Source organism: Marinobacter orientalis, from assembly GCF_004792665.1.
GTDB lineage: Bacteria > Pseudomonadota > Gammaproteobacteria > Pseudomonadales > Oleiphilaceae > Marinobacter > Marinobacter orientalis.
On sequence record NZ_SRZX01000001.1, the window covers coordinates 56,334 to 111,997 of the forward strand.

A 55,664-nucleotide genomic window follows, 5' to 3' on the forward strand; every position below is an offset into this window, starting at 1 on the left:
GGGTGATCTTTGTGGGCCTGCTCAAGCCGGGCCTTGACCTCATCCCGGGATGAAACCGGAGCTACACGGGCAATAAAACGGCTCTTTTTGACCTCTGTTTCCCGTTCCAGGAAGCCCGCCGGAACTGGATAATTCCTGGACATAGCCTGCTCAACTCCCACCGGTGAAGAGTGGAAGGCGTAACACCACCACCAGTCCACCCTGTTCAGCATTAAAGGCTTCTATGCTGCCATCATGAGTCGCCACAATATCTCTGGCAATGGCAAGGCCAAGCCCCCACCCCTTGCCCCCACGGGACTTGTCAGCGCGGTAGAAAGGCTCAAACAGATGCGGTAAAAGCTCATTGGGTACGCCCGGCCCCTCGTCGCGAACCTCCAGGACCAGTTGCTGCTGCTCCGAACACAGGGCCACATGGACTTTCCTGCCCGGAGGGGTGTGATCCAGTGCATTCTGCAGAATATTGTCGAACGCCCGCTGCAGCAGTCCCCGGTCTCCCAGTACCGAGGCGTGTCGGCAGTCGGGGCTGATGGTCAGCAGACAGTCAACACCCCGGTGTTCGGCATAATCGGCGGCGTCCCTGAGTACGTCATTGATTACCCTGACCGGTCGGACGCCTTCGCGTGCAATATCTCCACCCTGTTCCGATACCCGGTAAAGGGTCAGTATCTGGGATGTCATGGCCTCCAGTCGCTCGTTCTGGCGCAGAATCGAGGCCATCAGATCGTCATCAGCGCCACCTTCACTGGCCAGCTCAATGGCAATCCGCTGTCGCGTCAGCGGCGTCCGCAGATCATGGGAGATATCCCTCAGCAAATGGGTCTGGCGGTCCAGCAGGTTGCACAGCTGCGCGGTCATGTCATTGAACGCCGTCGCCAGGGCGCCCACTTCATCCCGACGACGTGCAATGCCGTCGCTGACACGCAAAGAGTTATCGCCAGCTGCGATAGTCCGTGCCGTTGACTCCATATGTTTCAGCGGACGTGACACCAGACGTGCAACCCAAACGCAGGCCAGGGTGATAATCACAAACGCAAGGGCGAGCTCCAGCCACTGGAAAAACCGGGGGTTCAGCCAGGCATCGCCATTCAGCCGTGGCCAGGCAACCAACCGATAGCCTTCAGCCACTTCGATGACCGCCGGCCGCTGCCGATACCAGCCGCCGGACTCCATGCGCTCGCGGATGGACTCGGGCAGATTGCCTTCTTCATGATCCGTTTCTATGAGAAAAAGGTGCAGATCGAGTTTGCTGCCCTGTTCTTTCAGGAAGCTCCAGGCATCGCCCCGCCCCTCATTTTCCCGCACTGACAGGGCCTCGGCGGCAAGCTCCTGCAGCCCCGCCTGGCGCTCGATCGCCTGCCTTTCGCGATCTTTGAGGGTGTGGGTTACCAGATTACCAACGATCATGGTGAGCGCCATAGCCAGCCAGATCGAAATGAAAATCCGCCAGAACAGTGAGAAACGCAGCCCCCTACTCATTCGGCACCCGATAGCTGTAGCCAAGCCCCCTGACCGTTTCAATTCGCGGCGGGTCATCATTTCCCAGTTTCTTTCGCAGGTTGCTGATATGCATATCCAGGGTCCGGTCATAGGCCTCCAGCCGGCGGCCCAGCGCCCACTGCATCAGATCCGTTTTTCTTACCACACTGCCAGCGTGGGCCAGCAATACCTGCAACACCTCGTACTCGGTGGCGGTGAGATCCAGAGCTTCATCGCTCTGGTAGATCCGCCGGTGCACCGGCTCCACTCTCAGATCGCCATAGCTTCTGGACTCGTCCAGCCCGACTTGCTGATCCCAGGCTACCCGCCTGAGCAGGGCCTGGAGACGGGCAACAAGTTCGCGGGGATTGCACGGCTTGGGAATGTAGTCGTCAGCGCCAACCTCAAAGCCGACGATGCGGTCGGTTTCATCGCCGCGGGCTGTCAGCAGAACAACGGGAAGGTGGGTTTTTGCCCGCAGCTGGCGCAACACTTCCAGACCACTGATATCCGGCAGCATGATATCCAGCACGACGATATCGCAATGCTGTCCCATGGCCAGCGACAACCCGTCCCGGCCATTCGCTGCCTCACGCACCGTAAAGCCCTGATTGGCCAGATAGCGGGACAACAGTTCCCGCAGTTCTTCATCATCTTCAACCAACAGCACCCGGTTCTGCATGGCAAATCCCCCGTTATTAAGAGCCAGTCTATCACGCCATTCCAGGGCCCTGTTTTGCTTCATTTTGCTTTGCATAACCTTTACATGGTGATCATCCGGAGGATTCTGGCGTATGGTAGGAATAAATCCCGGAGAGCCCAAGACCATGCCAGAATCCGGCACCCCTGAACTGACAATCCGCATCGCCCGCTCCGTTGGGGATATAGACCCAATCGACTGGCACAGGCTCAGCGACACCGACAGTCCGTTCCTGCGCCACGACTTCCTGCTCGCACTGGAAGAATCCGGCTGCACAACCGCCGCCACCGGCTGGACTCCGTCCCACCTGATGTTCTACCTGAACGACCAGCTTGCCGGTGTCGCACCCGCCTACCTGAAGACCCACTCCATGGGCGAATACGTGTTTGACTGGGCGTGGGCCGATGCCTATCAGCGGTACGGCATGAACTACTATCCCAAACTGCTGGTTGCCATCCCGTTTACGCCCTGCCGCGGACCGCGATTGCTGTTCTCGAAAGAACTTCGTGCCTGGATGACGCCAGTGCGAATGCACCAGGGGCTCGATTCGGTCACTGAAGAGCTGGGCGCACACTCCTGGCACCTGCTGTTTCCCGATGCCAACGATCAGGAACTGCTGGCCATGGAAGAGGAGCTTCACCGTATTGGCTGCCAGTTCCACTGGTATAACCATGGCTACAAGACGTTCGACGATTTTCTGGCCAGACTGACCTCGCGGAAACGTAAATCCATCCGCAAGGAACGCAGACAGGTCGCGGATCAGGGCATTTCGTTCCGGCGTTACTCCGGCCGGGACATTCCCGATCACGTTCTCTCAGCATTCTATGTGTTCTATCAGGCCACCTACCTGAAACGGGGGCAGCGGCCCTACCTGAACAGTGATTTCTTTCATCAACTGAGGGAAACGCAGCCCGAGCAACTCCATATCATTATGGCGGCCAGGGATGAACAGATGATTGCGGGGGCCCTGTTTCTGCAGGGCGAGGACACGCTTTATGGGCGCTACTGGGGCTGTCTCGAGGAATTCGACCATCTGCATTTTGAAACCTGTTACTATCAGGGCATTGAGCTGGCCATTGAGCAGGCACTGACACGATTCGACGCCGGAGCCCAGGGAGAGCACAAACTGGTTCGGGGTTTCGAACCGGTCATTACCCACTCCTGGCACGGTATACCGCACCCCGGATTTCGTGAGGCTATTGCGAGATTTATCGAGGAGGAGGCGGAGCATGTCATGGCCTACGCGGAGGATGCTCTGGACGCACTACCTTTCAGGCAAGTCGAGCCGGATCAGTAGCATACCTCAAGTACTTACTGACATTTTACGGAGCGGGCAGCCATGGAAGTGGACTATCTATTCGACCTTTTGAGCACCAACCGCTTTATTCTCCTGATCGCTGCCGGGGCGCTGGTTGTAGCGGTCATTGCCGTATTCTTCAGCATTGCAGCCAGGCAAAGGCTGTCAGAGCAACACGACGCGGTAAAGCAGCGCGTTGACAGCCTCTGGCAGGATATGGATGAAATGCGGGTATCCCAGTTCAACAGCCCCACAGCTTCCGGCACTCAGGATGCCATCGCGAGTGAACGTTTTACCTCGGAGAAAGCCGCTTACGAGGCGATATGGCCGCTGGTCTGGACACTGCACGACAAACTGGGCATGTTTCTCCGGGCTGTTGAGGCCGAAGACCAGGCTGGTGAATTACGTCTTGAGGCACGGAATGCGGCACTGGAAGCCCGTAAAACGGTAAATCGCGTGCGCCCATTCTGCGATAGCGAAATCGATGAGCTGATCACTCAACTGATTGATAACCATATAAAGGCTCATCTGGCGGCCTGTCATTTCATGGACCTGGCCAAGGATTCCCTGTCATCCGACACCGGTCACGAAAGGGCCGTTCAGAAAGAAAAGTTTCGTATGCTTTACGACGGGCAGTCGAGGGAAATGCTGGACCAGCTGGTCAAGGCCATCCGGCAGAGGATGCTCCGATAGCCTTAGTCAGGGGTATTTTTCGCGCGCCTGTTGACCTTGTCCAGAGTATCCCGCTGCAATGCTTTCAGAAAGTCACTGATCAATGTCGGCACCTCACCGATAGGCTCAAGGGAACGAAACCGCTCCGGCAGGGTATCAATTGCATTGCCGGCGGCACGAACCTGATCGTCCAGTGACAAAATGGCACCCTCGACAATCCGTCCGTGCTTCATCACCGGCCTCAGCAGGGGGGTGCCGTCATGCACTTCGTCCCTGCCTGCCACAATGTCCTGGACGATGCGACCGTCGGTGCCCAGCCGCCGGTAAATCTGCTTGGGACCCGGGAAGGACTGCTTGCCCGGCGAGTTTTTCATCCGTGGAAGATCAGCGTATTCAGTCAGTTTATAGGCGAGTTCCAGCGCCGGCTCATCATTCGATACGCCAATAGCCGTGCCCACCCCGAAACCGTCAATGGGCGCTCCGGAGGACAGCAGTTCTGCAATCCTGTACTCATCAAGACCGCCACTTGCCATTATTTTTATGTCGGTCAGGCCGGCTTCATCCAGCATTTTCCGGCAGTCCTCAGCCTCTGCCAGAAGATCTCCGGAGTCCAGGCGGATACCGCCAATGCTCACCTCCGGATTATTCTTTAACCAACTGATGATTCGCCTCACCGAAGCGCGGGTATCGTAGGTATCAACCAGCAGGGTTGTTCCCGGGTAAAGCTTCGCATAGATCCTGAATGCATCAAGTTCGTCCGCACACGCCTGCACGAAGCTATGGGCCATGGTGCCATAGACAGGCATGCTGAAATCCAGGCCTGCGAGGACATCGCTGGTGCCTGCAAGACCTGCAAGCCGATATGCCCGCACGCCCCGGTGAGCTGCATCAAGCCCGTGGGTCCTGCGCATTCCGAAGTCGACAACGGGGCGGCTCTCTGCAGCAAATGCCAGGCGAACAGCCTTCGATGCCAGCACCGACTCCAGGTGCACATAGTTCATCACCAGACTCTCCAGCAACTGAACCTCGGCGATCGGCCCCTCAATCTCCAACAGGGGCTCCTGGGGAAACAGCGGCGTACCCTCTGCAACTGCGTGAACCGAGCCACTGAACCGGAAGTCCCGCAGCCAATCCAGAAATGCTGGCTGAAACCGGTCAAGGGATTCAAGGCGCCCAATGTGCTCATCGGTAAAAGTCAGGTTTTCTATGATGGAAACCACGTTTTGCTGACCACAGGCAAGAACGAAATTGCGTTTATCCGGAAGCTGTCGAAAAAAGAGGCTGAAAACAGCTTTACCATCCATACCTTCAGACCAATACGCCTGGGCCATTGCCAGCTCGTAAAGATCCACCAGCAGAGAAAGGTCCTCTTCTTTTACGACCTGAGGCTGGCTCAGCACAGGTCAGCGCCCTCTTCTTTCAGTTGCTCAAGAACAGCCGGAGCCTCATCCGCCTCTACAGCACGGGTTCCGCTGGTGATGAGTTCAACCTCGAAACCGAGCTTCAACGCGTCCTTCACCGTTGCCTGAACGCAAACATCGAGAGCCAGCCCCGCCACAAACAGGCGGTGGATACCATGACGGCGAAGGTAGCTGTCCAGTTGCGTGCCATCGAACGCCGAATAGGAATCAGTGTCGAATGCGGTTCCCTTGCTGACCCGGATGGCGGAATCGGGAAGCTCCATGTCAGGATGGAATTCGGCGCCCGGGGTATCCTGAACGCAGTGAACCGGCCATGGACCACCGCGGTCCTGGAAACTGATATGGTCAACAGTATGCCAGTCCCGGCTGGCTATAATCGGCCAGCCTGCCTCTTGTGCCTTCCCGATCCACTGATTGATGGCGGGAAAAATCGCGTCACTTCCCGGAACGGCCAGACTGCCGCCCTCGCAGAAGTCATTTTGAACGTCAACCAGTAATAGAGCGTTTTGCCCGCTATCCATAAGTCTGTCTCCGCTGGTTTTAACAGATGTGGATACCCATTCCGATTCCGGAATGTCAGCTTCCTTCAATCCTGAAGCCGATTTTCAGTACGACCTGATAGTGCCCGACTTTGCCGTCAACAACATGGCCGCGGGTTTCCTGAACCTCAAACCACTCAATATTCCGCAGATTCTTGCTGCATTCGGCAATCGCGTTTTCAATCGCATCTTCGATACTTTTCTTCGAAGAACCAACCACTTCCACCTTCTTGTACACATGATGGTCGGACATAGCACCTCCTCTTCCAAAGCTGTAGATAATCAGGCACAGCATCTGAATGCCTGTATTTTCAGCCTATACCAGTAAACTGTAGGCAGCAAACAGCCGGAGTTTTAATCCGGGGGAACTTTACCGGGTAACTGAACTCTGAAACTGCCTGTGTCGTAAGCTGGCAGTCAGCCACTATTCACGGGTACCTATGAGAAGAATCAGGCATTGTTTTATTGGCGTCGCCCTGACATTCGCAATGTTGTTGGCCGGCCCCCTCCTGCTGGCCGCCTGCGCAGGCTTTCAGGACTCCGGAAGCTGGCGGACCGCAGACCGGACCAGCGCCGGCCTGGCCCCTACCCCTGAACAGGAGCAGGGGGCTGTGGTACAGGTCTACGGTGCACGCGCCTACAATTGGCGAGGCTATTTTTCATTGCACACATGGATCAGCACCAAGGAGGCTGGCGCCAACAACTACTATGTGCATCAGGTTACCGGCTGGCGACACTATGTCATCCAGTCACGACCTGACGACCCGGACCGCAACTGGTACGGCGCCAAACCTGAATTGATTGCGGATTTTCGCGGACAACAGGCCCAACGGATTATTGGGCAACTCGGAGCTGTTATTAACGACTACCCCTATCCGACAACCTATGAGGCATGGCCAGGCCCCAACAGCAATACGTTTGTGGCCTGGGTCATCCGCCAGATTCCGGAGATGGACGTAGCCTTGCCGAGTAATGCAATCGGCAAGGATTACCTGGGCAACGGGTTGATTTCGGAAGTGCCAGGTGGAGCCGGGTACCAGCTATCGCTGGGTGGTTACTTCGGTGTGCTCGCAGGCGTTCGGGAGGGGCTTGAACTGAATATCCTGGGGCTATCGCTGGGTATCAATCCGCTGGCCCTCGGCATCAAACTACCGGGCATTGGCGAACTGGCGCTGCGCAATACGAATCCCATGCCTGAACCCGTTGCACCCAAGACGGGCGGGGCAGGGACGGTGTCCCAAAAAACGCTTTAAATACGTCCATGTACGCTTGGGCTCCGCCATCCATGGCTCCGCACATTTTTGGGACACCGTCCCTGCCCCGTCCTGATTCTGTGGCCAGCATTAAAGCGTAGTGATACCCGTATAACGAACCAGGCCGGCTGCGGCAATACCTGCTGCAATGGCGGGGAGAGGTTTCTTGATCGCCAACATAATAACTGCCGTAACGACCAGTGCTGCTAACGAGCCGGCATCCCCGCTAAACGCCATGGGAACGATGATCGCTATCAACACTGAGCTGGCCATGGTGTTGATGAAGCTTTCGATTCTCGGATTGATGGTCACGAAAGACATGAGGAATACCCCGCCGAAGCGGGTAACCAAAGTCACAAGCGTCATGATGGCGATCAGTGCGAGGATGCCGGCGGTGGTGGTTTCAATGGTCATGCAGAGGTTTCCTCCTCAGCACTCACTTGATCTTCATGATCGGGTTTCTTTTCCAGCCAGAAAAAGCCGATAGCTCCACCAGCCAACGCACCGACGACCACGTGGGTATTCGGAGGCAGCCATTTCCAGGCGGCCAGTGAAGAAATCGCGGCAACTGCCCATGCCACCAGTGTTCGTGGCGACTTGTTGCCACCCAGTGCCATGGCCAGCAGGAAACAGCCGAGTACCATATCCAGACCCAGGGATTGGGGGTCCTGCAGTAACCCGCCGAAGTACACGCCGAGCCAGGTCCCGATGATCCATGCTATCCAGATAGCAAGACCGCCGCCGAGGATGACTTCCAGGTTGCGTTTGCCGTTCTGGTAGTCCTGGGCAGACACCGCCCAGTTGGCGTCAGTCAGAAACAGCACCAGACCGTATCGGCGGCCAGGGGACATGTCCCTGAGCATGGGATAAAGCGAGGCGCCCATCAGCAGATGACGGGAATTGATGGCAAACACTACGGCAATCAACGGAATCAGGGGAACTTCACTGCCCCACATATCGACGGCGGCAAACTGAGAGGCGCCGGCGAACACAGTGGTGCTCATCAGGAGGGCCTGCAGGGGCTCGAGTCCTTTCTGGACAGCCGCCAAACCGAAAGCAGCACCGAATGCCACCACGAATAACGAGATGGGTAGCAGCCGGAAAAATTCGGCACGGACTTTTCCAGGCTGAAGCTGGTAGGAATATGGAGTGGCATTCATCTAAGCAAGCTAATGAAACTCGCGGCAGATGCGTATAGGTAGATGCCGAAGCGTCAGAGCTTGCCGAGGGTGGCCGCCAGGGTTTCACTGATGCCGGCATTGAGCTTCAGGTCCACCAGCGCGTCGGCCCGGGTACGACCCAGGTTCAGAGTGGCCACGGGTTTGCCCCATTCCCTGGCATAGCGACAGAAGCGAAATCCGGAATAAACCATCAGCGACGATCCGATCACCAGCAGGCCGTCGCTCGACCTGAGCGTATCCAGCGCGGAGTAGACCCTGTCTTTTGGCACATAGTCCCCGAAGAAGACCACGTCAGGCTTGAGGATACCGTCGCAACGGGGGCAGCTGGCAACGCGAAACCCAGAGAAATCCACCTCAAGGTCGGCGTCACCATCGGGTGCGGCGACGGCAGAGTAGTGTTCAAACCCGGGATTCATGTCTGCGCTGCGTTCGTGCACCTCATCACGCTTGCACCGGTACCCGCAGCTCATACAGATAACTTCATCGGCCCTGCCGTGCAGATCCGTCACGGCACTGCTTCCGGCCTGCTGATGCAGACGATCTACGTTCTGGGTGACCAGAAGGCGGCTATGATTGCGCGACTCCAGCTCGGCGACATGATGATGGGCGGTATTGGGCCTGGCGTTGCGGATGACCGGCCACCCTATCAGGCTTCGGCCCCAGTAACGCCGACGCACGGCGACACTGGTCATGAAATCCTGATGTTGCACCGGCGGTTTGCGCTTCCAGGCCCCGTCGCCGTCGCGATAATCAGGAATGCCGGAATCGGTACTGACTCCGGCGCCAGTCAGTATCATCAGGCGCGGGTACCGCTGAATAAACTCCGCCAGCCTGGCACCGGCCTCATCCGGGCCATGCAGCACCAGCGGCTGATCATCGATTGGCATGGTCACGCCTTTGGCAGGCTTTCGAATTGCAGACATCAGACTCACCCTGTTGGCAAACCTCTATACTTTAGGGGGCAAACGAAGCTCTGCCAATAGCGGCGGCTGGAAAACAGTTCAAAAACCCGAAAGCCTGCGGCGCATCTCTTCTGCGCCCAGGCGATTCATCAGTTCAATATTCTGCCCGGGTATTGATTCCGTTCCCGGATAGCCGGCAATGGCCTGCTCGAGGCTTTCCTCCCGCAGCAGGTGCAACATCGGGTAAGGCGAGCGATTGGTGTAGTTCTCGGCATCGTCCGGCCTGGTACCGCCAAACTGGTAATCGGGGTGGAAGCTGGCAATCTGGTAAATCCCGTCCAGCTCCAGGTACTCCAGCAGGCCGTCAGCAGCGGCAAGAAATTCGTTGTACTCCGCAAAATCCCCAAGCACGCCCGGATGCACAAGCAGGGTTGTTTCAACCTCCGGGTGCTCGTTGAGATGCACCAGCTCTTCCTGCAGCGCCAGCAAAAGTGCCTCTTCCGAGCCGGCGTCAGTAGCCACAAAGCGTATCCGCTCCTTTACCAGCTCCCTGCGCGCAAACGGGCACAGATTAAGCCCAATCACGGTCTCCGACAGCCACCGACGGGTGGCGTGCAGAATTGAATTGTGCTCCAAGAGTACACTCCCTATTGTGATAGAAGGAACAGACACGCCCCGGGCGAGTCGTGATAGGTTAAGCAAGCTTACAATAATTCCAGTATCGATACCGGAGATCAAAAATGGACGTGGCAAGAACGCCTGACGAACGATTCGAGCGGCTGCTGGACTACCCTTTCAAGCCCCACTATGTAGAAGTCGATGGCCGGCGCATGCATTATGTCGACGAAGGGCCTGCGGACGCCATGCCCGTACTGATGATGCACGGTGAGCCGTCGTGGTCCTATCTTTACCGGCACATGATCCCGATCTGCGCCGCTGCAGGGCACAGAGTCATTGCCCCCGACCTGATCGGCTTTGGCAAGTCCGACAAGCCCACGGACATCAATGCCTACAGTTACCAGAGCCATATGGAGTGGATGCAGTCCTTTCTGGACCAGACCGGTTTACAGGATATCACCCTGGTCTGCCAGGACTGGGGCTCACTGCTGGGCCTGCGCCTTGCTGCGGAAAATCCGGACCGGTTCCGGGCCATCGTTGTCGGCAATGGCATGCTGCCAACCGGTGATCAGCCGGTGCCAAAGGCTTTTCAGCTATGGAAGAACTTCGCCCTTTACAGCCCCTGGTTCCCGATTTCCCGCATCATCAACACGGGCAGCTTCCGCACACTGGGTCCGGATGAGCGTCGTGCCTACGACGCCCCTTTTCCGGCCAAGAAATACAAGGCCGGGGCCCGCGCCTTCCCGAAACTGGTGCCGGTGAAGCCGGACGATCCGGCCAGCGAGCCCAATCGGGCGGCATGGAAGGTCTTGGAGCAGTGGCAGAAACCGTTCCTGACCACCTTCAGCAACGGCGACCCCATCACCCGCGGCGGTGACCGTTTCATGCAGGAACGCATCCCCGGCGCCAAAGGCCAGCCCCACACCACCCTGACCGGCGGTCACTTCCTGCAGGAAGACTCACCGATGCAGTTTGCCGGCGCGGTCAACGACCTTCTGGCCCGTTTGGACCGGGGCGATCAGAAATAACCCTGGCTGCGCAGGTAGTCGTCGTAACTGCCACTGAAGTCGGTGATGCCATCGGCGTTCAGCTCAATGATGCGTGTAGCCAGCGATGACACAAACTCCCGGTCGTGGCTGACGAACACCAGCGTGCCCGGGTAGTTTTCCAGGGCCAGGTTCAGGGCCTCGATGGACTCCATGTCCAGGTGGTTGGTAGGTTCGTCCATCAGCAGCACATTGGGTTTTTCCAGGATCAGCTTACCGAACAGCATCCGGCCCTGCTCGCCGCCTGAAATAACCTTCACCGACTTGCCGATATCATCACCGGAAAACAGCATGCGGCCGAGGGTGCCCCGTACCAGTTGCTCACCGCCGGTCGTCCATTGTGCCATCCAGTCGGTCAGATTCATGTCTTCGGCAAAATCCGCGGTATGGTCCTGGGCGTAGTAGCCCACCTGGGCGCTGTCTGTCCACTTCACATCACCGCTATCTGGCGTCATGTTGCCAGCCAGACACTGCATCAGCGTGGTTTTACCAATGCCGTTGGGGCCGATGATCGCCACTCGTTCCCCGGCCTCAATCTTGAGGTTGAGCTTGCTGAACAGGTTTTCGCCGTCAAAGCCCTTGCTCATTTCTTTGAGGGTAACCGCCTGCCGGTGCAGCTTCTTGGTCTGCTCAAAACGGATAAACGGGCTCACGCGGCTGGAGGGTTTCACTTCCTCAAGCTGGATCTTGTCGATCTGGCGGGCGCGGGAAGTCGCCTGCTTGGCCTTGGAGGCGTTGGCGGAAAAGCGGCTGACAAATTGCTGCAATTCGGCAATCTGGGCCTTTTTCTTGGCGTTATCCGACAACATACGCTCGCGAGCCTGGGTGGCGGCAGTCATATACTCATCGTAGTTGCCCGGGAACAGCCGCAGCTCGCCGTAATCCAGATCCGCCATGTGGGTGCACACACTGTTCAGAAAATGGCGGTCGTGGGAAATGATGATCATGGTGCTGTTCCGTGCCACCAGGATGCTTTCCAGCCAGCGGATAGTGTTGATATCCAGGTGGTTGGTGGGCTCGTCCAGCAGCAGGATATCGGGATCGGAAAACAGCGCCTGTGCCAGCAGAACCCGCAGCTTCCAGCCTGGCGCGATCGAGCTCATCGGGCCGTTGTGCTGGTCCAGGGGAATGTCCAGCCCCAGCAGCAGCTCACCGGCACGGGCGTCGGCGGTGTAACCGTCCATCTCGGCGAACTGGACTTCAAGATCCGCCACGGCCATGCCGTCTTCTTCAGTCATTTCCGCCAGTGAATAGATACGGTCCCGCTCGGCTTTTACCCGCCATAGCTCCTCATGGCCCATGATTACGGTATCGATAACCGAGCAGTCCTCGTAAGCAAACTGATCCTGGCGCAGTTTGCCCAGTCGCTGATTCTGGTCCACCATGACCTGTCCTGCCGAGGGTTCCAGATCGCCCCCGAGGATTTTCATGAAAGTGGACTTGCCGCAGCCGTTGGCGCCAATCAGGCCATAGCGATTGCCGTTGCCGAACTTGACAGATACGTTTTCAAACAGGGGCTTGGCCCCGAACTGCATGGTAATGTTCGCGGTGGAAATCAAGAAGAAACCTATCAACAGTGAATACCGGGTGAAGCCCGGTCGGGAAAAGCCGCCATTGTACAGGTTTGCCGCCGAAACCGTGAGACAGCAGAAACACGGATAAAAAGCGCTTGCCACAGACGGCCGCGGCGGGCAGCATTTCAGCCTCGGCAGTATCAACATATTTTCCAGCATCCGAATGAAAGGAAACAGACGTCATGACACAGGCAACTGCGCGCCACATCCTGGTAGACAGCAAAGAAAAATGCGAAGAACTGAAGAAAGCCATTGAAGACGGTCAGGACTTTGCGGAAGTGGCAAAGCAGCACTCCTCCTGCCCCTCCGGACGCAATGGCGGTGACCTGGGTTCCTTCGGCCCCGGCCAGATGGTTCCGGAATTCGACAAGGTGGTATTCAACGGCGAAGTGAACAAGGTTCTCGGGCCGGTGAAGACCCAGTTCGGCTACCACCTGCTGGAAGTCACCAGCCGGAGCTGATGATTCCGTATCTGCCAGCTGACCGCCGGGCCCGCAAAGCCAGGATATGCCAGTATCTGGCCTTTGCGGGTATCGTCCTGATAGCGCCCTTTTTCTTCATTGGCGGTCCTCAATGGACTGACGGGCCGCTCTACAAGTCTGCCTGGAACCTCGGGCACATCCTTTTCTTTGTCCTGCTGACGATTGCGGTTCAACCCTGGCGGATCTGGGCCGGCTGGAGGCTGTGGCTGTTTGCCACACTGGCTGTATTCCTGTTCGGCCTGGGGATAGAACTGCTCCAGTACGGTCTCAGCCGTCAGATGGACTGGCATGACGTCCTCCGCAACCTGCTGGGTCTATGGGCCGTACTTGCCGTCTGGCCGCGGGCAATCAGAGGTCGGTTTTCACCTCCGACGGTCTGGGTTCTGCGAATCATCGTTGCTGGACTGCTGATTGCCGAAGTGGGCGATATTGCAAGAATTGGCATCCGGCAATACCAGGTCAGCCAGCTGTTGCCTGCGCTCTATGACTTCAGCCGGGAGGATCCGGCGCCGTTCTGGAACGGGCCGATCACAGCGACTCCGGGAAACAGGCAAAACGACCGGCAGGGACAACTGGAGATATCCCTCTCCACCAACCGCTACTCCGGTGCCTCTCTCGACAATTTCCCGCATGACTGGCGCGGATACAGGCATCTGATAGTCACGATGTATAACCCGCAGCGTCACTCCATGACACTGAACCTGCGTATCAACGACGTTAAACATGACCTCGGCGATAATGCCTACAATGACCGCTTCAACATACGCCTTGAGCTACCTCCCGGCGAACACAGCTTCCGGCTGGATCTGGACCGGATCAGAGACGCCCCTGCCGGGCGACGCATGGACATGGGAGCGGTCCGGCGGCTGGGTTTATTCGTTTCCGGGTTAACGGAACCGAAAACTGTCTACCTGCGGGATATCAGGCTGGAATGACAGCGTATGGCCTGTTCGACGCGGGGCCCGGCCAGGCACGACTCAGTCCAGCCGCCAGGGATTGGATGTCAAAGGCTCTGCGCCTTTTTCGCCCACCAGCACCGTATCACTGCAGCCAATACCCCAGTGTCCCGGAATTCGCAGGCAAATCGGCAGGTGAAACACCATGCCCTGCTGGAACACGGCAGTTTCTCCGCGAGCAATGAAACCGGAACCTTCCACCCAGGAGGGGGGGAACTGAGCGCCGACGGTGTAGCCAAACACCCCGGAGAAAAATACTGCATCAGCCAGTGGCGCCAGAGCCTGCTCGGCAGCCCTGGCCGCAGAGTCGAAGGTTCTTCCCGGCACCATGGCGGCCTGCAGGGCCTCTACCACACGGCGGCACCCATCGAAGACAGAGCGCATCCTGGAGGACGGCTGACCAGCGACAACGGTGCGCATCATCGGCGCTGTATAGCGCTGCCAGACAGCACCGAATTCCAGAAATACAGTATCACCCTCCTCCACTTTACAACGCTTGTGGTTGGTATGAATGACACTGCTTCGCTGCCCCACCGTCACGATGGGCTGCATACTCATGAACTCACTGCCACCGGCCAACAGGGCCTCCGCGCCCACGGCGGCGATGTCGTTGTCTGTCATGCCGGGCTCTATGGCCGATGCAGCAGCTTCTATACTCTGCCCGGTAATGCGGGCACTTTGCCGCAAGCAGTCAATTTCCGCAGCTGATTTGACGATGCGAATGCCTTTGAGCATGCCGGACGTATCCACAAACCGGACATCCGGCAATCGCTGTCTCAAGCCTTCCACAACACCCTGGCGCAACGAGCCGTGCCAGAAGTCGATGCCCACTGTTGATCCATGACCGCCCAGGGCCTGGGCCAGCGGATCCAGCACATCGCCGATCCCCTCCCAGCGGTAGCCGATGACGTTGTCAACCCGGGTGGTGATCATGGCGGGGCCGGTTTCAATGGAGGGCACCTGTAGCGTCAGGGAGTCGGCAGTGACCACCAGCGCTACATGGACGGAAACTTCAAAGGTGCTGTAACCGGTCAGGTAGAAAAGATCAGACGGGTCTGTCAGCAGCAACGCTCCGACACCCTCCGCTGCCATTATGGCTCTGAGGGGGCCAAGCCGTTGATCGTATTCAGACTGGGGGAACGGGCATTCCCGCCCCCTGAGTTCTCTGGCCAGGGTTTTCTGGTAGGCATTAAAGTCCATGGGGTTAATCTCCGGGAGGAGGAAAGGTTACTACTGGAGACTGGACCCAAACCGGCTGCTTTTCAAACCCTGAAGATTTTTATCCCGGATTGAAAAAACGCACCAGCTGGCTGCCAACCGATTCCACGGGGTCGGTAATCGAACGCTGAATACTGTTGGTGACCACCCGGGTAAATGCAGAACCGGCGTCACTCTCAAGAAATTCAATATAGTCTTTCAGTTCCGATGTGCTCAGATCCTGATAGGTATAAAGGTAGCCGCCATAGACCTGCTGGGAAACCATGCCTCGCAGCATACCCCGCTGGCTTTCGATCTTCTGTTGCAACTGCTCAAAGCTGGGCCCCTTGCTGCCGTTGAAGGCTGCCATGGCAGAAGCCAGGCCCAACTGGACGGCAACGGTCGTATCCACCGCACTCTCGGTGGCCCGCGCTGCCCTGTCAAACCGGTCAAACAGCTTCGCACGTTCGCTGCCGGCGTATTTATCCTGTAAATCCGCCGCTGCGGCCTCCACCTTTTCCCAGGTTGCCGGTCTGGACGCTGCGATCTCCTCTTGGGTAATCTTCCTCGCCAGGGGCGTTTCATACCAGGCAAGCACTGAATCCAGTTGCTGGTCACTCAGGCCCTGATCCAGGCCATCAACCACCTGTGCACGAATCTCGGCGACACTGAACGAACTGCTGACGATACTGCTGATGGCGTTGGCGACAAAGGGCTCTACCCGGCCACTCTGCATCAGACCCTCGCGGACGCCCTGACTCATCATCGCCGGATACTGGGCGACAATTGCATCAACCGGGGACGCCCGGAGCACGGAATCGGCCAGCGGGCTGGCGGTGGCGGAAGTACAGACCAGCAAAAGAAAAAGTAAAGCCGGTTTAACTTGGGATAGTGCGCGCATGAACCTAGTATCCTGTGAGATCGGACGTTTGTTATGCCATGGAGCCCTTCGCCCCTGCAAGCAAACCGGGCCGACGTTTGATGACCATTTTGTAGTGTGGAGCAAAAGAGCACTGGCCTACCCATGAAGAAACGTCGTAACCGACTGAAAATATGGAAGTCGCGGCTTCGCTGGTATGGGCTGCCCTCGCTGGGCCTGGCCATCGCGATTGTGGCAACTCTGCGGTTCAGCCTGCTCGAGCCGGACCCTCCGGCCAACCCGGAAAACGTCTGTGAGATTTTCCGGGAGCATCCTGTCTGGTACGACTACGCCAGCCGCTCAAAAGAACGCTGGGGCACCCCGATTGCCACACAACTGGCCTTCGTTTACTACGAGTCGTCGTTCCGCAGCCATGCCCGGCCGCCCCGGACGCAGCTGTTCGGCTTCATCCCCTGGACCCGGCCAACGTCTGCCTACGGCTACGCCCAGGCTCTGGATCCGGCCTGGGGCGAATATCTGGATGCCAACGGCGACGGATTATCGGTGGTGCGCACCAATATGAAACACGCTCTGGACTTTGTGGGCTGGTACAACCACCTGACCAACCGTCACGTAGGCATTCCCCTCACCAGCCCGGAGAAACTCTATCTTGCCTATCATGAGGGGAGAACCGGGTACCAACGCCAAAGCTACCTGGCCAAGCCGGCGGTGATGTCGCTGGCCGAGCGGGTGCAAACCCGGGCATTCCGTTACCATCGCCAATTACAGACCTGCGAGGAGGAGTTCCAGTGCTGGCGTTTCTATCAGTTCTGGCCTTTTTGCGGCGAGTGGTAGAGCCGGCTCAGGTGTCTCCCTCCACTCGTGGTGACAGCCTTGCCAGCCTGGCGGTCAGAAATTCCTTCACAATACGCACCCGTGCCATCTGCTGGGTTTCATGGTTGACCATCAGCCAGAGGTCCACACCCTCGCCCTCAAGCGGTGCAGACAACCGTTTCAGCTCCCGGGTACTGTCTCCCAGATAGCAGGGCAGCGCAGCGAGGCCAGCGCCGGCCCGTGCCAGGGCGTGCATGGCCTGGAGACTGTTACAGCGAATAATGGAAGAGACATTTTTCAGATGCTTACGGTACCAGCGGCCCGTTGCCAGGTGGCTGAAGCTTTCATCGGGCAGGATCCAGAGCAGCTGTTCCGGCGCGCTCGCCAGGTCCATGTCGGGATGATACTTGCAGTAATCCACGGAGGCATAGACAGCAGACTCGATCGTACCAATACGCTCACCCTCCAGGGTGGCCTGGGGTTTGTTCACCGGCCGCAGCGTCAGATCGGCCTCGCGATGGCTGAGATTAAGCACATCATTGTCGGTGAGCACCTCCAGCTCAATATCCGGATATTCGCGAACCAGGTCCGCAATCATCGGACTGATCAGGCCATTGACCATGGTGTCAGTAGCAGCAAGCCGGACCTTACCCACCGGTGCCGAATCCTGTCCCACCAGCTGGCGTTCAAGGTTTTCCATATCGCCGGTCAGTCTTTCCGCTGCCCGGAAGGCGGTTTCCCCCACGGGCGTCAGCTGGAGTCCGTCCCGGCTGCGTTCAAAAAACTGAACGCCCAGCTGTTCCTCCATCTGGTCCAGACGGCGAAGCACCGTGGTCTGGTGCACGCCCAGTATCTCACCGGCTTTGGCGAGGGTTCCGCCTATTGCCAGCGCGTGTATATATCGAAGATAATCCCAATCCATAGCTACTGCATATTTGCAACATGAGTACGGAGTTTAACGTATTTAAGCTGCAAAAAAGAAGGCGTATAGTCATTTACATAGTCAGCTAACCAATATTTTTCAACCCACCAGATAAGGAGGAAGGCGCTATGACTCGAGCACATATCGCAACCGCACACCCTATGCCATCCAGTATCCTCCACAACAGTACTGAGGTCAGGCGCCAATATACCCGTGCAGCTGCAATGCAGGCCGCACAGGTAATCAGCCGGAAAATGAATTCCTGGAGAAAGAAGGCGACATCCGCAACGCCGGAGATGCCCCAGATGATGCAGGGCGGACACTAGGCCCGCCTCTGTAAGGGAAGACAGATTTCATCAGCACCGGTGGTCCTGGGTACTCAGGACCACCGGTGTTTTCATTTACAGGCTCAGAATTCCCAGATCACTTTCCGCTTCTTGCCGAACCACTCGTCCATTTTGCGATTGTAGTAGTCTTCGATCACGTTGCGCTTGATCTTCATGGTGGGCGTCAGCATGCCGTTTTCCATGGTCCAAGGCTCCTTCACCACCACTACAAAGGCCAGTTTTTCGTGGCCCTCGCATTCCCTGTTTACGGCATCCAGTTCCGCAGCCAGTTCCTGCTCCAGCTCTTCGCGGCTGCCACCGGCTTCCAGTTCTTCCCGTGCCTCTTCGGACAACAGCACCATCAGACATGGCTGGGGCTGATTGGCGCCAGCCACACAAACCACTTCGGCTTTCGGATGGTTGAAACGGTTCTCGATGGGTACCGGTACCACGTACTTGCCCTTGGAGGTTTTGAACAGGTCCTTCACACGGCCGGTAATACGCAGGAAACCTTCACTATCAATCTCACCCATATCGCCGGTTTTCAGGAAGCCATCCCCGGTGACATCTTCACGGGTTTTCTCCTCGTTCTTGTAATAGCCCAGCATTTGCCCGGGGCTTTTCACCTCAACTTCCTCGCCCTCTGCCAGGCGATGCTCCACGCCCGGATTGGTGACACCGACGGTACCAGGCTTCGCCGAGCCGGGGCGGTTGGCATGGGAGTAACCGAAGTTCTCGGACATGCCATACACTTCCAGCAATTCCAGGCCCAGATTGCGATACCAGGCGATGATTTCACCGGAAAGAGGCGCCGCGCCTGTCAGGGCGGCACGGCAATGATCGAGCCCCAGCTGCTTGAGCACTTTCTTTTTTACCAACCGGTTCAGCAGCGGGATATTGAAAAGCACTTTCTGCTTCTTGGGTGGCAGCTTGTTATTGATACCCAGGTAGAATTTCATCCACAGCCGCGGCACCGAGAAGAACAGAGTCGGGCGGGCGCGCTGCAGGTCCTCCTGGAAGGTATCCAGGGAATTGGCGAAATAAAGGTGGAAACCGTAGTACAGCGACTGGGTTTCAACCGCTGCGCGCTCAGCCACATGGGCAAGCGGCAGATAGGAAAGCATACGCTCGTCCTGATTGACCGGGAAGATCTGCTGCAGGCCATCCGCTACGGAGATCATGGTGCGGAAACTGTGCATCACACCTTTTGGCCGTCCCGTACTGCCGGAGGTGTAGACAATGGTCGCCAGGTCGTCTGGATCGGGCAGCTTCGGCTCTGCCGGTTCCTCGCTGGCAATGATTTCCAGCCATTTCGGGGTATCGTCACGGGGCGACATCGGCAACGAGATAATCGGCAGGTCTTCGGGAATGTGACCCTTGATGTCATTCCAGCCGTCAGCCGTGCCATCCATCTTGCCCAGGAAAAGCAGCTTCGCTTCGCTGTGCTCGAGAACGTAGGCCGCCGTATCGCCGTTCAGGGTGGGGTACAGCGGAACTGAAACATGGCCTGCTGCCCAGGTGGCCAGGTCACAAAGGATCCAGTGCGCGCTGTTTTTGCCCAGAATTCCGATATTGCTGCGCTCGGAAATATTCAGGGAGCCAAGGTGCGCTGCCATCCGGGAAACCTGATCCGCTGCCTGCTTCCAGGTGATGTCCTCGGTGGTCCCGTCCGGAAACGGCTGGGTCAGATAGATCTTATCGGGGGTTTGCTCTGCCCAGTAATAAAGGCAATGGAGGGAGGTTTGCTTTGCACTGTCTACAGCCATCGACGGCTCCTTATTGTTATAGTCTGGACTCACTTCATTTTTATCAGACTAAAGCATAGTACCTGTATTTTCGCTTTCCTCAAGCTCTCTGGGCCGGGGACATCACGCAGGCGTCAAACATGGCAAATGCGACAGACAACACGCTTTCATTCGTGACATTGCTCAAGAATGGTCTAGAGTGTTGTTGTCAGCGTAGGGACAACAACAAAAAGACCACCCTGGAGGTGTATGTGAGAACAACTACCCGCTCATCACTGATTTTCCCGGCCTGGGCCCTTATCTGCGCAGGAGCAGTTGCATTTCTGTATTGCGCCTCAGCAGGCCTCCTGACCGCCTGAGCGGCAAAAAGAACCGAGCCTGGCCAGGCCTGACTCCTCAGGCCGGGCTGACAGGCGTCAAGATCGTTTCGGTATCAGCACCAGGTGGTTGGGCAACTCATTTTTCTCATGGGTAGCGGGCACCTGTTCCCTGAGGTGCTGACCGCAGCTGTCGATACACTCCAGAAAGCCCGTCAGGGTATCGCCGCTGCGCACCCGGTCGGTAAAGGTTTTGACAATGCCTTCCCAGACATCGTCGCCAACCCTTGAGGAGATGCCCTGGTCCACCAGAATTTCCACATAGTGTTCGGCTTCCGAGACGAAAACCAGCATACCCACACCGCCCTCGGTGTGGTGCAGGTTCTGCTCCAGGAACTGCCTGCGGGCCATGTTGGAAGCCCGCCAATAACGTACCTGCCTTGGAATCAGATGGTGGCCCACCCCCGGAAACTGTAAAAGCAGGCAAAGCACGATGAAGGTTGCCCATTGCACCACGAGCAACCAGTCCGCACTCAGGGAGCCGGTGAAGTAATTGATAGCGCCGGGAAGCAATAAAGCGATGATTCCCGCCCAAAGCAGGGGTATGTAGGCGTAGTTGTCGGAAGTATCGGCCAGCACGGTCACCAGTTCCGCGTCGGTTTCACGTTCAACCTCAGAGATGGCCGCAGCCACCTGTTGCTGTTCCTTGTCTGTTAATAGCGTCATATTTGTTCCGATATTGCTGAATCAGGGGATTCCGTGTTTGTGAACCTTCAGATAAGGCAGGGCTACCAGCCGCCGGAGGCGCCACCGCCCCCGAAGCCACCGCCTCCACCACCGAAGCCACCACCCCCAAGGCCGCCACCACGACCACCGCCAAGTCCTCCGAGGAGAGCACCTGCCAGGATGGCACTACGGCCGCGCCGGCCACTCCCGAAAAACGCCAGCAGGATAATGATGAAAAACAGGATGCCGAGTGCCGGATGGGGCTTGCCCTCTTCGGCCCGGGAGCCCTCTGATGCCGGCACTGCCAGGGGTTCCCCACCTAAAACCTGCACCATGGCCGCAGCACCGTTGGCAATGCCGGAGGCAAAATCACCCTGCCGGAATGCCGGGGTAATGATCTGGTTGATAATAGTAGAGGAGGCGGCGTCCGTAAGACGGCCTTCCAGCCCGTAGCCCACTTCGATGCGGATTTGCCGTTCATCCTCCGCAACGATCAGCAGAGCCCCGTTATCTTCACCTTCCTGGCCAATACCCCAGTGCCGGCCGAGCTGATAGCCATAATCCTCGATAGCATAGCCCTGCAGGTCCGGGAGGGTCACCACCACGACCTGCTCGGTCGTGGATTGTTCATGAGCTTTCAGCATCTCGCTCAGGTTGGCCTCAACCTGCTGCGGAAGCATGTCGGCCTGGTCTACTACCCGCCCCGTCAGTTCAGGAAACTCGGGAGTGGACTGGGCTACCGCCGTAGCCTGGAATATCAGGCCAAGAGCCAGCAATACCGTTATCCGGCGCAACATAAAGGGCATCAGAATTCCACCTCAGGGGCGTCTTCCGCATCCGGGGATGTCGCCTCAAAATTGGCCCGCAGCTCCATGTCACTGTACAGGAAGCTGTGCCACAACCGGCCCGGGAAGGTGCGGATCTCGGTATTGTAGCGCTCGACCGCCTGGATAAAGTCCCGTCTGGCCACCGCAATGCGGTTTTCAGTGCCTTCCAGCTGCGACTGCAGGGCGAGGAAGTTCTGGTTCGACTTCAGGTCGGGGTATCGCTCGGATACGGCCATCAAACGGCTGAGGGCACTGCTCAGCTCACCCTGGGCCTGCTGGAACTGCTGGAGCTTTTCAGGATTGTTGAGAATGCTTTCGTCCACCTGGATCGACGTGGCCTTTGACCTGGCCTCAATCACTGCCGTAAGGGTTTCCTGCTCCTGTTTGGCGAACCCCTTTACGGTTTCGACCAGATTCGGGACCAGGTCTGCCCGCCGCTGATACTGGTTTTCCACTTGCGACCAGGCCGACTTTACCTGTTCGTCATAGGTGGGGATGTTGTTTATGCCGCATCCGGCCAGCAACAGGGCCAGTAAAGACATGGCCGCCAATCGGAAAACGGTTCGGCCTGGCATGGCTGTGTTCAGGTATTGCATAGCTTATCGGTTCCTTGATGATTAACGGGGCCAGTTGCCTGAAGCCTCTGACACTAACATACTTCCGCTTCTGCGGGTGCCCTGAACCGCAACGACCCGACGCAACTACTGTATACATATACAGACCTGTTCGATATACTGCCGCCGACTCAATGAACCCCACCAGACACGACAACGTGCGGGAACACACTGGAGAACATCATGGCCGTACAAGCGCTGTATTACTCGGAGAGGGACGGACTGGAGATGGCACTGAAACACCCTGACACAATGCTCTTCTCGTCCAAAGCCGAAGCCGACGCCCGGGACAAGGTACTGGAACTGGCAGAGGAAATTACCCAGTTTCTTCAGGCGCGGGTTGAAGGTATGGATGAAGCCATGGCTGAAAAAGCGGCACTGGCCATTGCCGAAGAGAAAGACCTGTTCGGCAGGGCGCTCAAGAAACCTTCCCTGTTGAACGAGCAGGCACAGCCGGATTCCGACTGATGCCCCTGCCAGCCCCTAGTGTCCCGTCTGGCTAATTCGTTAATCTACTGCGGGACACTAGCCGCTCAGCGGCGAAAACGCGTTTCCAGCACCACCGCTGAGTTGGTCCGCTCGACCCCTTCCAGATTGCCTATCTCGTCGAGCACAGTACTGAGCTCCTCCAACGATTGCGCCTGAACAATGGCGATCAGGTCGTACTCGCCACTGACTGAATACAACTGGGACACCTGGCTGATCAGCTCAAGGGCGGTATTGGTCCGTGCCGTCAGCTTCTGAAAGACCTTGATCGACACGTGCGCCTCCACCTGATTGGCCGAGAACTCGCCACCCAGTTGCACGGAATAGCCCCGGATCACACCACTGGCCTCGAGCTTCGCTATGCGATTCTGCACGGTTGAACGCGAGACGTTCAGGGCACGGGCGAGATCGGAAATACTGGAACGGGCATTCTGGCGAAGCTTCAATAGCAGTTGCTGGTCTTGCTTGCTGATCATATTGCCGAACCTTAACGCCATTTTGTAACTATAAAATATCATTTCTGATAAATCGCAGCTACAAAATGACAGCCCGCCTCATCATACTGTCCTCACCGATCTTCACCAGTACAGAGGCAGTAACAGATGAGGATGTCACCATGATTATCCGCCCGGTTGCCATAACGGACCTCCCTTCCCTACAGCAAATAGCTGTGGAATCCGGCCCCGGCTTTACCTCACTGGTGGATGACTGCGATTTCCTGACCCGGAAAATCGATCGCTCCCTGGCAAGCTTCGCACGCACCGTGACTTCGCCCGGCGACGAAAGTTACCTGTTTGTTCTGGAAGATTCCGAAACCGGTGAGATCATGGGCACTACCGGCATTGAAGCCTCGGTGGGCACCCGCCGGCCGCTGTATCATTACCACCGTAGCCTGGTGGTTCACCATTCACCGGAACTGAATCTGCACCGGCGAATGGAAGTACTGAACATGTGTAACCACTACACCGGTTGCAGTGAAATCTGCACGCTGTTTCTGCGGCCGAGATTTCGCCGGGCGCAAGCCGGCAAGCTGCTCTCGCGAGTCCGTTTCCTGTTCATGGCGCAACACCCCCAACGATTTGCAGAAACAGTCATCGCGGAGATGCGAGGCGTGTCGAACGAGAGTGGGCAGTCCCCGTTCTGGAACTGGTTACGCGCGCATTTCGTGGACCTCGATTTTGACACGGTGACTCGCATGGTTGGCACCGGAGACAATGGTTTTATTGCAGACCTGATGCCCCGGCACCCACTCTATACCCAGCTGATGGACGAAAGCGCCCGTGCGGTTATCGGCCAGGTGCATGACAATACCCGCCCTGCCCTGAACATGCTTGAGGCCGAAGGCTTCCGCCATACCGGTTACATTGACCTGTTCGACGGAGGCCCTTCAGTGGAGGCCAGGCTGCACGACATCCGTTCTGTGTCGACTTCTGCCGGGTGCCGGATTCAGGTTGTTGATGATGTCCAGCCGGCGCTGGAAAAATGGAACGGGGGCGGCAGGGGACGAACGTTGGTCATAACCAATACAGGAACAGCGGATTTCCGCGCCACCGTTACCAGTGCGGCCAAGTATCTGCCCGCGCGCAACCTGTTACAGGTGCCGAGAACACTGGCAAACACGCTTCAGCTGGGTAACGATGGACATGCCCGATTTACGGAACTGGCCACCACAAGCACAGACAGGCAGCGTGCGGCCATTCCAATGAACCAGAAAAAGGAGGCGCTCCATGCACACCGATAGAGACACCCTGTTCAGTCGTCTTTGGGACAATTATTGTGAAGTAACCCCATCCGCCGAGCATATCCACCGGTTGCTGGATGACACCCAGGGCGGAGAGATCGTGAACGACCACATCGCCCTGCGCACCTTCAACCTCGAGAAGGTCAATCTGGACAAGCTGGCAGCACACTTTCTGGCTCTGGGCTACCAGCAGGGCGGTGACTATCATTTTGAAGCGAAGAAGCTCTACGCCAGGCATTATGAACACCCCGACCCGTCCGCCCCCAAGGTGTTTATTTCCGAGCTGCTGGTGGAACAGTGCTCCGAGCCGGCGCAGGCTATCATTCACCAGCTGGTGAGTCAGATGGATCCGGCGGCGGGGACGGCCGACAACTTCCTGTATTCCGGGCGCCACTGGGACATCGACTATCCTACCTACCAGGCTCTGCTGGAAGAAAGCGAGTACGCGGCCTGGGTGGCTGCCTGGGGCTTCCGCGCCAACCATTTCACGGTGAGCGTCAACGCCCTGAGTCGCTTCCGGACGGTGGCGGAGATAAACCAGGTTCTGAAAGACCATGGTTACCGGGTGAACAACTCCGGCGGGGAAATCAAGGGCTCTCCCGAAGAACTGCTGGAGCAGTCTTCCACCATGGCGGATCGGGCCGAAGTGGCGTTCTCTGATCAGAAAGCAGCCATACCCAGCTGCTTCTATGAGTTTGCGCTCCGCTACCCCAAATCCGACGGCCAGCTTTACAGCGGATTTGTCGCCGCTTCAGCGGACAAAATCTTTGAAAGTACCGACAGCCGCTAGGTCATCACTGCCAGCCCGTGCTAAGTAGTGACCAGCCCTTCACAGATCACCTCCAGGCAGGCCGGCCGGCATTTTGCGTCCAGCGGTGTCTTCCCGGCAATCTCCCCATCCATGGTGACGGTTTTTGAGGAACGGGTGGTGACTCTGACCTCGGGGCTTTTAAGATGCACCACCGTGCTGGTGCGCTTTGGTGAGCTCCGGCGCAGGCGGACAGTGAGAAAGGTCAGCAAAAGCTGGAACATCGACCGCGGGCGAACCGCGATCACATCCAGCTGCCCATCACCGGCTGATGCCTCGGGGATCTCGTTCCCACCACCGAAAAAGGCGCCGGAAGAGACGGCAATGGTGAGCCAGCGCCCGGTCACGTTGCCGGTTCGGGTTTCAATCCGGCCGTGGAACCCGCGATAAGCCGACAGTTTCTGCAGCAAAGCCGCAACATAACTGAAGCGACCGAGAAACCGCTTGGTTTCCCCCGACGACTCCCGGACGGCAAGTGTTCCAAGACCGATATGGGCAACGTTGAGAAACATCCCCTGATCGGCAATGGCAACATCAACCCTGCGTGTCCGGCCTGCTGCCACCAGGTTACAGATCTGCCGGGGATCCGCCGGAAGCTTGAGATTGCGGGCAAAATCGTTGGCGGTGCCGGACGGAAGCACTGCAAGGGTCGCTCCGGATTCCAGGCACAGAACTGCCGCAGCATTCACCGACCCGTCCCCTCCTGCCGCCAGCAGGATGTCCCGGGCATCAATCTCGCCTGTCCAGCCGGTATCGGCGAGGCTGCAGTCCCTGATACCGGAAATACCGGCCGCTTCCAGATGCGTGCGCCAGAAATCGGCGCCGCGACTGCCTTGTTCCCCTGCCTTGGGGTTTGCCATCAACCAATAGACCATGACATTCCTATGCGTGCTGAGCCAGTATTCAAATCCGGGCGTAACTATTACCATTGAGCGTATCTACGTATAAATTATAAACCGTCAGCGCGCCACCAACATGGTTAACGTTTAATCTGGCGGCGACACACTGATCAAGCCGCAATCGGGACAATAGGGAGGCCAATGCTGGAGGAGGTTAACGTAGTCTTGCTGGGAGCCACGGCCAGCCTGCTGGCTGGCCTGGGGACCGGTGTCGGCGCACTGGGTGTGTTTCTGGTGAGAAAACTCACGCCACAACTGCAGGACGGCATGCTGAGCGCTGCCGCCGGCGTCATGCTGGCAGCGTCTTTTTTTTCGCTGCTGCTGCCCGGGATCAAATACGGGGAGGAACTGACCGGGGCGACCTGGAGTGCGTCGCTGATGGTCATTGCAGGCCTGCTCATGGGTGCGGGACTGCTTTTCGGCATTCACCAGCGGCTGCCTCACGAGCACTTTACCCTGGGGCGCGAGGGGCCGGAGAGCGCCCGCATCCGCCGGATCTGGCTGTTTATCATCGCCATAGCCCTGCACAACTTCCCCGAGGGCATGGCGGTCGGTGTGGGTTTCGCCGGAGGCGACATTGGCAATGGCACCGCTTTGGCCCTCGGTATCGGATTACAGAATATTCCCGAAGGTCTGGCAGTGGCGGTGTCACTACTGGCCATCGAGCACTCGCGGACCAAATCCTTCTTTATCGCTGTGCTGACAGGCCTGCTGGAGCCCGTTGGCGGTCTTTTCGGCAGCGCCATGGTATGGCTTGCCGAACCCATCATGCCCTGGACCCTCGGTTTTGCGGCCGGCGCCATGCTGTTTATTATAAGCGATGAGATTATTCCGGAGACCCATCGCGGCCAGTTCAAGACCCTGGCCACGTTTTCCCTGCTGGGCGGCTTTGTGGTCATGATGTTTCTGGACGCAACGCTCGGCTAGCCGGGAAAGATAACCTTTATCATCCCGATACTGCTGACAATCAGCAGCACAACGCCGAGCACACGGAAAAACACCGGCGTTTCTGCCCTCAGCATTCGGTCGTGGACGTAAAGGCCGGTGACATGACCCACGGCCGCACAGGGCAAAAGCCAGAGGTGGTGGATCAACTGCAGATCGACGCCTACCCAGATAAAGGCCGCCATCTTGATGGCCACCAGAATGAACCAGAGGGCGAACAGGGTGTCCCGCAGTCGTTCCCTGGGCAGATGTTGTGCGACCACGGCGATGATCAGGGGTGCCCCTATCAATGAAGTGCCACTGACATACCCGCCCACCATCAGGAAAACCGTGTCGACGGCGCGACTGCCGCTGCGAAAGGGCCGGTCGAGGATGTAGGAGACAGAATAAAGCGCGACGATCGCAAAGATAATAGTGCTCATGACATCTGAAGGCAGGGTAATAAGCCCGAACACACCGATCAGCTTTGGCACAATCATGATGCCCAGAATCCGCCACAGGTAACGCCAGTCCACAGTCCCTGCCGACGTGCGCCCCTGCTCATCCGTTCCCGACGACTTGCGATTGTTCATCCAGATGGTGAGCGATGAAAACACCAGCAGATGTACGGCAATAATAGGCAGGAACACCAGCGGTTCATCCAGCACCAGGAGCAGAAACGGCAACGACAGCACCGCGCCGCCGAAGCCGAGCCCGGAACGGACGAAGCCGCTCCAGACAAAGATCAGGCCAACCAGGACATACTGGTACAGCGCCAGCTCAGACATAGTGGTACCCAGATTCCGGCAAGTAGGTTCACGCAAGCAGGTTCGCGAATGCAAAGGCGTACGAGCATACCTGTCAGGCCCCCATTACTTCCAGTAACAAAGAGGTACTTTTTTACAACGGAAGACAGGCCCGATACCGCCTAATTTTTAAGCAACGGCTCCGGCGTCATGCCGCCGGAAGCCTATGACAAAAACAACAACGACGCAGGGAAAGCTATGCCCCTGCCTGCAGTAAAGGGAGAACAACGATGTCAGCAGCGGTTGAACACCTCGACGAACGGCTTCAGGACGGCAGCGAGCTGCTTGAGGAAATAATGCCTTCTGCCATTACCCTGGCCATGATGCTCCGCCAGCGAACCATGGCCTCCTGGATGCGAACAGAATTTGACGGCTACGGCGACCTGTCTTCGTTACCTCCCTACCGCCGTGACGTACCTGGCCACATCGTTGCCCGCTCTCCCCAGTATGGCTGGATTCCGGCACCGGTCGACAACAGGCAGAAGCAGGAATTCGGGCACCGTGATATGCCGGAGGGCGTCAAGTCCCTTGAGAAAACCTGCCTCAGCTGCAAAAAAGGCACGGGTAACCGGATAGTGTTCGATAAGGAGGAAATGGCCGCATTGCAGGGCCAGATCAACCTCACCGCGGAACTGGCAATCACCATGAGCAGGGACAGCTACTGCAGACTCCTTCGGGTTATCCGCAGCGCCCTGTACCTCTGGGCGCAGGCGCTTATGGAAGCGGGCATTGGCGGCGACCACAACTCCTACAGCGAAGACGAGCGCAAGAAGGTCGCGCACCTGGACGATCCCGAGCGTTTCTGGCGCCAGGCACTGGAAAGCAACGCAGACCTGCCTATTCCGGACGTTCGGGAAGTGGGCTTCTTCGAACGCGTTTTCGGACGGGCCGGCTGAGGTCTCCTCAGCGGTCGGTCAGTTTGATCTCGATACGGCGGTTCCGCTGTAAAGCTTCAGGGGAACTGCCCTCGGCGACCGGGAAGAACTCACCGAACCCGGCTGCTGCCATACGGGTCTCAGGCACGCCCTGTGAGGCAAGGTAGCGCACCACCGCCACCGCCCTGGCAGTGGACAACTCCCAGTTGGATGGAAACTCTTCGGTATTGATCGGAATGCGGTCGGTGTGGCCATCGATACGCAGAATCCAGTCAATATCATCCGGGATGGCCGAGGCAACATCCAGAAGCACGTCTGCCAGTTTATCCAGTTCCCGCTTGCCTTCCTGGCCCAGACTGGCCGAGCCGGAAGCAAACAGCAGCTCGGAAGGCAGCAGGAAGCGGTCGCCGACAATGCGGATGTTCTCGTTATCCTGGAGAATCTGCCGTAACCGGCCAAAGAACTCGGACTGATAGCGCTCCAGTTCATTGACCCGTTCCGCCAGTAGCCTGTTCAGGCGTTTACCTACCTCTTCCAGCTCGGCCTCTTTCTCGGCCGTCAGATCTTCCTGCAGTCGCAGCGCCGCGGCAATGCGGCTCAGCTGGTCCTGCAGGGCCGTAATCTGGTTCGACAGCCGCTGGATGATGACACGCTGGGAGGCGGTAAGCTGTTCTTCTTCATCCAGTTCCGCCTCGGCGCTGGAGACTGCCTGTTGCAGGTCCTCCACCCGCATGGCCTGGGCTTCGGCATTGTATTGCTGCGCCAGCCGTTGCGCCCTTTCCTCTTCAAGTTCCGCACGAAGCGACTCATTCAGGGCCAGGCTTTCACTATAACTGCTCTGGACAGCTGCCATTTCCTCTTCCAGTGCATCTGTCTGTGCACGCTCCAGCCCCAGCAGCCGTGAAATTTCCTCCAGCTGGCTGTTCAGTCTGGCCAGTTCCGAATCACGATCTGACAGGGTCTGAGAGAGATAGAGCTGGCTGACCACATAGATCAGCAGCATGAAGATAATCAGCATCAACAATGCGGAAAGCGCATCCACGTAGCCGGGCCATACGTTGATGTTGCTGCGGGTACGACGTCTCGAGCCGATCATGGCGCCGCCCTGTTATTCCGGTGCATCGTCAACCCGATCCACCAGGTTGGTGACGCCGGTCAGCCACTCTTCCAGACCGTCGTAAAAGCGGTTCTGGGCATGCCCTGCCTGGATATCCAGAAAGCCGAGCACAAGCGAGCCACCCAACCCCAAAAGTGATGAACTGAATGCCGTCCCCATGCCCTGAAGCGGCTTCAGTAGCCCCGATTGAAGCCCGGCAAACACTTCACCAAAATCTTCCTGCCCCATATCCAGGTTTACGATGACCTCTCCCACCGAATTGATGGTGCCGAGGAGGCCCCAGAAGGTACCCAGCAGGCCCAGGAAAATCAGCAGACTGATGAAATAACGGGTAATTTCACGCTGCTCGTCCATCCGGCTATGAATGGCATCGAGAACCGTGCGCAGCGACATGGTAGACAGGGAGAAACGGTCGCGTTTGGAGTCGTCATCAAGCTGGCGTGCCAACGGTTTCAGCAACCGGGGCTCCTGCAACACTGAAAGCCCGGCATGACCGGTACGGAACTGTGCCACCCATCGCAGTTCCGGGAACAGCACGAAAACCTGGCGGTAGGTAATGACTACGCCGATCAGCAGTACACAGACAATCAGCAGGTTGAACACCCAGTTTGCCATGAATGCGGCCTGGAGCGGTTTGTAAATCAGGGCACAAACCACCCCGACTACAGCCAGAAACAGCGTCATCCAGAAAAGGGTATGCTTGGGATTGCTCATTAACACCACCGGTTTTATCGGGAAACACGTTAAAACCTAGCACATTAGCACAACCCCCGGACCCCTGCTGAACTTAACCCCGTTCTGGCGGGTTAAGGATTTGTTACCCGGCCGACCTCACAGCCGATCGTGCCTGACAATACTGTCCGGAGCTGCGCACCAGGCTCTCAGTTCTGCCAGCACATCCGCCGGCGCCTCCTCGGGCAGAAAATGCCCGCAATCCAGCATCCTGCCCTCAACCCTGTCAGCGTAAGCCTGCCAGACGGCCATGACATCATAGGTACGGTTTACAAACCCCTTGCTACCCCACAGCACCAGCATCGGGCATTCAACCCTGCGATCACGGTCACGCTCATCGTGCTCAAGATCAATACTGGCGGCGGCACGGTAATCTTCACAGGAGGCGTGAATCACCCGGGGATCACGGAAGCAGCGTAAATACTCCGCGACCGCCTGCGGATCAAAGTGGGCATCCGGCCCGCTCCAGCGACTGAGTTTTTCCCTGAGAAAATAATCAGGATCGGCGCCGATCATGTGCTCGGGCAGACCACCCGGCTGAATCAGAAAGAACCAGTGATAGTACCCCGTCGCAAAATTCTGATCGGTGTGCCTGAACATGTGCAGGGTGGGCGCAATATCCATTACGCAGACACGGGATACCCGCTGGGGATGGTCAAGCGCCATGCGATGGGCCACCCGTGCACCCCGGTCATGCCCTGCCACGGCAAATTGCTGATAGCCCAGGTGCGCCATCACCTCCACCATATCCAGTGCCATTGCGCGTTTGGAATAGGGGCTGTGAGTGGTATCCGATGGCGGTCTCGAGCTGTCTCCGTAGCCCCTCAGGTCCGGACATACCACATGGAAATCCCGGGCCAGTCCGGGCGCCACCCGGTGCCACATCACATGTGTCTGGGGGTAGCCGTGCAGCAGGAGCAGAGGCGGCCCCTTGCCGCCATGGACAAGGTGAATATCGGCACCGGACGTCTCGATACGCTGCGTTCTGAATTGAACACCAAAATCCATCCTGAAACTCCATTAACAAGCTTTGCGCTTTGCCATTTTCAATGATCAGTGTAGTAAACCAGCGGCATTGATCGAGCCAAAAACTGCCCTGCAGGCCACTATAAAAGTGGTTATTTTCACGCTTGTGTTAGACATTGGTTTCGTTGCATCTTGCTGCAGACCGCTTTTAAGGCCACTATCGTAACCATCCATATTTGCGATATTGAAAAGGCACCGCATGTTTCTTGAACGCTACCATTCCATTCAGGACGGACACGTACTGATCAGCGCAACCCAGGCCAGCCGCTTTGCCAAGGAAGTGGCAGGGGATTTCAACCCCATCCACAACCCCGATGCCCGCCGATTCTGTGTGCCCGGAGACCTGCTGTTTGCCCTGCTGGTGGCGCATTTCGGCCTGTCCCGTAACATGACGTTCTACTTCCGCAGCCTGCTGGGGGAGAATGTGCCACTGGAGTTCCGTAAAGACAGCGATGGCCTGATCCGTGTCTACGACGATAAGGGCAAGGTCTATATCGAGGTTGAGCACAGTGGCGAATTTACGCACGATCGCACTGTTATCGAGAATTTCACCCGTTGTTACGTCGCGGCCTCTGGCAAGAACTTCCCCCACACCCTCAAACCACTGATGGAAAGCGAGGGCGTAATGTTCAACCCTGACCGGCCCATGATCATGTACCAGAGCATGAGCCTGACGCTGGACACCCTTGATGCTCCCCATCCTGACCTGGAACTTCATAACGCGGAATTGAAGCCTGAAGGAAAGCGGGGCAACGTCTCACTGGATTACCGGCTGCTGACTGATGGCAAGACCGCCGGCGAGGTTTCCAAAAAGCTGGTTGTCAGTGGACTGCGTGAATACGATGCAAATGCGATGGACGATGTGGTGGAGGAATTCTATCGGCTCAAGAACAGATCCTGGGACTAACGGACAGGCTGTCATGGCAACACCGGTAAGCCGCGAACAAAAACAGGCGGCCCTGGCCCGTCTCGACAGGTTCAGCCGAATGGCCGACAACGCCATTGGTATACCGTTCACCCGCTTCCGGATCGGCTTCGAGCCCCTAATCGGTCTGGTGCCGGTCCTCGGTGATTTCGCAGGGCTGATCATGTCCTGTTATGTGCTGGTGGAAGCCCAACGGGCCGGCGCCAGTAGCCGCGTTAAAGGGCAGATGGTCCGCAATATGCTGATCGACTTTTTTGGCGGGCTTGTTCCGGTCGTCGGAGATGCTTTCGACTTTGCCTGGAAGGCCAATGCCCGCAATACGAAGCTGCTCCGTGACTACCTGGAAACCGAACTGCAAACCCGGCCCAGGCCACCATTCCCCTGGAAACAGCTTGTGGTCATTGTTGGCATCCTCTCGGCACTGACTGCCCTGGGAGTGCTCTTGCTGGGAGCCACTGCATAATTCCCGGATCGGGGAACAGTACGGATTTGTGCTCCGCCGCTATCACAGCTTAATCTTGAGACAGAGATACTGCACGACCTAAGGAAAAACACCATGGCGAACAACATCTGCTCCAACTGTGGAACGAACATCCCCCCGGGAAGTAAAAAATGCCCGGAGTGCGGCAGCCTTCAAACCTCAAAATTCAAGATGATTCTGGGCGCAGCCACTGTGCTGATTGCAGCTCTGGTTATTGTCATAGGAGCCATATTCATCATCGTCAAAGACGAACCCGCGAATCCGGCCGGAGACACCACCGAAATAACTCCCTGACAAGATAACGCCCAGGATAGGTGAGACACCCATGAGCGATACAACAACCGGCATTGCCTGGGACTACCTGATCCAGGGTGCCAAGGTTTTCGATGGCAGCGGTGAACTGCCGGTGCGCGAGGATATTGCTGTTGCTGATGGCAAGATCGCCGCACGGGGAACGAATCTCGATCCGGAAAAAGCGCACGAGGTCATTGATGGCAGTGGGCGCTGGGCCATGCCGGGGCTGTTCGATATCCACACCCATTACGATCTGGAGCTGGAAGTTGCCCCGGGGCTGCCAGAGTCCGTGCGCCATGGCACTACCACGGTGGTGATCGCCAACTGCAGCCTGGGGCTGGCCTTCGGTTCCCAGCGCAAGGACGGTGCAGACCCGATTGTGGACTGCTACGCCCGGGTGGAAAACATTCCCAAGGAAGTACTGAGAGCAACCGCCGACCGCGTGGACTGGCAGAATCCGAAGCAATACATCCAGCACCTGAACAAGCTCAGCCTGGGCCCGAACCTGGTTACCCTGGTGCCCCACTCAATGCTGCGCATTGAAGTCATGGGGTTTGAGGCCAGCATCTCCCGCGATCCCACCGAAGACGAACTCAAGGCCATGGAGTCACTGCTGGAGCAGGCACTGGATGACGGCTACGCGGGCTTTTCCACCGACGCCCTGCCGTTCCATTACCTCGCCAATCAGCCCAACACCCGCAAAACCATCCCCACCCAGTTTGCCGGCTATCCGGAAATCAAACAGCTGACGGATGTGGTCCGGCGCAAGGGCGGCGTCTGGCAGGCCACGCCGCCGAAAGACAGCACCGTTGATACCATCAGGACCTTCCTGCTCAGCTGCGGCCGTCTCCACGGCAAGCCGTTGAAAACCACCGTTGTGGCGGCGCTGGACGTACATAGCAACCGCAAGATTGTGCGGCTTGCGCGTTTTCTGGCACGGGTGCTCAATTCCCGCCTGTTGAAGGGTGATTTCCATTTGCAGGCCCTGGCAGCCCCCTTCAAGGTGTGGTCCGACGGTGCGGTAACGCCGCTGTCCGAGGAAATTGAGGAACTGCGCATTCTCAATGAAACCGAGCTGGAAGACCGGGACGGACGACTGAAAATCCTCAACGATCCGACCTACATCAAGCAGTTCAGGGCCATGTGGATGAGCGGGAAGACCGGATTTGGCCCCAAGCGCCTGAAACGCCTGCTCCGCCTTGAGGATTATGCCTTCAACCGTACTCTCGAAGACATGACCATCGATGTCTGCCCGCTGAAGGACTGGGAAGGCAAAACCTTCGCTGAGGTCTTTGCAAGAGTAAAAGCAGCCAATGCAGGAAAGTCTCTGGAAAGCAGCGACGCGGAACAGGACCTGTTGAAGGATCATTTCAGCCAGGTAAAGGATGAAAGCGATTTCGTACTGGCGATGCTGCGGGCCTTCGACCGGGATCTGAGCTGGCACACCGTCTCCGCCAACCGGGACGAGCGCACCGTGCGCAACCTGCTGATGGACCGCCAGCTACTGCCCGGTTTCAACGATAGTGGTGCACACCTTACCAACATGGCCTTCTACGACGGCAACCTGAGGGCACTGAAACTGGCCTCGGACGGCGGCGATATCGATGTGGCCTATATGGTTCGCCGCCTGACCCGTGACCCGGCCCGGGTGTTCGGCGTAAAGGGTGGCAGCATTGAGGTGGGTGACCAGGCAGATCTGATCCTGGTGGACCCTTCGGCACTGCGACGCATGGACCACAACAACACTGTAAGACGCCAGTACCGGGAGGAGTTCCGGCACGAACAACTGGTCAACAGGACCGATGGCGTGGTGCCCCTGGTAATGATCGCCGGCCATCCCGCCTGGCACGGCAACGAATTTGATGGGTCGCTGGGCCGGAAAAAGATGGGGAACGTGCTGGACACCACGTTCTGAGGCTGGTCAGCCGGAGACATTATACAACGTTCAAACGATCCAGAATGGTTGCAGCACGATGAACAATACAACCGCAAGAATGGCTTTTCTCTACCCCGGCCATGCCGCCGAGGATGATTACCCAAGGTTGGCGAAGATGATCTCGCCGGCAGCGGAGGTGACAGTCGTCCATACAGAGTTCAATGAAGATGCCCACACTGTAGAGGCTCTCAGGGAGATGGGAAGCCCACAGCGCCTCAGCGAAGGCGCACGGCATCTTGAGAACAAAGACCTGGAAGCGGTGCTGTGGACCTCCACCAGCGCCAGCTTCGTTCGGGGCATGGACGGTATCAGGGAACAGATTGAAACCCTGGAAAACCTGCTTCACATTCCCGCGTCCACCACTGCCATGGGCTTTGCACGGGCTATTACCGCAATCAATGCGAAGCGGGTCGCCATCGCAGCCACCTACCCTGAGAATGTTGCTCTGCTTTTTACGGCATTTCTGGAGCATTTTGATATCGAGGTAGTACACATGACCAGCCACGGCATTGTTACCGCCGCAGAAGCAGGCATGCTGGAGCGAGAGGCGGTAATGCGGTTTGCAACTGAAAACAGCCATCCGGACGCCGACGCATTACTGGTGCCGGATACTGCACTGCATTCGGCTGCCTGGCTGGAGGATCTGGAAGCCGCTGCCGGCAAGCCGGTGCTAACGGCCAACCAGGTCAGTTTCTGGGAGGGGCTGAGGCTGTGCGGCAAGCTGACTCCCCAGCCGGGGCTTGGCACGCTGTTCCGGGTGAACCCCTGGGATTAAGGGGAAGCCTTGCGCTGCGTCACCACCAGCGCAACCCCGGTAATGGATATGGCACCACCGATCATCGCCAGCACACCCAGCCGTTCATCAAAAAGCCAGAACGCCTCCAGAGCTGTTACCGGTGGCACCAGGTAGAACAGGCTTGCCACCTGAGATGCTGCGCCACGGCGAATAAGCCACATCAACAGCAGGATCGCACCGATCGAGACACCAAAGACCAGCCACGCCATCGACCATATAAGTGGCAGAGCCCATTCCACCTCACGGCTTTCAAAGACAAAAGCCCCCACGGCAAAAAACGTTGCCGCGGCGCTGTATTGAATAAAGGTGCCTGCCACAAGGTCCGCCTGGGTACCATGACGCTTCTGATAGACGGTACCCAGGGATATGCCGCCGAGGGAGAGCGCCGCCCAGATCAATGTCCATAGCGGGAAGTCCGTGGTGGATGGGCCGCCACCAAATTTCTCGAGCAGCACCAGGGTCACCCCTACCAGGCCAAGCGCCAGTCCCAGCCACTGGCGTGCCGAGACACTCTCCTTGAGTACCAGGATAGCCACCGCGGAGGTTACCAGTGGCTGCAAACCCACAATAAGCGAGATAATTCCCGAGGGCATACCACCCTGTATGGCGTAGTACACACCCCCCAGGTAGCAGCCGTGCACCAGCAATCCTGTCACCGCCAGATGCCCTGCCCCACGCCAGCCGGGCCAACGGGTTTTCATTAACCAGGCAAGTACACCAAGTAACGACAGCGTGAACAGCATGCGTATCAGCAGGAGGGTAAAGGGCTCTGCAAACGGCAAACCGTATTTGGCACCAATAAAGCCGGTGCTCCACAGCCAGACGAACAGCGCCGGCACAAAAAACGAATAAAAAATCTGGGGCATATGATTAACCGCGAGTCAGACGTGTGTGGGAGCGGATCAGATGCTCTCTTTTTTCTTGTCCGACTCGTCGGTCAGTTTGCGTTCAGTGTCATTCCACTGTTCGGACAGCGCCTCATAGGCGTCAGAAAAGCCTTTCCTGGCGCGTTCCCAGGCAGAGGATGAACTGGCCTGAAGTTCCTCGAACCAGTTCTGCACACGCTCCCGCTGCTCCCGCAGTGACGCCAGACTTTTCTTTGACTGTTCCCGCGCCTTGTCGCTCATGTCGTCCCAGTTCCGGTCCAACTCCTGCTGCAGTGTTTCAATGCGCCTGTCCAGAGCGTCGAGCGTAGCTTCAATGGTCGCTTCCGCCTCCGCTTTCTGGTCCGCCCCGAACTCCTCGAGAGCCTTGCCCAGTTCCCGCGTTTCTCTCTTCAGGGACTCGACTGAGGACTCCTCGGATGATTCCGCATGGAGATTGCCTGACATGCCCAGTGCCAGAATAAGCACCAGATGATAACCAAGCTGTTTGAAGTACATTAGAATTCTCCCGGGTTTATTTGGTAGAGCATAGCAATCTTTGAGGCCGGCATTCCGCTATCAGCTCCCACTCAACGCCTCCAAAACGGCATTACAAACCTCTTCGTGGTTCTTGCCAACACAATCAAGGACAATATCAGCCGCGCCAGAATAGAGCTCAAAACGCTCATTAAACAGTTCTTCCAGCGACTGGTCCGGACGGCGTGAAATGCCCCGTGCGCTGTGATCACCAATGCGATCAAGCACTATATCCAGGGGGATATCGAGAAATACCACCACACCATCGGCTTTCAGATGCTGCATCGCCGGTTCACTGTAAACCGCACTGCCACCGGTAGATATGACCTGATGCCTTACATCCAGCTTGAGCAACACCTGTTCCTCGATTCGCCTTAACGCCTGGTAACCATCGCCATCGACAATCTCCTGCAGAGTGCGGCCGGCTTCCTGCTGAATCAGCAGGTCGGTATCAACGAATCCCAGCCCCAGGCGCTTGGCCAGCAGCACCCCGACCGTGCTTTTACCGCTACCTGGCATACCGATGAGTACAATATTGCTCGGCGTTTTATTCGCGGGCACCGTACCTCCAGAATCTGCCAATAATGAGAACTGGCTGGCTATACCGGAAAAGTAACACTTTTTAGACAAACATTGCGGTTTCTTCAACCAACTATAGCCGTATAATCGGGCCCACGGCTGTCGTTTATGACAGGCAGCCGGCTTCATTGATCAGGCAGCCCAAGAGCAAACAATGACACGCGGCAAAACCTTTATCGCTTCATCACTGATCTTTCTGCTACTGGCCTTCTCTGCACCCCTGGCGGCCGATAGTATCAGGCGCATCGTTCACCCTGACGGGACGGTGGAGTACACCAACGTCAAGGGCAGCAGCCAGAAACGAGCCTCTACAAAGGATGAAGTGGTCTACCGCTACAGGGACGACAACGGCGTGGTCGCCTACAGCAGCAGCCAGCCCGCCAGCGCGGCATTTGATGTCATTCGCTTCCACTGCCATGCCTGCGACCCGGATTCCAACGTGAACTGGCGCACCACACCGCTGTTCCTGAAACCCTACCGGGACGAGATCAGGATCGCCGCCAGCGAATTCAATGTTGACCCGGCACTGGTGCGGGCTGTCATCCACGCCGAGTCCGCGTTCAATGACAAGGCCCTGTCACCGAAGGGCGCCCAGGGACTGATGCAGCTTATGCCTGCCACTGCAGATGAGCTGGGCGTTCACGATGCCATGGTTGCCCCGGAAAACATCCGCGGCGGCGTCAATTACCTGGCCCGCATGCTCAAGCGCTTTGACGGTGATATCAAACTGGCAACCGCTGCCTACAATGCCGGTCCGGGAGCCGTCGGGCGCCATGGCGGCATACCGCCCTACGCCGAAACCCGGGCCTATGTGGAACGGGTGGGCATCCTCCACGAACGGTATGCAGGCAACTGAACCCGTGTCCTTCCTAACCAAACGCCAGCCAGGCGCCAACCAGTAGCATCAGGCTGCCAGCCACTCTGTTGACGGTGCGGACACCACCTCCCTGTTTGAGGGCTTTGCGTAAGGTCTTGCCGCCGTGGGCATAGAGCTGGAGGCAGAGAAACTCCAGGCCAAGAATAATCAGAATCAGCACTGTCAGTTGCGGCGCCATCGGCAATTTACTGTCGATAAACGGGGGGAGCAGCGCGATGAAAAAAGCCCAGCCCTTGGGGTTGGCAATCGCCGTAACGAATCCCTGAAGCGCCAGTTGAAGGCGTGAGCTTTCAGCTGGCTCCGAGTCCTCTTCCGGCATCGCCATTCTGCCCCGGGAACGCCACATCTGGATGCCAAGCCATGCCAGATAGGCACCGCCGGCGTACTTGAACACCGCAAACGCTGTCGGATATTTCAGCATGAAGGTTGCCACACCCACTGCCGCAGCCGTCGCCACCAGAGCGACGCCGACAAGCTCGCCCGCCATCATCCACAACGCCCGCTTCACGCCAATGGTGATGCCCAGAGACAGCGCGAGGGTCATACACATGCCCGGAGTAATGGACACCACAAAAAACGTCGGGACAAAGGCGGACAACAAGGCCAGGTTCAGTGACAACACAAAGAAACTCGCAGATCAGGGAGCGAAAACGTTCATTATACAACTAATGCGGATAACGCAACCCGGAAAGGCGGTAATATTGTCCTTATGAAGCTTTCACGAATTCTCAGTAATCATAACGGTGTCAGCCGCAAGCAGGCCAACGCATCAATCGCCGCCGGGAAGGTAATGGTGGACGACGCTGTCTGCCGCGAGGCTGCCTGTGAAGTGGACCGTTTCTCAACAGTGACCTGCCATGGCCGCGTTTTTCAGGCGGCTGAACCGGCCCATTATCTGATGCTGCACAAACCGCCGGGGTACCTCAGTGCCACCGAAGACAAGGTTCACAAAACGGTAATGGCGTTGATCGACCCCGGCCTGCACAAAAATCTCCATATAGCCGGCCGGCTCGACCGCGCCAGTACCGGATTGCTGATTCTCACCAATGACGGAACCTGGTCGCGCCGGCTGACCGAGCCTCAAATCAGGGTACCGAAGGTTTACCGGGTCACCACCGCCAGCACGATCACCCCGGAAACAGCCGAACGTTTCGCGGAGGGGATCTGGTTCGAATTCGAACAGCTCAGAACCTCGCCAGCCAGGCTCGAACTTCTCGGCGCGCAGACAGCGCGGGTTACTATCTACGAAGGCCGTTATCACCAGGTGAAACGCATGTTTCATGCCGTAGGCAATCGAATAACTACCCTGCATCGTGAGAGTATGGGTAACATCCACCTTGATGACAGCCTTACATCCGGCGCCTACCGCCGGCTGACAAAAATGGAGATCAGCTCCTTCTGAGCAGGCCCCCTCTATGACGGACAACGACAGCTCAAACTATTATCCCCGACCGCTAAAATATCTGAGTGGCTATCTGTCCGGGCTGGTGGAGGGCCGGCTGTGGCTGAAAGTGCTCATTGGCATGTTCCTGGGGCTTGTCACCGGCACCTTGCTGGGCCCCTCTATTGGCCTTGTCGAGCCAGCGACAGGCACCCTCATCGGTAACTGGCTGGCATTTCCGGGGCAGCTCTTCCTCGCCACCATCCAGATGATCGTGATCCCGCTGGTTATTGCCTCTGTGGTGCGTGGCCTTGCCGCCAGCGAAGACCTGGAGCAACTCCGCAAGATGGGGCTGCGGGTGACCGGTTTCTTCGTAGTCACCACCGCCATCGCCGCGTCCATCGGACTCTGGGTTGGCAATCTGATGAACCCCGGCGGCATGATGACCAGCCTGGCAAACACTGTCGCAGCCGGGGAAGGCACGACCACCACAGCGACCATGCCCAGTGTGGACGAACTTCCCAAAACGCTGATTGGCCTGCTTCCCGGCAATCCACTGGACGCCATGGTCGAGGGCCAGATGCTACAGGTGGTGATTTTCTCCATCATAGTCGGCATCGCTCTGGTAAGCATGGCCCCGGAGAAATCCCGGCCCCTGCTGGACCTGCTGGACTCCCTGCAGCAGGTCTGCATGACGGTAGTGCGTTGGGCCATGCGGCTGGCGCCATACGCGGTGTTCGGTCTGATGGCACAGCTCACCACCACTATCGGCTTCCAGGCCATGGTGGGAATGGCATCCTACGTAGCGACAGTACTGGTGGGGCTACTGCTCTTGCTCGGGGTGTATATGCTGATCCTCAAGATACTGGCCGGCCAACCCCCGATCCGGTTCATCAAGGACAGCCGTGACGTTCTGCTACTGGCGTTTTCAACTTCAAGCTCTGCGGCAGTGATGCCACTGTCCATTCGCACTGCTGAAGACAAGCTCGGGGTGCGGCCTTCGGTTTCGCAATTCGTCATTCCGCTGGGCGCCACCATCAACATGAACGGCACGGCGCTGTACCAGGCGGTGGCGACGGTCTTCCTGGCCCAGGTCTATGGCATCGATCTCAGCATGGGCAGTATGGCGTTAGTCGTGGCCATGGCGGTAGGGGCCTCCATTGGCTCGCCGGCAACGCCGGGCGTGGGCATCGTCATTCTGGCAATGGTATTGCAGACAGTGGGTATTCCGCCCGGCGGTATTGCACTGATCATGGGCGTGGATCGGATTCTGGATATGTGTCGTACGGCGATCAACGTTACCGGAGACCTGGTCACCTGCCGACTGGTGGAAAACTGGTCGGGCAAACGGCTACCTTCAGAGCCGGGGCCCCGGGAGTCATGAAGGCGACGTGCCGCAAAACTTTCTGGTAACCTGACTGCCTGAAAATTCAACCGGGAGTTCCCATGACAACCGTGCAAATCGATATCGTTTCTGACATTGCCTGCCCGTGGTGCGCCATTGGTTACGCCCGCCTGGAAAAGGCGATGGAAGCCCTGAAGGACGAGATGGACTTTGCTGTGGAATGGCATGCCTTTGAGCTGAACCCGGACCCTTCCGGCGACGGTGAACCTATCCTGCCGGCCCTGAGTCGCAAATACGGTCGCAGTGAAGACGAGATGAGGGCCAACCAGGCGCAGATGATTGAGATCGCCACAGAGCTGGGGCTGAATTTCGAGAAGCTTCAGCAACGGTATACCCGCAATACTTTCGATGCTCACAGGCTGGTGAAGTGGGCGGGGGAACAGGGTAAACAGACCGAGATGAAGATGGCTTTCTTCGAGGCCTATTTTGGCCGCGCCGAGAACATTTCAGATCCGGACGTGCTGATTCATTGCGTTGAGGCCATTGGCCTGGATGGCCAGCAAGCGCGGGAGGTGCTGGCATCCGACCGGTACGCGGATGCGGTGAGGCAGGATGAGGCTCAATACCAGCAAGCCGGGGTGTCAGCGGTGCCCGCCTTCATCATCAACCGGAAATATCTGGTTTCCGGTGCGCAGGAGCCGGAAACACTGACAAAAGCATTCCGGGAAATTGCCGAGGCTGCCTGAGAAATCCCCGGCAGTCGTCAGCAGCCCCCCCTTCCCTGGGGGGTATCCCGCGGACCAACCCTTACTCGGAGGCCGCGATCAGGCTGGCGTTACCGCCCGCTGCAGTGGTATCCACACACAGGTGACGCTCAATTACGTAGCGCTGATCCAGCTTGTGCTCGGTGATCAGTGGCAGCAGCGCGCCGTCACGCTTCATCAGAGCCCGACGATACGGCTTCAGCAGTGACGGCTTTGCACAGCTGACGACAGCATCGAAGCCATTAACCGTTTCAACCGCCTCAGGCTCCAGGCGGCCTTCCACACCGACTACCGGCAGGCCAGCCCTGGCGGCGCGATCCACTGTGTGGCTGACACCCGGCGCAATGACCACCGCTTTGTTGCCCTGAGCCAGGGCCATCGTCATCTGTTCGATGGCTGTTTCCTTATCCGGGCCAAGACACAGCACGGTGCCACGGGCATGGTTGCTCAGAATGTTGCTTTCACCGGTTGGCCCGGGCATTTCCTCGGCGTGGGCATCAAGTGGCTCCGGAACCGAGTCAAACAACTGCTTCATGGTCTCGATTCGCGCTTTTGGCTTCGGGGAGTCCATCCCGTCAAGCTTGCCGATCAGGCTCTCCAGCTTCCTGGCATCCACTTTCCCGTCAATGGACTCCGTCGGGCGCTGGACCGTCTCCCCTTTCATGAATCGGCGCACGTACTGGGGGCCACCGGCTTTCGGACCGGTGCCGGACAGGCCTTCGCCACCGAACGGCTGGGAACCCACGATCGCACCGATCTGGTTGCGGTTGACGTAGGTGTTACCAACCTTGATGCGACTGGCTATGCGGTCAACCCGGCGGTCTACGCGGCTGTGAACGCCAAAGGTCAGGCCGTAGCCCTTCGCATTGATATCATCCACCACTTTATCGATGTCTTTCGCATCAAAGGTCGCCACATGGAGCACCGGGCCGAAGATTTCTTCTTCCAGATCCTCAATGCCATTCACCCTGAGCACTGCCGGAGACACAAAGTTGCCCTTGTGGGGCACTGACAGTTTCTTGAGAAGCTGGTCCCTGTTCTCGAACTTCTTGCAGTGATCGATGATTTTCCTGGCAGAGGGATCATCAATGACCGGGCCTACGTCAGTAGACAACAGCCACGGATCACCAATGCCCAGCTCTTCCATGGCGCCGTACAGCATTTCCAGCAGGCTGTCTGCGATATCGTTCTGGATATACAACATCCGCAACGCGGAGCAGCGCTGGCCTGCACTCTGGAATGACGATGCCAGCACGTCCCGAACCACCTGCTCCGGAAGCGCGGTAGAATCCACGATCATGGCGTTCAGGCCGCCGGTCTCTGCCACCATGACGGCATCCGGTTCCATATTTTCTGCCATGGCCTTGTCGATCATCTTGGCGGTGTTGGTAGAACCGGTAAAGCAGACGCCGGCGACGCGGGAGTCCGAGGTCAGCCCCCCACCCACGGTGGCACCTGTACCCGGCAGCAGCTGGATCGCGTCCCTGGGAATACCGGCCTCATGCATCAGCTCGACTGCCCGGACCGCCAGCAGCGAACTCTGCTCGGCCGGCTTGGCCAGAACCACGTTGCCGGCCACCAGGTTTGCCAGAATCTGGCCGGTAAAGATCGCCAGCGGGAAGTTCCAGGGCGAGATACACACAACCGGCCCCCGGGCTTCACCGCTATCTTCGTAGCGAACACCTTCGTTGGCATAAAAGTTGGCAAAATCCACTGCTTCGCGAATTTCAGCCACTGCGTCCGAAAGCGATTTACCGGCTTCCCGCGTGGTCAGCGCAAACAGCTCGTAGGTGTTCTCTTCATACAGATCCGCCACCTTACGCAGGCAGGCGGCACGTTCTTCCGCGGAGGTGGCAGACCAGGATTTGAAACCTTCCTGGGCGGCAGAAATGGCCGTGTCGATATCGGCTTCGTTGGCCTGGGTAACATGGCCCACCAGATCGTCGGGGTTGGCCGGGTTGCGAACTACCTGTACTTCGGTACCCGATACATCACCTGCGATCAGCGGCCCGCCCTTCCAGTGGTGTTCTTTATAGGCACCACGGCCCTTTTCGATGGCTTCGATCGTTACCGGATCAGTGAGATCCCAGCCTTTGGAGTTGCGGCGATTCTCACCGAAGATCCTGGACGGATGCACAATCGCCTTGCTGGAAATGTCTTCACCCATTTCCCTGACCGAATCGATCGGATCTTTCGCGATCGTTTCAGGTGTAATGCTTTCGTCCACAATCTGGTTTACGAAGGAACTGTTGGCACCGTTCTCCAGCAGTCGACGCACCAGATACGCCAGCAATTCCCGATGAGGCCCTACCGGCGCATAAATCCGGCAGGGTACGCCGCTCTCTTTCATGACCTGGCTGTGCAGGGATTCACCCATGCCGTGCAGGCGCTGAAACTCGTAATTGGCTTCGCCACGAACCCTGGCCAGCTCAAGAATTGCCGACACGGAATGGGCATTGTGGGTTGCGAACTGCGGGTAAATGCGGTCGGTCATATTCAGCAGCTTGGTGGAACAGGACAGGAACGACACATCACTGCAGGCCTTGCGCGTGAACACCGGGAATCCGTCCAGGCCCATTACCTGGGCACGCTTGATTTCAGCATCCCAGTACGCACCTTTGACCAGCCGTACCATGATACGACGATCGTATTTTTCGGCCATGGCATACAGCCAGTCCAGCAGGAACGACGCTCGCTTGCCGTAAGCCTGCACGACCACGCCAAAGCCATTCCAGCCTGCCAGCGCAGGGTCACTCAGAAGCGTCTCGATGACATCCAGTGAGAGGTCCAGCCGGTCCTGCTCTTCGGCGTCAATATTGAAGCCCATATTGGCGGCGGCAGCTTTGTTGACCAGCCGCTTGGCCCTGGGCACGAGCTCCTTCATAACCCGTTCTTTATTGCCATACTCATATCTTGCAAGCAACGCAGAGAGCTTGACCGAAATGCCCGGATTCTTGCGAACGTCACCACTGCAATGCCTGGCGATACTGTCGATGGCATCAGAGTAGGAATTGTAATAACGCTGGGCATCATGATCCGTGCGAGCAGCCTCCCCCAGCATGTCGTAGGAGTAGGTGTAGCCCTTCTTCATGTAGTCTTCACCCGCTTTCTGGGCTTCCTTGATGTCGCGCCCGAGCACGAATTGCCGCCCCATCTCTTTCATGGCCTGGCCAGCAACCGTACGAATCACCGGTTCACCCATGCGTTTCAGGAGCTTACGGAGGGTTTCACCCACGCTTTTGCGCTCGGAATCCCTGAGCAGGTTGCTGGTCATCAGCAGGGCGATGGTCGCCGTGTTTATCAGCGAGGAAGAGGCCTTTCCCCTGTGGTCACCCCAGCATCCCGACGTGATCTTGTCTTCAATAAGATCATTAATGGTCGTGCTGTCCGGCACCCGCAACAGCGCTTCGGCCAGGCACATAAGCGCCACGCCCTCTTTGGTCGTCAGCCCGTACTCCGCCAGAAACTTTTCCATAATGGTGGACCTGGCGTTTTTGCGGACACTGCGCACCAGCTCCGCTGCGCGGGCGGAGATCGCCTTACGTTCTTCCTGGGTCAACTGAGCGCCAGCAATCATTTCACTGATGACGGTGTATTCATCGGCCAGATAATAATCACGAATGGCCTGCCTGCTATCGACGAGCTCTGGCGTCACTGATTGCTGCGGTCTCATATTGAACCCTCTCAATTGTTTGTCTTCCCCGCATTCTACCGGGAACCACAAAGACTATTTGACTGTAAAAACCAGACAGGCGCGCCTTTCAGGCTTTTTTAATGAACCAGAATTTATACTATTCCTGTCCCTGGCCTAATTTTTAGACGAAATAACTCAGTCAATCGATTACTCCGCCTTGGCGGCCAGCTCCCGCAGCATACTGTGAGCCACGGAGAAGACTGCGCAATCCACGTCATTCGCCGCCTGCATGTCATCCAGCATCCGGTGCCAGCGTGTCAGAGGCGCCTGCTTTTCGTCGCGCCAGATCTCAAGCAGTTGCTCCGGCGATACCCGGTCGCCATTTTTCGCGGGAGCCACGGAAAACACACTCGAGGTGAGATTCCGCAACTGATGATCCAGTTCATCGCGGTAATGGAGCGTGGCCAGCACCTGCCAGTGGCCACGGGCCCTGAAGGCAAGCATCTGCTGGTCCAGCCAGGTCAGCTTAAGGCCTTCCCCCAGGCTGAAGTAAACCCATGCCACCGCCTCCAGGTCCCGCTCCAGCTGACGGCCAATCTCGATAATATCCATCAGCCAGTACCGGCTTTCCGCGGATGCCGCGTAAGCGGCCAGCCCCTCCGGAACCGTCTGCTTACAATACCTATCATAGCGTTCCTTCCACCGACTTGCAGGAATCACCGATTCCAGCGTCTCTGTCGAGGCCAGGACTTCGGCCAGCGGCCGCTGATAGTGTGCAACACAGGAGCGCGGGTCCAGACCGCCCCGACAGTTGTGCAACAGCCAGCTGGTGCTGCGAGTGACCAGGCGTATCACGTCGCTGAACAGTTCCGCCTGTATGTCAGGGCTGATCTTTCCATCGAGACCTTCTGTCGCCCGCCACCGGGTCTCTACGTCATGGATCTGGAGAGAGATCAGGTAAGCTGCAGCAATCCGGCCGTAGTCGGCGCCCGTGGCGTCACGGAGTTTATCCGTCCAGCTGATACCCATACGGTTCACCATGTCGTTGGCAATCTGTGTGGCCGAGATCTCCGCACGTAACGGATGGGTATCAATCGCCTCGGGAAAATGCTCCAGCAGCGAGGCCGGAAACGCCGAATAAAGTGCCTGGGCAAAACGGTCGTCGTGGACAATAGGCGTGGTCAGCAACGCCTGTTTGAGTTCGATCTTGGCGTAGGAAATCAGCACCGAAAGCTCCGGACGCGTGAGGCCGGAGGAGCGCTCCCGCCGTTCCATGAGCTCCTCATCGTCAGGCAGAAACTCCAGAGCCCGATCAAGCCTGCCTTCTGCTTCCAGCCGCTTCATCAGACGTTCGTATTCATCCATGGCAGCAACCAGACCGCTTTCGGCAAGGCTTAACGCCATCGCCTGGCGATAGTTGTTACGCAGCACCAGCTCCGCCACTTCGCGCGTCATCGCCCTGAGCATCTGGTTACGCTCAGCAAGCGTCATCTGCCCACGACGTACCTGCTCATTGAGCAGGATCTTGATGTTCACCTCATGGTCCGAGCAATCCACGCCGCCGGCGTTATCAATAAAGTCCGTGTTAGCCGCCCCGCCAGTGCGGGCAAAGGCAATACGAGCAAGCTGGGTAAAGCCCAGATTGCCGCCCTCGCCGAGTACCCGGCACCGTAACTGATGACTGTCAACTCTCACCGCGTCGTTGGATTTGTCGCCAACGTCTTCGTGGGATTCGCAAGCTGCCTTCACGTAGGTACCAATACCGCCATTCCAGAGCATGTCCACCGGCGCCGTCAGCAGCGCCCTGATCAACTCGTTGGGCGGCAGGCGCTCAGCTTTGATACCCAGGCAGGCCTGCATTTGCGGCGAAACCGGAATCCACTTTGCGGCACGGGAAAAGACACCACCACCCGCGCTGATCAGCTGCTCGTCATAGTCCGCCCAGCTTGAGCCCGGCAACCCGAACAGACGCTTCCGTTCTGCGAACGAAGATGCCGCATCCGGTTCCGGATCAACGAAAATATGAAGGTGGTTGAACGCGCCGATCAGGCGAATCCGGTCCGACAACAGCATGCCGTTGCCGAACACATCGCCCGCCATGTCCCCGATACCAACGACAGTGAATTCATCGGTCTGGGTGTCGATGCCCTTCTCCAGGAAATGGCGTTTGACCGACTCCCAGGCTCCCCGCGCTGTAATCCCCATCTTCTTGTGGTCGTAACCTTCACTGCCGCCGGAGGCAAACGCATCTCCCAGCCAGAAACCATATTCATGGGCCAGCCGGTTGGCGATATCAGAGAAGGTTGCAGTGCCCTTGTCAGCAGCAACTACAAGGTAGGTGTCGTCGCCATCATGACGAACCACTTCCGCTGGCGGTACAACCACACCCTCGTTCAGGTTGTCGGTCAGATCAAGCAAACCGCGGATAAACGTCTGGTAACAGGCAATGCCTTCCTCCCTCAAGGCCTCCCGGGAGCCGTCTTCCGGTGGATGCTTGATGACAAACCCGCCCTTGGCACCAACAGGCACGATCACCGAATTCTTTACCTGCTGGGCCTTCACCAGGCCCAGAACTTCCGTGCGATAATCCTCGCTACGGTCCGACCAGCGCAATCCACCCCGGGCCACCGGCCCCGCCCTCAGGTGAACACCTTCGACACGGGGTGAACACACAAACACCTCGAAATGCGGACAGGGTTTGGGGATATCGGGAATGCAAGAGGGATCAAGCTTGAGTGAAAGGTAACCCTTGAACTCGCCGGTATCCTGATGCTGGAAATAATTGGTTCTCAGGGTCGCCTTGATAAGCACATAAAAGCGCCGGAGAATCCGGTCATCGTCGAGGCTTTTGACGGCATCCAGAGCTTCAAGAATGCCGCTCTCAACGCGCTCAGCCTCGGAATCCCGCAGCTCAGCGATGGTAGCATCCGGATTGAATCTGGCATTGAAAAGGGCGAACAGCAGCGAGGTAATCTCCAGGTGCCGGGCCAGGGTGTCGGCAATAAATGGCTGGCTGAATCCGAAACGCAGCTGCTTGATGTAACGGGAATAGGCCCGCAACACACTGACTTCGCGCCAGCCCAGGCTCGCCGCCATCATCAACTGGTTGAAGTCATCGTTCTCCGCAAAGCCATTCCAGATTTCGCGAAATCCTTCCTGCAGCAGGGGCTTGGCCTTTTCAACATCAGCCCCGCGGCAACGGGAATGGAACTGCACAGTAAAATCGCTGATCCCGAACCGCTCCCCGTCCCGTCGCTGGATACGGTAGGGATGCTCCCCCAGCACTCGCATGCCAAGGTTTTCCAGAATCGGAATCACATCCGACAGGATCACCGATTTACCCTGGCTGTAGAGTTTGAAACTCAATTCCTGTGCTCCCTGCTCAGCGGGCTGGTAGAAGCGCATCGGCACGTCGGAAGTCAGGGCAATGGACTGAATCTGCTGAATATCTTCAACAGCATCCGCAACGGAGAATTTTGATCGGTAGCTTGCGGGAAAGCCGCCGCTGAACATGCCGGCAAAGTCTTTTCCGGGCCCCTCTCCCAGAACCTCAACCAGCCGCTGCGTCAGAGCGTCGTCCCACGACCGGGACTCCGCCATCATGGTGGCAACAATTTCCCGCAGATTTCGTGAATCATCAGGGTCGTAATCTTCCCCCTCAAGGGTCTCTGAGAGTTGTTCCAGCAGGGTTTGTTTTTGTCGGGAATCGGGCTGGGACATCAGCAATCTCCGGGGCTGTCAAATGGCACATCCATGACTGGACAACCCCAGTATAGACAACTCCCCGAAGGCTCTTTGCCCATATCGTTTTAAAATGCAGGTATTTTGATTATATTCGTGACCTCAAACAGCCGTAAATCAAGCCAGGAAAACAAGTTATGGTCGAACTGGACAGAATCGATCACTCAATCATCCGGGAACTGCAGAGGCAGGCGCGAATCACAGTTACCGAGCTCGCCTCACGGGTGGGACTGTCGAAAACGCCCTGCCAGGTCCGCATGAGACGTCTTGAAGAACATGGCTATATCACTGGTTATACCGCTCTGGTCAACCAGACCAAACTGGGGCAGAGTCACATCGCCTTTGCCCAGGTAACCCTGAGCGATACCAGCAGCGGTGCACTGGCCGCATTCAACAGTGCCGTGAAACAGATTTCCGCGGTAGAGCAATGCCACATGATCGCAGGCAACTTCGATTACCTGCTGAAAGTGCGCACACGGAACATGGCCGACTACCGGCAGGTGCTGGGAGAACAGATATCCGCGCTGCCCCACGTGTTGCAGACCAGCACGTTTGTGGTGATGGAGAATGTCAAGGATGCGGGAATTTAATGAACATCCGAACTCTCGAGACCTTTGTCTGGATTGCCAGGCTGGGCAGTTTCCGCGCTGCCGCCAACAGGGTCTACGCTTCACAACCCTCGATTTCAGCCCGTATCGCCGGCCTGGAAGACCAGCTTGGTGTAAAGCTGTTTGATCGTTCCGGCAAGAAAATCACCCTGACCGCCAAAGGCCGGGAATTTCTTGTCTTTGCCGAGAAAATGCTGAGTCTGCACGGGGAGATGCTGCAGGCTGTCGCCAAGCCGTCATCCATCCAGGGCACTGTTCGCCTCGCTGTCTCGGAAACCATTGCCCACACATGGCTCCCTCAGCTGCTGGAACGTGTAAGCGAGGCCTATCCCGCCATCAACCTTGAACTGGACGTGGACATTTCCGTCAACCTGGCGGAGAAGCTCAAGAACCACGAGATCGATATCGCCTTTCTCATGGGAGGGGTCAACCAGCCGGGGGTCATCAACCGTGATCTGTGTCGCTATTCGCTGATCTGGGTTGCAAGTCCCCAACTCAATATTCCTGACCAGCCGATGTCCCTGGCCGAGCTCGCGACATGGCCAATCGTCACCTACCCAAGGCAAAGTGAACCCTACATTGCGATCCGCTCCCTGGTGGATCCCATGAACCATTCCACACGCGTTCACTCCTGCTCTTCGCTCTCGACCATTATCCGCATGACAGTGGATGGCCTTGGGGTGAGCGCCCTTCCGCGGGAGATTCTTCAACGGGAACTGGACGCCGGGGTTCTGCGGCAGTTCAACGTGGATGCCAGAGTTCCGGATCTGGCATTCTGCGCAGCCTACCGCGCCGCACCGAGCGGCAGTGTTGTGCATGCCATTGCCGAACTTGCACTGATAACCGCAAAAGAACGGGTGGCAGCGATTAACCAGCCCCGGCAAGACCCTGAAAACCAAGGGTGATCCATTTTTTCTATCAAAACTGATCTTAAATTTCGATTTGTATTAATCATTGCTTCTGCCTTAAATGTAAGAAACTCATCTATCGGGCAGAAACATGACAGGTATCGCTCAGCTTGACGCACACTCAACACCGCTGGCCGTTCGAACTGCCGCAAGGGAAGGCAACCTTACCGGGCCGACGTCCGGGCTTGCCAGCGGTTACGTTCAGGTCAATCTGGTGATCCTGCCCGAAGCCCAGGCAGCAGGTTTCCTGCGCTTCTGCCAGGCCAACCCCAAGCCCTGCCCTCTTCTTGCCGTCAGTGAACCAGGTGCCCGTGACTGCATCCTTCTGGGCAGGGAACTGGACATTGCCCGCGACGTGCCCGCCTACCGCATCTACCGCCATGGCCAGGTGAGCGACACGCGAACCGACGTGGCTGAAGACTGGCGGGATGACCTGGTGACCTTCGCTCTTGGCTGCTCTTTTACGTTCGAGCACGCCCTGATCAGTTCCGGACTGCGGGTACGGCACATAGACGAAGCCCGAAACGTGCCCATGTACAATACCTCGGTACCACTGACATCCGGTGGCGGTTTTGGCGGCAACCTGGTTGTCTCGATGCGACCGTTCCTGGCACCGGACGCGATCCGCGCCATCCAGATCACCACCCGCTATCCGCAGGTTCACGGTTCCCCCGTGCATCTCGGCAACCCGTCGCTGATCGGCATTTCCGATCTGGGCGCGCCGGATTACGGCGACCCTGTTTCCGTGGGTGAGAATGAAATTCCGGTTTTCTGGGCCTGCGGCGTCACACCGCAACAGGTCCTGATCGATTCCGGCGTCGAATTCGCCATCACCCACAGCCCGGGGCACATGCTGGTCACGGATATTCCTGACAACAGCCTGGCCCTGTTCTGACCAGAACCACCCCGACGAAAACCATGAGGAAAACACCATGAATACAAGAAGAAACGTCATTTCAGCCACACTGCTGGGGCTCACCTTTGCCGGCTCTCAGGCTTTGGCACAGGACATCGACAAGACCAGTATCAACTATGTAGGTAGCTGGAGTAGCCTGTCCCTGTACCAGAACTTCGAACGCCCGTTCTGGGAGAAGCACATCCCCGAAGCCTCCGATGGCCAGATCACCACCGAAGTCACCACCTTTGACCAGATGGGTCTTGGCGGCGGCGAAGTCTTCCGGTTGATGGACCGTGATGTTATCGAGGTTGCATCTACGGTAGCGGACTATGCGGTTGAAGATGCCCCGGAGCTAGAAGGGCTGGACATGCCCATGATCGCTCCCGACGTAAAGACAGCCCGCAAAGTGGCAGAAGCCTATCGCCCGGTTCTGGCGGAGGCGTTCAAAGAGCGTTTTGGAGGAGCCCAACTGCTAGCCGTAGTGCCCTATCCCTCACAAATGGTGTTCTGTAACGCCGAAATTGACGGGCTTAGTGATCTCAAGGGCATGAAGGTCCGCGCCAGCGGTCGTACCACCGCCGAATTCCTCCAGGCCCTGGGCGCTGAGGGCATCACCCTTAACTTCAGCGAAGTACCCGGAGCACTACAGCGCGGCGTTATCGACTGCGCCGTGACTGGTTCCCTGTCCGGTTACAGCTCTGGCTGGCACGAAGTGTCCACCCATCTGTACCCGCTGCCGGTCGGTGGCTGGGACCACGTGGTTACTGCCATGAATGGCAAAAAATGGAACTCGCTTTCTGAGGAAACCCAGGAATGGCTGACCGCTGAAATCAAGGAAAACTATGAAGACCCGGTCTGGGCCTCTGCTGTCGAGGAAACCAAAGAAGGCATCGCCTGCCTGACCGGCAATGGTGAATGCTCCCGTGGTGAGGCCGGCGACATGGTTCTGGTAGAAGCCACTGACAATGATTTCACCGAGGCAGCCCGCCATCTGGAAGAAACCCTGCTGCCTAACTGGGCAGATCGAGTGGACCAGAAATGGGTTGACCGCTGGAACGAAACGGTTGGTGAAGTAACCGGACTGAGCGCGGCCAAGTAACAGGCTTCTCACCCACAACGGAGACCGGGGATCACACCGCCCCGGTCAGTCTGGAGAACACAATGTTGCAACAGGTGAACTCGTTTCTCGACCGGGTGCTGGCTGGCGTCAGAGTCGTATCGCTCTGGTTTGCCCGGGCAGGCGGCGTGATGATCCTCCTGACCGTTGCCCTGGTCACCATCGAAGTGGCCTCACGGGTGTTTATGGGTCGTTCTGCGGTCCACGCCACCGAGCTGACCGGCTACATCATGGCCATCAGCGCCAGCTGGTCCTTCGCCTACACTCTGATGTGCAAGGCACATATCCGTATTGATGCCCTGTATCTGACCTTTCCAATGAAAGTCCGGGGCATGCTGGATCTGTTCGCTCTGCTGGCATTGGCAATGTTCGCCATACTGGTGGTCGATGCGGTTTTCAGTGTTGTCAGCGACTCTTACACTGGCGGCTCCACCGCCAACACGCCGCTGGGCACACCCTTGTGGATACCACAGACGCTGTGGTTTGTGGGATTGGTCTGGTTCGGGTTTGCGGTGTGCATGGTTTCCCTGAGGGCCTTTTTCGGCCTGCTCGGCGGCGACACCGAAGGGGTGCAGAAACTGGCGGGCAGTCCGACGCTGGACGAACAGATTGAAGAAGAAAACCTGGAAGCACGTTCATGATTATTACCGCGCTGCTGATTCTGATGGTTCTGCTGCTCATGAGCGTTCCTGTTGCGGCTACGCTGATTGCGCTGGCCCTGCTGCTCGCAGAGCTGTTCTCCCCCTTCCCGCTGATCAATGCGATGGGGGATGTGCTCTGGTCCGCTTCTGACAAGTACCTGCTGATTGCCATTCCCCTGTTTATCCTGCTGGGGGAGATTCTGGTGCGCACGGGCGTTGCACGCGGCACCTACCGGTCCCTGGAAAGCTGGATGTCATGGCTGCCCGGCGGTCTGCTGCACGCCAACATTGGTACCGCCACGCTGTTCTCGGCCACCTCCGGTTCCAGTGTCGCCACGGCGGCCACGATTGGCACCGTAGCGCTGCCGCAAGGTAAAGAGATGGGGTATGACCCCAAGCTGTTCACAGGCTCGATTGCCGCCGGTGGCACACTTGGCATAATGATTCCTCCATCAATCAACCTGATTGTTTATGGATTCCTGACCGAAACCTCGATTCCGCAACTGTTTGCAGCGGGTCTGCTACCGGGCCTTATGCTTGCCCTCATGTTCATTGTTGGTACCGCGCTGATCTGCATCTGGAAGCCGGGCCTGGGAGGACCCAGCGTGTCACACAGCTGGGGTGAACGGTTTTCCGGCCTCAAGCATCTGGTACCGGTACTGACGCTGTTCGGTATTGTGGTCGGGTCCATCTATGCAGGCGTGGCAACACCGACCGAAGCGGCGTCCCTGGGTGTGCTGGGCGCGCTGATAATTGCGGCATTCATGGGAAAGCTGTCGGTCGGCGTTATTACCGAAGCGCTGGACGGCACCATGAAGACCACCGGCATGATCATGCTGATCATCATTGCCTCCTACTTCCTGAACTTTGTGCTGGCCTCAGCCGGGGTGACCCGCGAGCTGACCGCTTTCCTGGAAAACGCCGGCCTTGGCCCGTATTCCACGCTGATGCTGGCCATCCTGCTTTATATCGTTCTCGGATTTTTCATCGAAACCCTGTCTTTGATGGTCATCACCATTCCCATTGTCGCCCCGATCCTTATCGGTCTGGGCTTTGATTCCGTGTGGCTTGGCATTCTGATCATTCTGCTGATTGAAATGGCCCTGATTACGCCTCCGGTGGGCCTCAACCTCTACGTGGTGCAGGGTGTCCGGAAAGGCGGGCCGTTCAGTGACGTGATGAAGGGCGCCATGCCTTACGTTGGTATCATGTTCCTGATGGCGGTTGTGCTGGTGCTGTTTCCGCAGCTAGCCACGTTCCTCCCCGAGCTGATGAAGTGATCAACCATGAACCCAATTATCGGAGTGACTCAATGACAGACTTCCAACTTGCAGACAGCCAGGAAACCATTCACGTCGATGTCCGCCAGCTCATCATCGCCGGCTGGGCAGGACGGGTGCAGTCTGCCATCGACGAGCACATCGAAGAGCTGAAGGAGATT

At 57.6% G+C, this 55,664-nt stretch carries 58 protein-coding genes (2 of these 58 cut by a window edge); 28 read left to right on the forward strand and 30 right to left on the reverse strand.

Going from position 1 to position 55,664, the window contains the following annotated elements:
* The 3 genes in view from DIT72_RS00275 to DIT72_RS00285 are tightly spaced (at most 7 nt apart) and all read right to left on the reverse strand, a layout consistent with a single transcriptional unit that may run on beyond the window.
* Positions 1–143: the start of a YigZ family protein gene (locus tag DIT72_RS00275; protein ID WP_135953221.1), read on the reverse strand. The gene continues 463 nt to the left of window position 1, outside the view; only the first 143 of its 606 coding nucleotides appear in the window; its start codon is at positions 141–143; its stop codon lies beyond the left edge, outside the window.
* A 7-nt stretch (positions 144–150) separates the two neighbouring features.
* Entirely contained in the window at positions 151–1,476 is a 1,326-nt protein-coding gene (locus tag DIT72_RS00280) for a sensor histidine kinase (protein ID WP_135953222.1), read from the reverse strand.
* Complete coding sequence (locus DIT72_RS00285; RefSeq protein WP_135954674.1) at positions 1,469–2,158, reverse strand: response regulator transcription factor; 690 nt, start codon at positions 2,156–2,158, stop codon at positions 1,469–1,471. Before DIT72_RS00285 ends, DIT72_RS00280 begins: the two co-directional genes overlap by 8 nt.
* Positions 2,159–2,303: 145 nt before the next feature.
* Here DIT72_RS00285 and DIT72_RS00290 point away from each other — a divergent pair, with 145 nt between their 5' ends.
* Together DIT72_RS00290 and DIT72_RS00295 are read left to right on the forward strand one after the other, a co-directional pair.
* The gene (locus tag DIT72_RS00290; protein ID WP_135954675.1) at positions 2,304–3,473 is read left to right on the forward strand and encodes a GNAT family N-acetyltransferase; all 1,170 of its coding nucleotides are present in this window, start codon (positions 2,304–2,306) and stop codon (positions 3,471–3,473) included.
* Positions 3,474–3,515: 42 nt separating this feature from the next.
* Positions 3,516–4,166: a hypothetical protein gene (locus DIT72_RS00295; RefSeq protein WP_135953223.1), complete on the forward strand. Its 651-nt coding sequence runs from the start codon at positions 3,516–3,518 to the stop codon at positions 4,164–4,166.
* A 2-nt stretch (positions 4,167–4,168) separates the two neighbouring features.
* Here the strand turns inward: DIT72_RS00295 and DIT72_RS00300 are convergent, their stop codons facing one another.
* From DIT72_RS00300 to DIT72_RS00310, 3 genes are read right to left on the reverse strand one after another with little or no spacing between them, the layout of a single operon-like run.
* Positions 4,169–5,545, reverse strand: a complete 1,377-nt coding sequence (locus DIT72_RS00300; protein ID WP_228260685.1) for a nicotinate phosphoribosyltransferase — start codon at positions 5,543–5,545, stop codon at positions 4,169–4,171.
* Positions 5,539–6,087, reverse strand: a complete 549-nt coding sequence (locus tag DIT72_RS00305; protein ID WP_135953224.1) for a nicotinamidase — start codon at positions 6,085–6,087, stop codon at positions 5,539–5,541. Before DIT72_RS00305 ends, DIT72_RS00300 begins: the two co-directional genes overlap by 7 nt.
* Before the next feature lie 55 nt (positions 6,088–6,142).
* Positions 6,143–6,358, reverse strand: a complete 216-nt coding sequence (locus DIT72_RS00310) for a dodecin (protein ID WP_135953225.1) — start codon at positions 6,356–6,358, stop codon at positions 6,143–6,145.
* A gap of 187 nt (positions 6,359–6,545) precedes the next feature.
* On the opposite strand from DIT72_RS00310, the gene DIT72_RS00315 reads away from it, so the two are divergent.
* A complete protein-coding gene (locus tag DIT72_RS00315; RefSeq protein WP_135953226.1) occupies positions 6,546–7,358 on the forward strand; it encodes a DUF3750 domain-containing protein in 813 nt (270 codons plus the stop codon).
* 90 nt (positions 7,359–7,448) lie between these two features.
* On the opposite strand, the gene DIT72_RS00320 is transcribed toward DIT72_RS00315, so the two are convergent.
* From DIT72_RS00320 to DIT72_RS00335, 4 genes are all read right to left on the reverse strand, one after another.
* On the reverse strand, positions 7,449–7,772 hold the full coding sequence (locus DIT72_RS00320; protein WP_135953227.1) for an AzlD family protein: 324 nt from the start codon (positions 7,770–7,772) through the stop codon (positions 7,449–7,451).
* Entirely contained in the window at positions 7,769–8,518 is a 750-nt protein-coding gene (locus DIT72_RS00325) for an AzlC family ABC transporter permease (protein ID WP_135953228.1), read from the reverse strand. Before DIT72_RS00325 ends, DIT72_RS00320 begins: the two co-directional genes overlap by 4 nt.
* A 53-nt stretch (positions 8,519–8,571) precedes the next feature.
* Positions 8,572–9,426, reverse strand: a complete 855-nt coding sequence (locus DIT72_RS00330) for an NAD-dependent protein deacetylase (protein WP_169450021.1) — start codon at positions 9,424–9,426, stop codon at positions 8,572–8,574.
* 114 nt (positions 9,427–9,540) lie between these two features.
* Positions 9,541–10,077: a DUF1415 domain-containing protein gene (locus DIT72_RS00335; RefSeq protein WP_135953230.1), complete on the reverse strand. Its 537-nt coding sequence runs from the start codon at positions 10,075–10,077 to the stop codon at positions 9,541–9,543.
* Between the two features lie 104 nt (positions 10,078–10,181).
* Here DIT72_RS00335 and DIT72_RS00340 point away from each other — a divergent pair, with 104 nt between their 5' ends.
* The gene (locus DIT72_RS00340; protein ID WP_135953231.1) at positions 10,182–11,087 is read left to right on the forward strand and encodes a haloalkane dehalogenase; all 906 of its coding nucleotides are present in this window, start codon (positions 10,182–10,184) and stop codon (positions 11,085–11,087) included.
* Here DIT72_RS00340 and DIT72_RS00345 read toward each other — a convergent pair.
* Positions 11,078–12,664 (reverse strand): ABC-F family ATPase, encoded by a 1,587-nt coding sequence (locus tag DIT72_RS00345; protein ID WP_135953232.1) that lies wholly within the window; start codon positions 12,662–12,664, stop codon positions 11,078–11,080. The two genes, DIT72_RS00340 and DIT72_RS00345, sit on opposite strands and share 10 nt — an antisense overlap.
* Before the next feature lie 197 nt (positions 12,665–12,861).
* Between DIT72_RS00345 and DIT72_RS00355 the strand changes: the two genes are divergently transcribed.
* Both DIT72_RS00355 and DIT72_RS00360 read left to right on the forward strand, forming a co-directional pair.
* Entirely contained in the window at positions 12,862–13,140 is a 279-nt protein-coding gene (locus tag DIT72_RS00355) for a peptidylprolyl isomerase (protein WP_135953234.1), read from the forward strand.
* Positions 13,140–14,096: a VanZ family protein gene (locus DIT72_RS00360; protein WP_135953235.1), complete on the forward strand. Its 957-nt coding sequence runs from the start codon at positions 13,140–13,142 to the stop codon at positions 14,094–14,096. Before DIT72_RS00355 ends, DIT72_RS00360 begins: the two co-directional genes overlap by 1 nt.
* Positions 14,097–14,138: 42 nt before the next feature.
* Here DIT72_RS00360 and DIT72_RS00365 read toward each other — a convergent pair whose 3' ends face one another.
* A complete protein-coding gene (locus DIT72_RS00365) occupies positions 14,139–15,317 on the reverse strand; it encodes a M24 family metallopeptidase (RefSeq protein WP_135953236.1) in 1,179 nt (392 codons plus the stop codon).
* Between the two features lie 79 nt (positions 15,318–15,396).
* Entirely contained in the window at positions 15,397–16,215 is an 819-nt protein-coding gene (locus DIT72_RS00370) for a DUF2059 domain-containing protein (RefSeq protein ID WP_135953237.1), read from the reverse strand.
* 123 nt (positions 16,216–16,338) lie between these two features.
* Here DIT72_RS00370 and DIT72_RS00375 point away from each other — a divergent pair, with 123 nt between their 5' ends.
* Positions 16,339–17,028, forward strand: coding sequence for a transglycosylase SLT domain-containing protein (locus tag DIT72_RS00375; protein ID WP_135953238.1), 690 nt, complete (start codon positions 16,339–16,341; stop codon positions 17,026–17,028).
* A 7-nt stretch (positions 17,029–17,035) separates the two neighbouring features.
* Here DIT72_RS00375 and DIT72_RS00380 read toward each other — a convergent pair whose 3' ends face one another.
* The 5 genes from DIT72_RS00380 to DIT72_RS00410 form a co-directional block, all read right to left on the reverse strand.
* Positions 17,036–17,929, reverse strand: a complete 894-nt coding sequence (locus tag DIT72_RS00380; RefSeq protein ID WP_135953239.1) for a LysR family transcriptional regulator — start codon at positions 17,927–17,929, stop codon at positions 17,036–17,038.
* A gap of 409 nt (positions 17,930–18,338) precedes the next feature.
* Positions 18,339–20,021 carry an AMP-binding protein gene (locus tag DIT72_RS00390; protein WP_135953241.1) on the reverse strand — a complete coding sequence of 561 codons (1,683 nt, stop codon included), beginning with the start codon at positions 20,019–20,021 and terminating at the stop codon, positions 18,339–18,341.
* A gap of 395 nt (positions 20,022–20,416) precedes the next feature.
* Complete coding sequence (locus tag DIT72_RS00400) at positions 20,417–21,043, reverse strand: TPM domain-containing protein (protein WP_135953243.1); 627 nt, start codon at positions 21,041–21,043, stop codon at positions 20,417–20,419.
* Positions 21,044–21,105: 62 nt separating this feature from the next.
* Positions 21,106–21,840, reverse strand: coding sequence for a TPM domain-containing protein (locus DIT72_RS00405; protein ID WP_135954677.1), 735 nt, complete (start codon positions 21,838–21,840; stop codon positions 21,106–21,108).
* A gap of 8 nt (positions 21,841–21,848) precedes the next feature.
* Positions 21,849–22,445 (reverse strand): LemA family protein, encoded by a 597-nt coding sequence (locus tag DIT72_RS00410; RefSeq protein ID WP_135954678.1) that lies wholly within the window; start codon positions 22,443–22,445, stop codon positions 21,849–21,851.
* 222 nt (positions 22,446–22,667) lie between these two features.
* Here DIT72_RS00410 and DIT72_RS00415 point away from each other — a divergent pair, with 222 nt between their 5' ends.
* The gene (locus DIT72_RS00415) at positions 22,668–22,952 is read left to right on the forward strand and encodes a YebG family protein (RefSeq protein WP_135953244.1); all 285 of its coding nucleotides are present in this window, start codon (positions 22,668–22,670) and stop codon (positions 22,950–22,952) included.
* 65 nt (positions 22,953–23,017) lie between these two features.
* Here the strand turns inward: DIT72_RS00415 and DIT72_RS00420 are convergent, their stop codons facing one another.
* Positions 23,018–23,446: an Lrp/AsnC family transcriptional regulator gene (locus DIT72_RS00420; protein ID WP_135953245.1), complete on the reverse strand. Its 429-nt coding sequence runs from the start codon at positions 23,444–23,446 to the stop codon at positions 23,018–23,020.
* 65 nt (positions 23,447–23,511) lie between these two features.
* On the opposite strand from DIT72_RS00420, the gene DIT72_RS00425 reads away from it, so the two are divergent.
* Both DIT72_RS00425 and DIT72_RS00430 read left to right on the forward strand, forming a co-directional pair.
* The gene (locus tag DIT72_RS00425) at positions 23,512–24,711 is read left to right on the forward strand and encodes an arginine N-succinyltransferase (RefSeq protein WP_228260687.1); all 1,200 of its coding nucleotides are present in this window, start codon (positions 23,512–23,514) and stop codon (positions 24,709–24,711) included.
* On the forward strand, positions 24,698–25,501 hold the full coding sequence (locus tag DIT72_RS00430) for a DUF1338 domain-containing protein (RefSeq protein ID WP_135953246.1): 804 nt from the start codon (positions 24,698–24,700) through the stop codon (positions 25,499–25,501). Before DIT72_RS00425 ends, DIT72_RS00430 begins: the two co-directional genes overlap by 14 nt.
* A 20-nt stretch (positions 25,502–25,521) precedes the next feature.
* On the opposite strand, the gene DIT72_RS00435 is transcribed toward DIT72_RS00430, so the two are convergent.
* Complete coding sequence (locus DIT72_RS00435) at positions 25,522–26,394, reverse strand: diacylglycerol/lipid kinase family protein (protein ID WP_135953247.1); 873 nt, start codon at positions 26,392–26,394, stop codon at positions 25,522–25,524.
* Positions 26,395–26,559: 165 nt separating this feature from the next.
* Here DIT72_RS00435 and DIT72_RS00440 point away from each other — a divergent pair, with 165 nt between their 5' ends.
* A complete protein-coding gene (locus DIT72_RS00440) occupies positions 26,560–27,345 on the forward strand; it encodes a ZIP family metal transporter (protein WP_135953248.1) in 786 nt (261 codons plus the stop codon).
* Here DIT72_RS00440 and DIT72_RS00445 read toward each other — a convergent pair.
* Positions 27,342–28,130 carry a TSUP family transporter gene (locus tag DIT72_RS00445; protein ID WP_135953249.1) on the reverse strand — a complete coding sequence of 263 codons (789 nt, stop codon included), beginning with the start codon at positions 28,128–28,130 and terminating at the stop codon, positions 27,342–27,344. The genes DIT72_RS00440 and DIT72_RS00445 overlap by 4 nt on opposite strands.
* 248 nt (positions 28,131–28,378) lie before the next feature.
* Between DIT72_RS00445 and DIT72_RS00450 the strand changes: the two genes are divergently transcribed.
* Positions 28,379–29,044: an AbiTii domain-containing protein gene (locus tag DIT72_RS00450; protein ID WP_135953250.1), complete on the forward strand. Its 666-nt coding sequence runs from the start codon at positions 28,379–28,381 to the stop codon at positions 29,042–29,044.
* A gap of 7 nt (positions 29,045–29,051) precedes the next feature.
* On the opposite strand, the gene DIT72_RS00455 is transcribed toward DIT72_RS00450, so the two are convergent.
* The 3 genes from DIT72_RS00455 to DIT72_RS00465 all read right to left on the reverse strand — a co-directional run bounded on the left by DIT72_RS00455 (position 29,052) and on the right by DIT72_RS00465 (position 31,880).
* Complete coding sequence (locus DIT72_RS00455; protein ID WP_135953251.1) at positions 29,052–30,119, reverse strand: peptidoglycan -binding protein; 1,068 nt, start codon at positions 30,117–30,119, stop codon at positions 29,052–29,054.
* A gap of 12 nt (positions 30,120–30,131) precedes the next feature.
* A complete protein-coding gene (locus DIT72_RS00460; protein ID WP_135953252.1) occupies positions 30,132–30,854 on the reverse strand; it encodes a MotA/TolQ/ExbB proton channel family protein in 723 nt (240 codons plus the stop codon).
* A 117-nt stretch (positions 30,855–30,971) separates the two neighbouring features.
* Positions 30,972–31,880 carry an alpha/beta fold hydrolase gene (locus DIT72_RS00465; protein WP_135953253.1) on the reverse strand — a complete coding sequence of 303 codons (909 nt, stop codon included), beginning with the start codon at positions 31,878–31,880 and terminating at the stop codon, positions 30,972–30,974.
* A gap of 217 nt (positions 31,881–32,097) precedes the next feature.
* Between DIT72_RS00465 and DIT72_RS00470 the strand changes: the two genes are divergently transcribed.
* The 5 genes from DIT72_RS00470 (at position 32,098) to DIT72_RS00490 (ending at position 36,309) form a co-directional block, all read left to right on the forward strand.
* On the forward strand, positions 32,098–32,805 hold the full coding sequence (locus DIT72_RS00470) for a DUF3581 family protein (RefSeq protein ID WP_135953254.1): 708 nt from the start codon (positions 32,098–32,100) through the stop codon (positions 32,803–32,805).
* A gap of 13 nt (positions 32,806–32,818) precedes the next feature.
* On the forward strand, positions 32,819–33,286 hold the full coding sequence (locus tag DIT72_RS00475) for a DUF4112 domain-containing protein (RefSeq protein ID WP_135953255.1): 468 nt from the start codon (positions 32,819–32,821) through the stop codon (positions 33,284–33,286).
* A gap of 93 nt (positions 33,287–33,379) precedes the next feature.
* Positions 33,380–33,598: a zinc-ribbon domain-containing protein gene (locus tag DIT72_RS00480; protein WP_135953256.1), complete on the forward strand. Its 219-nt coding sequence runs from the start codon at positions 33,380–33,382 to the stop codon at positions 33,596–33,598.
* A 31-nt stretch (positions 33,599–33,629) separates the two neighbouring features.
* On the forward strand, positions 33,630–35,513 hold the full coding sequence (locus DIT72_RS00485; protein WP_135953257.1) for an N-acyl-D-amino-acid deacylase family protein: 1,884 nt from the start codon (positions 33,630–33,632) through the stop codon (positions 35,511–35,513).
* A gap of 58 nt (positions 35,514–35,571) precedes the next feature.
* Positions 35,572–36,309: a maleate cis-trans isomerase family protein gene (locus tag DIT72_RS00490; protein WP_135953258.1), complete on the forward strand. Its 738-nt coding sequence runs from the start codon at positions 35,572–35,574 to the stop codon at positions 36,307–36,309.
* On the opposite strand, the gene DIT72_RS00495 is transcribed toward DIT72_RS00490, so the two are convergent.
* From DIT72_RS00495 to DIT72_RS00505, 3 genes are read right to left on the reverse strand one after another with little or no spacing between them, the layout of a single operon-like run.
* Entirely contained in the window at positions 36,306–37,196 is an 891-nt protein-coding gene (locus tag DIT72_RS00495) for a DMT family transporter (RefSeq protein WP_135953259.1), read from the reverse strand. The two genes, DIT72_RS00490 and DIT72_RS00495, sit on opposite strands and share 4 nt — an antisense overlap.
* A gap of 36 nt (positions 37,197–37,232) precedes the next feature.
* On the reverse strand, positions 37,233–37,712 hold the full coding sequence (locus DIT72_RS00500) for a sll1863 family stress response protein (RefSeq protein WP_135953260.1): 480 nt from the start codon (positions 37,710–37,712) through the stop codon (positions 37,233–37,235).
* A 60-nt stretch (positions 37,713–37,772) separates the two neighbouring features.
* Complete coding sequence (locus DIT72_RS00505) at positions 37,773–38,291, reverse strand: shikimate kinase (protein WP_265937485.1); 519 nt, start codon at positions 38,289–38,291, stop codon at positions 37,773–37,775.
* Positions 38,292–38,463: 172 nt separating this feature from the next.
* On the opposite strand from DIT72_RS00505, the gene DIT72_RS00510 reads away from it, so the two are divergent.
* Positions 38,464–39,165: a lytic transglycosylase domain-containing protein gene (locus tag DIT72_RS00510; protein ID WP_135953261.1), complete on the forward strand. Its 702-nt coding sequence runs from the start codon at positions 38,464–38,466 to the stop codon at positions 39,163–39,165.
* A gap of 13 nt (positions 39,166–39,178) precedes the next feature.
* On the opposite strand, the gene DIT72_RS00515 is transcribed toward DIT72_RS00510, so the two are convergent.
* The gene (locus DIT72_RS00515; protein WP_135953262.1) at positions 39,179–39,808 is read right to left on the reverse strand and encodes a LysE family translocator; all 630 of its coding nucleotides are present in this window, start codon (positions 39,806–39,808) and stop codon (positions 39,179–39,181) included.
* A gap of 87 nt (positions 39,809–39,895) precedes the next feature.
* Here DIT72_RS00515 and DIT72_RS00520 point away from each other — a divergent pair, with 87 nt between their 5' ends.
* The 3 genes from DIT72_RS00520 (at position 39,896) to DIT72_RS00530 (ending at position 42,658) form a co-directional block, all read left to right on the forward strand.
* The gene (locus tag DIT72_RS00520; RefSeq protein ID WP_135953263.1) at positions 39,896–40,588 is read left to right on the forward strand and encodes a pseudouridine synthase; all 693 of its coding nucleotides are present in this window, start codon (positions 39,896–39,898) and stop codon (positions 40,586–40,588) included.
* Between the two features lie 13 nt (positions 40,589–40,601).
* Positions 40,602–41,951, forward strand: a complete 1,350-nt coding sequence (locus tag DIT72_RS00525) for a dicarboxylate/amino acid:cation symporter (RefSeq protein WP_135953264.1) — start codon at positions 40,602–40,604, stop codon at positions 41,949–41,951.
* 62 nt (positions 41,952–42,013) lie between these two features.
* Positions 42,014–42,658, forward strand: coding sequence for a DsbA family oxidoreductase (locus DIT72_RS00530; RefSeq protein ID WP_135953265.1), 645 nt, complete (start codon positions 42,014–42,016; stop codon positions 42,656–42,658).
* A 61-nt stretch (positions 42,659–42,719) separates the two neighbouring features.
* Here DIT72_RS00530 and putA read toward each other — a convergent pair whose 3' ends face one another.
* Positions 42,720–46,349 carry a bifunctional proline dehydrogenase/L-glutamate gamma-semialdehyde dehydrogenase PutA gene (gene putA, locus DIT72_RS00535; protein WP_135953266.1) on the reverse strand — a complete coding sequence of 1,210 codons (3,630 nt, stop codon included), beginning with the start codon at positions 46,347–46,349 and terminating at the stop codon, positions 42,720–42,722.
* A 168-nt stretch (positions 46,350–46,517) separates the two neighbouring features.
* Positions 46,518–50,030 carry an NAD-glutamate dehydrogenase gene (locus tag DIT72_RS00540; protein ID WP_135953267.1) on the reverse strand — a complete coding sequence of 1,171 codons (3,513 nt, stop codon included), beginning with the start codon at positions 50,028–50,030 and terminating at the stop codon, positions 46,518–46,520.
* Between the two features lie 158 nt (positions 50,031–50,188).
* On the opposite strand from DIT72_RS00540, the gene DIT72_RS00545 reads away from it, so the two are divergent.
* From DIT72_RS00545 to DIT72_RS00575, 7 genes are all read left to right on the forward strand, one after another.
* Positions 50,189–50,641: an Lrp/AsnC ligand binding domain-containing protein gene (locus DIT72_RS00545; RefSeq protein WP_135953268.1), complete on the forward strand. Its 453-nt coding sequence runs from the start codon at positions 50,189–50,191 to the stop codon at positions 50,639–50,641.
* Positions 50,641–51,564 (forward strand): LysR family transcriptional regulator, encoded by a 924-nt coding sequence (locus DIT72_RS00550; RefSeq protein ID WP_135953269.1) that lies wholly within the window; start codon positions 50,641–50,643, stop codon positions 51,562–51,564. Before DIT72_RS00545 ends, DIT72_RS00550 begins: the two co-directional genes overlap by 1 nt.
* A gap of 94 nt (positions 51,565–51,658) precedes the next feature.
* Positions 51,659–52,462, forward strand: a complete 804-nt coding sequence (locus DIT72_RS00555) for a putative hydro-lyase (protein ID WP_135953270.1) — start codon at positions 51,659–51,661, stop codon at positions 52,460–52,462.
* A gap of 37 nt (positions 52,463–52,499) precedes the next feature.
* Positions 52,500–53,564, forward strand: coding sequence for a TRAP transporter substrate-binding protein (locus tag DIT72_RS00560; protein WP_135953271.1), 1,065 nt, complete (start codon positions 52,500–52,502; stop codon positions 53,562–53,564).
* Between the two features lie 62 nt (positions 53,565–53,626).
* The gene (locus tag DIT72_RS00565) at positions 53,627–54,223 is read left to right on the forward strand and encodes a TRAP transporter small permease subunit (protein WP_135953272.1); all 597 of its coding nucleotides are present in this window, start codon (positions 53,627–53,629) and stop codon (positions 54,221–54,223) included.
* Complete coding sequence (locus DIT72_RS00570; protein WP_135953273.1) at positions 54,220–55,503, forward strand: TRAP transporter large permease; 1,284 nt, start codon at positions 54,220–54,222, stop codon at positions 55,501–55,503. Before DIT72_RS00565 ends, DIT72_RS00570 begins: the two co-directional genes overlap by 4 nt.
* Before the next feature lie 32 nt (positions 55,504–55,535).
* On the forward strand, positions 55,536–55,664 hold the 5' end (the start) of the coding sequence (locus DIT72_RS00575) for a DUF2848 domain-containing protein (RefSeq protein ID WP_135953274.1). Its footprint extends 549 nt past the window's final position; only the first 129 of its 678 coding nucleotides appear in the window; it begins with the start codon at positions 55,536–55,538; the stop codon falls past the right edge of the window.

Excerpts from the sequence above, each read along its gene's own strand:
- DIT72_RS00280 (WP_135953222.1), bottom strand. The coding sequence starts at position 1,476 with ATGAGTAGGGGGCTGCGTTTCTCACTGTTCTGGCGGATTTTCATTTCG.
- DIT72_RS00285 (WP_135954674.1), bottom strand. The coding sequence starts at position 2,158 with ATGCAGAACCGGGTGCTGTTGGTTGAAGATGATGAAGAACTGCGGGAA.
- DIT72_RS00290 (WP_135954675.1), top strand. The coding sequence starts at position 2,304 with ATGCCAGAATCCGGCACCCCTGAACTGACAATCCGCATCGCCCGCTCC.
- DIT72_RS00295 (WP_135953223.1), top strand. The coding sequence starts at position 3,516 with ATGGAAGTGGACTATCTATTCGACCTTTTGAGCACCAACCGCTTTATT.
- DIT72_RS00305 (WP_135953224.1), bottom strand. The coding sequence starts at position 6,087 with ATGGATAGCGGGCAAAACGCTCTATTACTGGTTGACGTTCAAAATGAC.
- DIT72_RS00310 (WP_135953225.1), bottom strand. The coding sequence starts at position 6,358 with ATGTCCGACCATCATGTGTACAAGAAGGTGGAAGTGGTTGGTTCTTCG.
- DIT72_RS00315 (WP_135953226.1), top strand. The coding sequence starts at position 6,546 with ATGAGAAGAATCAGGCATTGTTTTATTGGCGTCGCCCTGACATTCGCA.
- DIT72_RS00320 (WP_135953227.1), bottom strand. The coding sequence starts at position 7,772 with ATGACCATTGAAACCACCACCGCCGGCATCCTCGCACTGATCGCCATC.
- DIT72_RS00325 (WP_135953228.1), bottom strand. The coding sequence starts at position 8,518 with ATGAATGCCACTCCATATTCCTACCAGCTTCAGCCTGGAAAAGTCCGT.
- DIT72_RS00330 (WP_169450021.1), bottom strand. The coding sequence starts at position 9,426 with ATGCCAATCGATGATCAGCCGCTGGTGCTGCATGGCCCGGATGAGGCC.
- DIT72_RS00340 (WP_135953231.1), top strand. The coding sequence starts at position 10,182 with ATGGACGTGGCAAGAACGCCTGACGAACGATTCGAGCGGCTGCTGGAC.
- DIT72_RS00355 (WP_135953234.1), top strand. The coding sequence starts at position 12,862 with ATGACACAGGCAACTGCGCGCCACATCCTGGTAGACAGCAAAGAAAAA.
- DIT72_RS00360 (WP_135953235.1), top strand. The coding sequence starts at position 13,140 with ATGATTCCGTATCTGCCAGCTGACCGCCGGGCCCGCAAAGCCAGGATA.
- DIT72_RS00365 (WP_135953236.1), bottom strand. The coding sequence starts at position 15,317 with ATGGACTTTAATGCCTACCAGAAAACCCTGGCCAGAGAACTCAGGGGG.
- DIT72_RS00370 (WP_135953237.1), bottom strand. The coding sequence starts at position 16,215 with ATGCGCGCACTATCCCAAGTTAAACCGGCTTTACTTTTTCTTTTGCTG.
- DIT72_RS00375 (WP_135953238.1), top strand. The coding sequence starts at position 16,339 with ATGAAGAAACGTCGTAACCGACTGAAAATATGGAAGTCGCGGCTTCGC.
- DIT72_RS00380 (WP_135953239.1), bottom strand. The coding sequence starts at position 17,929 with ATGGATTGGGATTATCTTCGATATATACACGCGCTGGCAATAGGCGGA.
- DIT72_RS00390 (WP_135953241.1), bottom strand. The coding sequence starts at position 20,021 with ATGGCTGTAGACAGTGCAAAGCAAACCTCCCTCCATTGCCTTTATTAC.
- DIT72_RS00400 (WP_135953243.1), bottom strand. The coding sequence starts at position 21,043 with ATGACGCTATTAACAGACAAGGAACAGCAACAGGTGGCTGCGGCCATC.
- DIT72_RS00405 (WP_135954677.1), bottom strand. The coding sequence starts at position 21,840 with ATGTTGCGCCGGATAACGGTATTGCTGGCTCTTGGCCTGATATTCCAG.
- DIT72_RS00410 (WP_135954678.1), bottom strand. The coding sequence starts at position 22,445 with ATGCCAGGCCGAACCGTTTTCCGATTGGCGGCCATGTCTTTACTGGCC.
- DIT72_RS00415 (WP_135953244.1), top strand. The coding sequence starts at position 22,668 with ATGGCCGTACAAGCGCTGTATTACTCGGAGAGGGACGGACTGGAGATG.
- DIT72_RS00420 (WP_135953245.1), bottom strand. The coding sequence starts at position 23,446 with ATGATCAGCAAGCAAGACCAGCAACTGCTATTGAAGCTTCGCCAGAAT.
- DIT72_RS00425 (WP_228260687.1), top strand. The coding sequence starts at position 23,512 with ATGACAGCCCGCCTCATCATACTGTCCTCACCGATCTTCACCAGTACA.
- DIT72_RS00430 (WP_135953246.1), top strand. The coding sequence starts at position 24,698 with ATGCACACCGATAGAGACACCCTGTTCAGTCGTCTTTGGGACAATTAT.
- DIT72_RS00435 (WP_135953247.1), bottom strand. The coding sequence starts at position 26,394 with ATGGTCTATTGGTTGATGGCAAACCCCAAGGCAGGGGAACAAGGCAGT.
- DIT72_RS00440 (WP_135953248.1), top strand. The coding sequence starts at position 26,560 with ATGCTGGAGGAGGTTAACGTAGTCTTGCTGGGAGCCACGGCCAGCCTG.
- DIT72_RS00445 (WP_135953249.1), bottom strand. The coding sequence starts at position 28,130 with ATGTCTGAGCTGGCGCTGTACCAGTATGTCCTGGTTGGCCTGATCTTT.
- DIT72_RS00450 (WP_135953250.1), top strand. The coding sequence starts at position 28,379 with ATGTCAGCAGCGGTTGAACACCTCGACGAACGGCTTCAGGACGGCAGC.
- DIT72_RS00455 (WP_135953251.1), bottom strand. The coding sequence starts at position 30,119 with ATGATCGGCTCGAGACGTCGTACCCGCAGCAACATCAACGTATGGCCC.
- DIT72_RS00460 (WP_135953252.1), bottom strand. The coding sequence starts at position 30,854 with ATGAGCAATCCCAAGCATACCCTTTTCTGGATGACGCTGTTTCTGGCT.
- DIT72_RS00465 (WP_135953253.1), bottom strand. The coding sequence starts at position 31,880 with ATGGATTTTGGTGTTCAATTCAGAACGCAGCGTATCGAGACGTCCGGT.
- DIT72_RS00470 (WP_135953254.1), top strand. The coding sequence starts at position 32,098 with ATGTTTCTTGAACGCTACCATTCCATTCAGGACGGACACGTACTGATC.
- DIT72_RS00475 (WP_135953255.1), top strand. The coding sequence starts at position 32,819 with ATGGCAACACCGGTAAGCCGCGAACAAAAACAGGCGGCCCTGGCCCGT.
- DIT72_RS00480 (WP_135953256.1), top strand. The coding sequence starts at position 33,380 with ATGGCGAACAACATCTGCTCCAACTGTGGAACGAACATCCCCCCGGGA.
- DIT72_RS00485 (WP_135953257.1), top strand. The coding sequence starts at position 33,630 with ATGAGCGATACAACAACCGGCATTGCCTGGGACTACCTGATCCAGGGT.
- DIT72_RS00490 (WP_135953258.1), top strand. The coding sequence starts at position 35,572 with ATGAACAATACAACCGCAAGAATGGCTTTTCTCTACCCCGGCCATGCC.
- DIT72_RS00495 (WP_135953259.1), bottom strand. The coding sequence starts at position 37,196 with ATGCCCCAGATTTTTTATTCGTTTTTTGTGCCGGCGCTGTTCGTCTGG.
- DIT72_RS00500 (WP_135953260.1), bottom strand. The coding sequence starts at position 37,712 with ATGTACTTCAAACAGCTTGGTTATCATCTGGTGCTTATTCTGGCACTG.
- DIT72_RS00510 (WP_135953261.1), top strand. The coding sequence starts at position 38,464 with ATGACACGCGGCAAAACCTTTATCGCTTCATCACTGATCTTTCTGCTA.
- DIT72_RS00520 (WP_135953263.1), top strand. The coding sequence starts at position 39,896 with ATGAAGCTTTCACGAATTCTCAGTAATCATAACGGTGTCAGCCGCAAG.
- DIT72_RS00525 (WP_135953264.1), top strand. The coding sequence starts at position 40,602 with ATGACGGACAACGACAGCTCAAACTATTATCCCCGACCGCTAAAATAT.
- DIT72_RS00530 (WP_135953265.1), top strand. The coding sequence starts at position 42,014 with ATGACAACCGTGCAAATCGATATCGTTTCTGACATTGCCTGCCCGTGG.
- putA (WP_135953266.1), bottom strand. The coding sequence starts at position 46,349 with ATGAGACCGCAGCAATCAGTGACGCCAGAGCTCGTCGATAGCAGGCAG.
- DIT72_RS00540 (WP_135953267.1), bottom strand. The coding sequence starts at position 50,030 with ATGTCCCAGCCCGATTCCCGACAAAAACAAACCCTGCTGGAACAACTC.
- DIT72_RS00545 (WP_135953268.1), top strand. The coding sequence starts at position 50,189 with ATGGTCGAACTGGACAGAATCGATCACTCAATCATCCGGGAACTGCAG.
- DIT72_RS00550 (WP_135953269.1), top strand. The coding sequence starts at position 50,641 with ATGAACATCCGAACTCTCGAGACCTTTGTCTGGATTGCCAGGCTGGGC.
- DIT72_RS00555 (WP_135953270.1), top strand. The coding sequence starts at position 51,659 with ATGACAGGTATCGCTCAGCTTGACGCACACTCAACACCGCTGGCCGTT.
- DIT72_RS00560 (WP_135953271.1), top strand. The coding sequence starts at position 52,500 with ATGAATACAAGAAGAAACGTCATTTCAGCCACACTGCTGGGGCTCACC.
- DIT72_RS00565 (WP_135953272.1), top strand. The coding sequence starts at position 53,627 with ATGTTGCAACAGGTGAACTCGTTTCTCGACCGGGTGCTGGCTGGCGTC.
- DIT72_RS00570 (WP_135953273.1), top strand. The coding sequence starts at position 54,220 with ATGATTATTACCGCGCTGCTGATTCTGATGGTTCTGCTGCTCATGAGC.